The following is a 54888-nucleotide window of genomic DNA, read 5'->3' on the forward strand; positions in this document are numbered from 1 at the left end:
CTAGACGCGCGATGTTTTCGATCAGCGAGGCTTCCAACGCTGCTACGTCGTCGCCAGCCTTCATGACCGCGCAGGGCAACGGATCGATGGTCCCACCTTCCTCCGCTACAGCCAGCGCCGCATGATAGCGCCGCTTGCCTGCCACGATCTCATAGCTGCCGGATGAACTGCTCTCCCGCACGATCAGCGGCACAATTATGCCCCGCGCCCGAACAGACGGCAGGATGTTGGTCAGGTCGGAAGCCTTCTTGCCTCCCCGTATGTTGGCGGACGAAACCGAGAGGCGGCTAATATCGATATGCTTGAGTTCCATGTCTCTTACTCCTCTTGCACAAACCGGCCCCGGCCAGAGCGGGGTGGGCGGCAAGAGCGCACCGGAAGGCGCGTCGGCAGAGGCGGGCCGCACCCGAAGGGCTGGAACGTCAGAGGAAGACCCGGCGCAGCCGGGTTGCGGCCCGCCGCGACGCGCCTAGAGGGTAGCGGCGCCCACACCGCTTTCCGGAGCCGGTCTACACCATCGTGCTCCGCGCGATGTCCGCATGGGAACGGCACAGCCGTTCCACCGCGTCATGCGATCGTTACACCGTGAGGTGCCGAGACGGCGCGTAGCGCCGGCTCGGTGGAGCGAAGCGCAATAGAGCGCGACCCGCGCGCTGCGCGTGGGGACGCCTGTCATTTTTATTGAGCATAGAGCCAGTTCGAATAGATTATCCTTCGTTCTGGTTCAGGCGCTGTCGATACAGGTACGCCCCCGTGACGGAAATAGCTGGCCCGATCTACCAAGCCTATGCCGATCGCCGCCATTAACGAGTCTTTAATAGTGATGCAGGAAATTCTTGAGGCGTCTTGATTTCCGTCTCCACCGTCAGGACGTGCTTCGATCGGCCCCGGCGCTTCCCCCAACCACGGCGTCGGGGTCCATCGAATGGCGCGAACGGATGCCATAGCAGCGACCATTGTAGTATAGGCGTGGCATATGATCGTCGCGGTTTCCGCGCTGCCAATGCTGCGTCCGAAAGCCCTCATGTTTTTGAAGACCTGTTGAGGTAAGGACAGGCGCAGCAGACTCCTGCGTCGAATTGATGGTGCGCGTCCGCGAAGCCCGACAAGAGAATGGGAGTTGTCAAATATGAGCCCGCGACCAAAGCGAGCGGAACAAGCTCAATGCGCCATCTGCGGGCGGCGTCTAGCGACGAAGTGGGCCAAACTGGACGGAATAAAAACCCTCGTACCTCGATTCCACAGCAGAGTTGGAGGGCAAGCCTGCCCCGGAACTCGGCAAGCCGCAATTCTGCTCGACCAAGCTGCTTCCCTCTGAGCATGCCCTTGATGGCCGGATGGACAGAGCAATCGAACTGGGGATGTCGCGGTCCATCATGGGTGGCGGAGGTTCTGTCGTTGGCACTGAATAAGCGCGCCTTGCTGCCGTTCCAGGCTCGACACCAACATGCGGCGCGGATATCGTCCTTCTGTTCCCGCCACATGGCATTTTCGCGGCGATCGTGGCGGGGACACTCCTTCTGTAGTGTTACGCAGTGAATTAACCCGCGGGCAGACGATGTCCGCTTCCCTCCCACGACCCGCCTCATGTCTTGAGGCGGGCCTGTTTTTTTCGCCGTTCCCGATAGAAAGCATCACCGGCAACTATGCGACGGCCTGCAATCCCTTGCGCTGGATGATGGATAGCAAGCGCAGGGCAGGTCCACCGGGACGCTTCACGCCGCGCTCCCAATCCGACACGAGATTGCGCGATACGTTGAGATAGGCAGCGAACACCGGTTGCGAGACATGCTCGCGCTCGCGGATCGCCCGGATTTCGTCGCCAGCCAATGCTGGAGCCGGGGCAAGGCACGCCTCGTCAAAGGTGCGCAGCGTCGCGCGCGACACTACGCCCGCGTCATGGGCGTCGCTCATCATTTCGTGGATCGCGCCCGCGATCTCACTGCGATAGCCCTTATCCTTCATCGTCGTTCCCATGGTCTATCTCCACCAGCGTTCCCGACGCCACCAGCCGGTCCAGTTCCTCGCCGCTCCATTCCAGCGCCTCGATGGCAGCCTTGCGCAGCAAGGCCAGGTCAGCCTTTGATATGTTCGCCTGCTTGGCTTTGGCGAAGCCGAAGGCGAATATCGCCCGGTCACCCTGCCTGAACAGGAGCAGCGTGCGATAGCCGCCCGACTTGCCTTGCCCGGTGCGCGCGACCCGTTGCTTGATGACGCCGCTGCCAAGATCGGCATCCACTAATCCGCTTTCCGCGCGCTCCACAGCTTCACGAAGCGCAGCATCGGCAATCCGCTCCTTCCGCGCAAAGCGCTCGAACCATCCATTCTTGAAAATGCGCGAGATGGCGGTTCTCCTGCTTCTTTCGCTATATATAACACATAGCGTTATAGTTCAACGCCGATGAGATAGGACGATACACCATCGGTCTTCTTGACAGCGGATGCGCTGCGGGTGAGCATAAATTCCTGCTTCATCACGCTGCGAAGGTGGTCCTTACAAAGGAGCATCCCATGATCGACTCGGCCTAGCGCCTTCTGGCTGTCCCCCGGAACGGGGCGGTTGCGAAGGCTGCGCATGGGATTTTGGTACAGGCTGGGAAAAAATCTTCGCTGATCGCTGTCAGTGAGAAGCCTACGCCAAATTCCGCCGTCTTCCGCCGCTGACCGCCGATTGCCGCCAGCGTCCACCATAACCTCAACGCGGGACTGCCTGCGCGCCCGGAAAGCTCTTGTCCGGGACGGCAAGGCATCCAATGCTCGTGGCCGGGGGCGCGTGCAACATCCTGAATTGAAGAGACTGCCCCCATGAACAATAGCGATCGTATCATCCGAATGAAAACCGTTCTGGCCCGTACGGGGCTTTCTCGTACGACGCTCTATCGCAAGATGGGCGAAGGCACTTTCCCGCGCCAAGTGAAGATCAGCGTCCACGGCGCTGGCTGGCGGGAGTCCGCCGTCAATCGCTGGATTGCCGATCCGGTAAGCTACCGGGAGGAGGTGGGCGTTTGATCCTGTCGCCGTGCCCCGTCTCTTTTTGGCGAGGGCACGGCGATATTGGCGGCTTTGCGATCAGGCGGCGTGGCTCTTCGCCTTGCCGAATTTGCCGGTGACGACCTTCTGCCCGTCGCGCAGGAAATCGAGATGATCGGACCAATGCTGCATCATCCGCACCCGCTCGTCCCAATATTCCCCGCGCGTATAGGCACGGCGCACCGCATTGTTGTCGCAATGGGCAAGCTGGCGCTCGATCGCGTCGGGATGCCATAGTCCCATTTCGTTGAGCAGTGTCGCCGCCATCGCCCGGAAGCCATGGCCGGTCATCTCATCCTGCGTGAACCCCATGCGCCGCAGGGCGGCGTTGATGGTGTTTTCTGACATAGGCCGATCCACCGAACGCAGCGACGGGAACAGCAAGCGGCTATAGTCCGCATCATGCTCGATCGTTTCGAGGATCGCCAATGCCTGCCGGGAGAGAGGGATAGTGTGAGCCCGCCGCATCTTGGTCTTGTGCGCCGGGACCGTCCAAAGCGCCTTGTCGAAATCGAAGTCGGCCCATTCGGCATGGCGCAGTTCGCCAGGGCGGACGAAGACATGGGGCAGCAGTTGCAGTGCCGCCTTGGTGTTGGCGAAGCCCTCGAACGCTTCAATGGCGCGCAACAGTCCACCCACATTGTCCGCGCTGGTGATGGCAGCCCTGTGGACGGGCTGGGGCGCGATCAGCGCCCCGCGCAGGTCCGCAGCCACGTCGCGCTCTGCGCGGGCCGTGGCGATGGCATAGCGGAATATCTGGCTGCACGTGCTGCGTAGGCGCTTGGCCGTCTCATAGCGGCCTTTGCCCTCCATCTTGCGCAGCATGGTCAAGACCTCCTGCGCGGTGATGGCGGTGACGGGACGCTTGCCCAGCGACGCATTGATGAAGGCCAGCAGCCAGCGCAGCTTCTTCATCGTGACAGCAGAGCGGCCTTCGCGCTCGACCTTCACCAGCCATTCGTCGGCAACCGCCTTGAAGCTGTTCGACGCGGCCACGGTGGCGGCGATACGATCCATCTTGATCTTCTCTGCGGGATCGTCGCCCTTCGCCAGCACCTTGCGGGCGGCGTCCCGCTGCTCGCGGGCGTCAGCAAGGCCGATGTCAGGATAGACTCCGAAGGCCAGCGTCTTCTGCTTGCCAAAATGGCGGTAGTTCATGCGCCAGTAGCGTCCGCCATTGGGCGTCACATAGAGGAACAGGCCATCGCTATCGGTGAGTTTATAGGGCTTGGCTTTGCCCTTGGCGTTTTTGATGGCAGCAAAGGTGAGCGCCATGATGGTATCTCCTTTTAGGGGAGGGCCGCGCTACCATCAGACATACCATCAACATGCTGGTATCCGGTGGTGCAGGACCACTCCGTATGGGATACCTATACCACGAAAAACCGCAGAAATCCGCCATTATTGGCACTTTCTGGAACCCCCTGGGAGAGGATTTTGGTGACCCCACGGGGAATCGAACCCATGTTTCAGCCGTGGAAGCATTTTACAGCACAATTGGGCGGCCCCCAGCTATGACCTAAGGTGCCGCCCTCTGTCCGAGGATGGATATACAGGGAATTCGGACAAGAGTTTGTTTTAGCAAATATAGAGTGCAGATCGAGCCTGTTCGTCTCAGCATCAAAACGACTTACCTTGCAGCCGCTATGCGCGAAGGATATGCGGACGACCTGCCGCCATTTGCCGTGTGCTCCGAGGCGGCGTCACTACCCTACGCCGTTATGGCATAGGGCCTTTGGGCATCGGTCGCTCGGGCATCCACCTTGCGGCCGACATGGGCGGCGCTTATACTTAAGCGGATCCTGACCGGTATTTGCAATCGGTTGGCCGGTCAGGATCACCCCATACCGATCGCCAGTAACTGCTCGGGCCTAGGCCACCGGGCGCAGATACTCCGGCAAACCATGATCCTGATGATCGCGGCATTCGATGCGCGGGGTGGCGCTGTACGTGCTGAACTGCTCAAGCGGTAAGGCTGAACCACATTGGCAGCATTCCGCCATCATGCGTCCCACAAGCCACTGTTCGCCCCTACATCCAGGGCATCTGTTACGTTCGCCAACATGGTAGAGAGCGAGATAGTGAGACCCGAAGGTCGCTTGAAACGAACGGCTTTCGTGCGTCTGCATAAACGTTCCCCAACTATGATCTGAATTAAGGAACGGTCCTTCGGACAACATTGTTGCATGAACAAACCGACAGGCGACGAAGAACGTACCCCACCGTAGCGTCAAATCGAGAATATTTATTTCAAACACTGTATGGCGGGGCGGGCGTCGTTTGGCTTTCCATGGCACACTCGCTATCCAATTCCTGCTCCTGGCGCGGTCTAACGTTGGCGCGACACGTGTCAGGGCGCCGCATTTCTCGTTGTCATCCAGCGAGCGAATCCCTACCTATATGTGGTCCCTGATGGAGCTTGCCGCCGCGGCGCCTGTCAGGGACACCCTTTTAGCCATTGTGCGGACTGTGTAAGAGGGTCTGACCTCGGCGCCATTCAAACCTCCCGAATGTGTGCTTGCAACAGCCGCGCCGGGGTCGCCTTGCGCATCGCTGTTCACGGCTGCAGCAATAAAGTCCCGGCTCGCAGGGCTTGGCCGGGCCTCGTCTCCATGTTGCATCTGGCGTCAAAGCATCGGTTGCGATACGTTGGTTTAGCAAGCGGTGAACCGCTTGCCATCTCCGCCTGGCTCGCCCTGCTATCGGGGCGGGCTTTTTTTGAATTGCGATGCCCTTTTGGCGGTGACACACAGAAAAACGAGGTGACCATGATATCCGTCTCCCTCATACCATGGCAGCCGATGGAGCTCCTACCGGAAGACAGGAAGGATGGTCGGCGACTTCTGCTTTGGAACCAACTGGGCACCTCTGTCGCAGCTTGGGACAATACGGAAGGCGCACAAGGTTGGTGCCTGGCTTTTGGCGGCCTCCCCGCCGGAAAATTCCCGGTAGTTGCTCCGTCGTACTGGTCGGACATCAATCCGCCGGTTTGACTGCTTCAACTGCCCGAATATATAGGGACCGTCCCTGGCGCTGTTTCAAGGCATCGCGGCCAGATACGCGTCAGGGGCACCCGCGCGAGCATAAAGGCAGTCTCGACATCGCGCTTCGGACCTGTTCTACCGCAGAGCGTCCCGCGATTCGGTTTTAGACTGCCCGGCCCGTTGGATACCCCGTCTGCAGTTCAACGCGTAGCGACCCGCCTGAGGCAGACGGGGTTACCCTTGAACGTCTTCTTCATCACGACTATTTTGGCGCCGTTCCGGGCGAGGTTCAACGTCATTGCGGGGGGCGCCAGGAACACCTTCTCGTGATGGGTCTAGCGCCGCCACTGCGGCGCTGCTACCTGAGAACTGAGCCCGGCGTGCACCCTTATTTCCCCCCGAAATACAGCTGCGTCGGGTTCACTTTTCTTCGATCGACAATGCCGAAGCCCTCGCTGCCTCAAGCCGCGCAGTGTTCTCCGCACAAATCAGCGCATCAGCCTGCGGGATCAGAATGTTCCCTGCAAGAATGATGGCACCTCCACCGGATCCGTCAACGCCTTGGGCGGCTTCGGAGGCGCCGGGCAGATCGGTTCTGCCGCCCGAACGCTGAGCGGCCTGGTAGCGCAGGACGGCAGCGCTGTAGCGAGCAGACAGAACAGCATAGCGCGCATCGGCTTCATCGGCCCTGACAGCATCTTCGGCTTCCTTCATCATCTTCGCCGACAGGGCATCGGCGGTTGCCTCAGCCTGGGCGCGTTGATAATCCTTGCGGTCGCTGGCTCTCCCCAGCCTTTCCGTCTCCAGCTCTGCGACGGCAGACTGGAGGCGGAATGCCTGAACGGTCGCACCCATGCCGAGCAGGGCAATCGCCAGTGTGGCGCCGATCGCGGGCCAGTAGCGACGCAGGATGGCGGCGATCTCGATCATGCCACCTCACTCCGCTTGGCATATGCCTTAGCCAGCTTCTCGTCATACTTGTTCTCGCTGTCCGCGGTGCCATTGTAGCTCTTGACAAACGCCGCCCAGTCCGCGCTTTGGAGAGCGGTTTTCAAGCCTCTGCCGAAGATGAAATTGACGAAGGCGTCGGGCTGATCGCCTTCGGTGCCGGATTGCCGCCAAGCAAAAGACCACGGGTCCGGCGCATCAGGTCACGCCCTTTCTTTCCCCGCGCATGTTGGCAGGCGAAATCGAAAGGCGGGCGATATCGATTTGCTTGAGTTCCATGGTCTTTACTCCTCTTCGCATCATCCCGGCCCCGGAATGCGGGGTGGGCGGCAAGAGCGCACCGGCAGGCGCGGCGACAGAGGCGGACTGCACCCGTAAGGGCTGGAACGAAGAGGAAGACCCGGCGCAGCCGGGTTGCGGGCCGCCGCGACGCGCCTAGAGGGAAGTGACGACCACACCGCTTGCCGGAGCCGGTTTACGCCATCGCGCCCAGGCGCGATGTCTGCATGCGAGTGGCGCAGCCACTTCCCGCGTCAGCGATCGTTACGCCGGAAGGTGCCGAGACGGCGCATAGCGCTGGCTCGGTGGAGCGCAGCGGAATAGAGCGTGGCCAGCGCCCCGGTGCTGGGACGCCCATGCTTACCGTCGAATCATGCGAGCCAAGGAGTCCAATCCCGACGAACGGGAACAATGGATCGATAGAGATTGCTTCAGGCAGTCGGTTATGCGTCGATCCGAGACCGGATGAAGGCTGCGCGCTTCTCGACGGATACAAGCGGCAAATGGACAAGCTGATAGCCTAGCGACGTGTAGGCATGCACCATGGCCTCGAATGTTGCCTTCGCTTCATCTTCGCTCTGCTGCCGTTCGGTATCCTGTTCGTAAATTGCAGGCCAGTGAGGCGCGATGAAGACGCGCTCGGCGTAGCGCAGAACTTCTGCGGCATGCATCAGAGCGACCGGAACGTCGAGGCCGCAAAGCTGAAGATAGCCCACGATATCGGGAAGGCCCCGGTCGAAAATCACCTGTCCCTGAAGGGAGCCAGCCTCCTTGTAGGCATGTAATTCCCGGGTAAACATCTTGGCAGCAAACGCAGCGCGATCGGCCCACGGCAAAGCGCTCCCGTCATTGGCGACCTCATCTCTGATGATCGCCCGCCCCGTCTCCGGCATGCAGTGAAAGCCTTGGGTGGACAGAAATTGGATCAGAGTGGTTTTGCAGGAACCTGGTCCGCCCGTGATGATGTGGAATCGTCCGGACATACGCCGTATCTCTCAGCCTCCTTCAGCTTCGCGTTCATGAGTTTGACGCCGGCGAACCGGCGAGACAGCCGTGCCACCGCATTCGGCGTGATAGCCTCTTGCGCAAGGCGTGCGATTCGCACAATCTTCTGTCTTGGCGGGCAGGCCACCGGGGAAGGACCGGTGATATGCCAAATACATCATAGCTCAAATGGTCTGAGGCGGATCGGCGAGCGTTAAAAGCGTGGCAATCAGGCAACAATGCCTGAGAAAAACGCATGCGGAAACGAAGCGGGTAAGTTCCCGCCAAGTCCCGCTATGATCGCCGATGTCCCTCTACGTCCCTCCATAGCCCTATGATTGGCATCCGGCCTACAGCGAGGTCGGTGACGCGCATCTTGTGTTGCGCGGAAACTGCGCCATTCTGGGCTTTAGGGGGCATCGCCAACGCATGATTTGAAAGCCTCCCCAATGTCGAATGCAGAACGTATTATCCGTCTCGATACCGTCCGTGCCCGCACCGGGCTTTCCCGCTCGACCATCTACCGCAAGATAGCGGAAGGCACCTTTCCTGCGCAGCTCAAGATCAGCGTCCATGGCGCGGGCTGGCATGAGTCCGCGGTCGAGCGCTGGATCGCTAATCCCGCTGGCTATAGAGCCGACAACGACAACCCGTCCTCTCAGGGAAAGGCGGGCCATGGAAAAGGGTGACGATACTGCGGCTCCCAATCGCTGGCGCCCCGCCAACGACAACGAACCGGAATCCGACCTGTCCGGGATGAGTGTTGAAGCCGCGCTATCGCACATCGCGCAAGCCATCGGCCGGCATATCGCGCGCCAGCATATCCGGGCACGCAAAGCGGCCAATGACAATGATCCGGGACCACCACTACGGCCGCCGGAACCTTGACTTTTCGAAGGTTTTGGCTATTATGACCATGATAAGTGGAGATGTGGTTATGGCAGTCGAAACGCATCCGGATAGCTGGACGGTAGCACAGGCCAAGGCGCGCCTGAGCGAGGTAATCGAGAAGGCGCGGCGCGAGCCCCAGGCGATTACGCGTCACGGCAAAAGCGCCGTCGTCGTGGTCGATGCCGAACTATGGGAACGGGTTCAACGTCGCCAGCATCGCGGCAGCTTCGCCGACTTCTTGCTGACCTCGCCGTTGCGCGGATCGGGTCTTGAGGTCGATCGCCTCAAGGATGGTGTTCGCGAGATTGATCTATGAGTTTCCTGCTCGATACCAACATCATCTCGGAGGGAGCAAAGCCGCGTCCTGATCCCGGCGTGATGGATTGGCTGGCGTCGGTGGATGAGGAAGAGCTGTTCCTGAGCGTGGTATCGCTGGCAGAACTGCGCCACGGCATCGAGCGCATGGGCAAGGGGGCACGACAGTCGGGCCTCGACATCTGGCTGACCGAACAACTGGCGCCGCGATTTGAGGAAAGACTGCTCTCCATCGACAGCATAACGGCGGATCTGTGGGGCCGTATTGTCAATCGAGCACAAGGCGCGGGCCGCCCCATGGGAGCGATGGATGCTTTCATCGCCGCCCATGCGCAGCAGCACGAACTCACACTCGTGACCCGCAATATTTCCGACTTCGAGGCGACTGGTATCCGCCTGTTCAACCCATGGACCGAAGGGAAAGCCTGATGAATCGCGTTGCCCTGTACGCTCGCTATTCCTCGGATCAGCAAAGCGCGGCATCGATCGAGGATCAGCTTCGCGTCTGCCGCGAGCGCGCAGCGCGCGAGGGCTGGCATGTCGCAGGTGTCTATGAAGATGCCGCAATCTCCGGCGCCAGCATGATCCTGCGCCCCGGTATTCAAGCGCTGGTGCAGGATGCGCAGGCGGGCAAGATCGATATTGTCCTTGCCGAAGCGCTGGACCGAGTGTCACGCGATCAAGCGGATGTGGCGACGCTCTTCAAGCATCTCCAGTTCGCCCGCGTGCCGCTCGTCACGCTCGCCGAAGGCGAGATTTCCGAACTGCATGTCGGCCTCAAGGGCACGATGAACGCCCTGTTCCTGAAAGACCTCGCGAAGAAGACCCATCGCGGACAACGCGGACGTGTCGAGAAGGGCTTTTCGGCAGGACCGGTAGGCTATGGTTATCGCACGGTGCGGCGACTTTCCTCCGAAGGCGAATTGGTACGCGGCGAATGCCGGATCGAACCGTCAGAGGTTCCCATTGTCGAGCGCATCTTCCGCGAATTCGCGGCAGGCAAGAGTCCCCGCGCTATCGCTCGTGATCTGAACGCAGACGGCATTCCCGGTCCATCGGGCCGCCCTTGGAGCGACACCACCATACGCGGCAAGCGGAACCTCGGCATCGGCATCCTCAACAACGAAATGTATGTCGGCGTCCGGGTCTGGAACCATAAGCAGTCCGTCAAGGACCCGCACACCGGCCGGACCGTGCGTCGTCCCAATCCGGAGTCCGAATGGGTTCGAGCCGAAGCGCCTCAGCTCCGCATCATCAGCGATGATATTTGGCAGGCGGTAAAGCATCGGCAGGACGTGCTTGGCGAGCAATATAAGCCGATGATCGACGGCGTTCATGCGGCGCAGGCGAGCCGGATGCATCAGGCGCGGCGCCCGGTCACCCTGCTATCGGGCCTTGTCGAATGCGGCCTGTGCGGGGGCAAGGTCGGTCTGGCGGTCAATGGCCGCTTTGGCTGTATGAACTATCATCGCCGCCATACCTGCGCCAACGGCCGCACCATTCGCCGCGATGCGCTGGAAGAGCGGGCGCTTGCGGGTCTGCGTGAACGGCTGGTGTCACCGGAAAAGGTCCAGGCGGCCGTTGCCGCCTATGCCGAATATATCAACCGCCATAATCGCGAGCAGCGGGTGCAGATTGAAGTCGATCGCCGCTCACTGGACAAGATCGAGCGCGCCATTGCCGGAATCATGACCGCTATCGAGGATGGGCTCTATCAGCCCACGATGAAGGCCCGCATGGCGGAGCTTGAACGGCAGAAGAGTGAAATCGCCGCCCGCATGGCGCTCGCCCCCCAGGCTGTTCCTGACGTTCATCCCGGCGTCGCTGAAATCTACAAGCGGGAGATGGAACGCTTCACCCGAGCGCTGGAAGACCCGGAAACCCGGCTCGACGCCTCTGACGCCATTCGTTCGCTCATCCACCGGATCGTACTGCATCCCGGCGAGAAACGCGGCGAAATCCATGCCACGCTTCATGGTGCCTTGATGGGCATCCTCGATTTTGCAAAGGAAGATGCCCAGTCTGAACCCGTTGTTACGACAAAGGTGGCTCAGGGTTCGCTGGCATGACGGGATAAGGGCCAGTCAACTCCCACCACATCTGGCCATTCGTCCGCGCTGCCTAGAACACCACGTTGCGCACGAAGCGCAGCAGGTCGGTTCCGCGATTGACAAAGACATAGGGGCTGTCGCTGCTGAAGATGAGGAAGTCGCCCGCCGCGATCGTGCGCGTGCCGGCATCCATCTCGACCGTCAGCACCCCTTCCACCACATAGAGCATCTCGTGCCAGTTGGCGGCGTCCGCCTCGGCCGGGTAGCGGTCGCCCGGCGCCAGCGACCAGGTCCATAGCTCCGCCTCGCGCGCGGCCGGCACGGTGCCAAGCAGGGTGGCGCGGCTATGCGCATCCTCGCCCTGCCAGGCGAGGGTATCGATCCGGCTATTGTCCGGCATGTCGGGCGCGCGCACGACATGGGAGAAACTGACGTCCAGCGCCTGCGCCAGCCGGTCGAGCGTCGACAGGCTGACATTGGCCTCGCCGCTCTCGATCCCCACCAGCATGCGCCGGCTGACCCCGGCCGCGCTGGCCAGCGCATCCTGGCTCAGCCCCTTGGCGGCGCGCAGGCGGCGGATATTGCCCGCGACATGGGAAAGAACGTCCGGGCGCGGGACTTCGACTTGACTGTGCAATATATTGCTCATAACGCGATGTGCATTATGTTGCACAATGCCGCCCTCGACAAGAGCCCTGCGCCCCGGCTGATCATCGGCCGTCCCGAACTCGCGCTGATTGGGATCACCGTGCTGTGGGGCGCGACCTTCCTGATCGTGCATCATGCCATGCAGCAGAGCGGGCCGCTCTTCTTCGTGGGGATGCGCTTCGGCACGGCGGCGCTGCTGGCGCTGCCGCTCGCCTGGCCGGTGCTGCGTGGCCTGACGGCGCGCGAACTGCTGGCCGGGTCGATGATCGGCCTTGGCATCTTCTGCGGCTACACGCTCCAGACCTGGGCGCTGCAGACCATATCCAGCAGCACATCGGCCTTCATCACCGCCGCCTATGTGCCGCTGGTGCCGATCCTCCAATGGGCGATATTGCGGCGGCGGCCGCGCTGGACCAGCTGGGTCGGCGTCGCGCTGGCCTTTGCCGGCCTGATCCTGATCGCGGCCCCGCGCGAAGGGCTGTCGCTGGGCAAGGGCGAAGCGCTGACGCTCATCAGCACCCTGGCGATCGCGCTGGAGATCATCTTCATCAGCCTGTGGGCCGGCAAGGTCGACATTGCCCGCGTCACGCTGGTGCAACTGGCGGTCACGTCGCTGCTCGCCTTCGGCCTGATGGCGCCGATGGGCGAAGCGATCCCGCCCTTTTCCTGGACGGTGATCCTGTCGGCCTGTGGCCTGGGCGCGATGACGGCGCTGATCCAGTTCGTGATGAACTGGGCGCAGCGCACCGTATCACCGACCCGCGCGACCCTGATCTATGCCGGCGAGCCGGTCTGGGCCGGGATATTGGGCCGGATCGCGGGCGACCGCCAGCCCGCCACGGCGCTGGCCGGCGCGCTGCTGATCATCGCCGCCGTGATCGTGAGCGAACTGAAGTTCGAGCGGCGGGGCAAGGACTGATCCCTTCCCCCGGCCACGCTTCGATCAGGCCCGCTTGAAGACCGGCGCGCGCTTTTCGAAAAAGGCCATGAACGCCTCCTGCGCTTCGGGCGAGGCCAGCGCTTCGCGGAACAGCCGGGCTTCTTCGGCGATGCGCGCCTGCAAGGCGGCGGGATCGCCCTTCATCAGCCGGCGCGTCGCCATCAGCGCCTGGGGCGGCTTGGCCATCAGCGCCGCCGCCTTGGCGCGGGCATGGTCGAGCAGCGCCTCCCCTGTCACGATCGCCGTCACGAAGCCGGCACGATCGGCCCCTTCCGCATCCATCGGCTCGCCCAGCATCAGCATCGCGGCCGCCCTGGCATGGCCCATGATCGCGGGCGCGAGCAGGCTGGAGCCGGCCTCCGGCACGATGCCCAGATTGACGAAGGGCATGACGAAGCGCGCGTCGGGCGCGGCATAGACCAGGTCGCAATGGAACAGCATCGTCGTGCCGACGCCCACGGCCAGCCCCTGCACCGCCGCGACGATCGGCTTGTCGAAGGCGGCAATCGCGCTGATGAAATCGAAGGCGGCAGCGCCGCCCTCCGGACCGGCCATGAAGTCCTTGAGGTCATTGCCGGCGCAAAAGGCGTCGCCCCGCCCCGCGAACAGCACCACGCCAATCTCCGGCCGGCTCGACGCATCGGCCAGCGCTGCAATCATCGCGCGGTACATCGGCCCGGTCAGCGCATTCTTCTTGTCGGGCCGGTCGATATGGATTTCGAGCACGCCGTTCGTCTCGATGATGGCGATATGGTCGCTCACGCAAATTCTCTCCCGATACTCTGTGCCAAGGCTGTTGGCCCAGAGGATGGGGCGGCGTCTATCCTTTTCCAAGCCCCTTCCCTATGCCCGGAAACATGATGACTCGCCTGCGCCTGATCCTCGATCCCTTCCTCGTCCTGCTGCTCTGCACCGTTGCCCTAGCGTCGGTCCTGCCCGCCCGCGGCCAGGGCGCCCATGTCGCATCCATCGTTGCGGATGCCGGCATCGTGCTGCTTTTTTTCCTGCATGGGGCAAAATTGTCGCGCGAGGCGATCTGGGGCGGTGCCAAGGCGTGGCAACTCCATCTCGCGACTCTGGGCACGACCTTCCTCTTCTTCCCGCTGGTCGGCATCCTGCTGCAACAGATCGGCGCGATCCCGGAGAATATGCGCGCGGGCCTGCTGTTCCTGGCGCTGCTGCCATCGACGGTGCAAAGCTCGATCGCCTTCACGGCGATCGCGCGCGGCAATGTCGCCGCCGCCGTGGTCAGCGCCTCCTTCTCCAACCTGCTCGGCATCGTGCTGACGCCGCTGCTGGTGGCATTGCTGATGCAGCGCGGCGGCAGCAACCTCATCTCCCTTTCCTCGGTCGAGGGGATCATGCTGCAATTGCTGTTGCCCTTCGTGCTGGGCCATCTTGCCCGCCCCTGGATCGGCGGCTTCGTGTCGCGGCACAAGACGCTGGTCGGCCGGGTCGATCGCACCTCAATCCTGCTGGTGGTCTATTCCGCCTTCAGCGCGGCGGTGGTCGAAGGGCTATGGCACCGGGTCTCGCGCGCGGAACTGGCGCTGCTCGCGCTGCTCTGCATCGCCATGCTGGTGATCGTGCTGCTCTTCACCTGGGGGCTTGGCCGGCTGCTCGGCTTTTCCCGCGAAGATGCGATCGTGCTGCAATTTTGCGGATCGAAGAAGAGCCTTGCCTCGGGCGTGCCGATCGCCGGTGTCCTCTTCCCCGCAGCGGCCGTTGGGCCGATCATCCTGCCGGTCATGCTGTTCCACCAGATTCAGCTGATGGCTTGTGCCCTGCTGGCACGGCGCTATGGGGCGCAGGCGGCCGATAGGGCCGATTCGCAGATGGCAACCATATCATGACCCAACCGATCCTGACCGACATTCCGATGGAGAGCTTCCTCTCCCATATCGACGCCGTGGCCGGCGCGATCGCCAAATCGGACTGGCGGCCCGACTATATTGTCGGCGTCGGGCGCGGCGGGCTGGTGCCGGCCACCTATCTGTCCCACGCCATCAGCCAGCCGATGCTGTCGGTCGACCTGTCGGCCCAGGTCGCAGGCTTCTGCGACGAACTGCTCGACAAGCTGGTGGCGATGGCGCTCGAAGGATCGCGCCTGCTGTTCGTCGACGACATCAATGACAGTGGCCGCACGATCAACCAGTTGCGCGCGGCGCTGGCCGGCGCACCGGCCGATCATCTGCGCTTTGCCGTGCTGATCGACAATGTCAGCTCGGCCGCCAAGGTCGAATATCGCGCGACCACGATCGACCGTGTCGTCACCAAGGACTGGTTCGTCTTCCCCTGGGAAGCGGTTGCCAGCCGCGCGTCGATCCTGTCCGACTGGGGCGAAGTGCCCGAACGGACCAGCTGAGAATAGCTGTCACAAAAATATAATGGAAATTCCCCGCCCGCTCGTTATACGAGCGTACAACTGCAATGGGGCATGCGGGGTAGATGGGCGAGACGGGATGCGGACCGGATCCGGACGTGGGCTATAGCCTGCCGGCATGGACCTATAGCGATCCCGAATTTTTCGCCGTCGAAGCCCGCCGCATCTTCCGCCCGAGCTGGCAGATCGTCGCCCATGACAGCGACCTGCCGGCGCCGGGCGATTTCCATGTGCTGGACTATGTTGGCGAGAGCATCATCGTCATCCGCGGGGATGACGGCGAAGCCCGCGCCTTTACCAACGTGTGCCGCCACCGCGGCGCGCGCCTAGTGGACGGGCCCTCGGGTCGCACCAGAAAGCTGGTCTGTCCATACCATGCCTGGACCTATGGTCTGGACGGTTGCCTGACGGGCCTGCCAATGGCGGGCAGCTATGGCAATCTCGACCGGTCCAGGCATGGACTTGTCCCTGTCGATATCGAGAATTTCCACGGCTTCCTGTTCGTCCGGCTGGAGGATGATGGCGGACCGTCGGTGGCGCAGATGATGGCGCCCTATATCGACGAGATCGCGCCCTATCGCTTTTCCGAACTGCGCGCGCTTGGCCGCGTCACGCTGCGCCCACGCGCGGTGAACTGGAAGAATATCGGCGACAATTATTCCGACGGCCTGCACATCGCCGTCGCCCATCCCGGCCTCAAGCGGCTGATGGGCGATGGCTATGGCGTCGAAGCCAGCCCCTATGCCGACAAGATGTGGGGGCCGATCCTCGATCGCCCGTCCGCCAACCTGTCCGAGCGCGCCTATCAGCATTTCCTGCCGGCCGTCCCGCATCTGCCGCCCGATCGGCAGCGGCTTTGGACCTATTTCAAGCTCTGGCCCAATTTCGCCTTCGACATCTATCCCGACCAGGTGGATTTCATGCAGTGGCTGCCGGTCTCGCCGACGCAGACGCTGATCCGCGAGATCAGCTATGCGCTGCCCGATGGGCGTAGGGAGATGAAGGCGGCCCGCTATCTCAACTGGCGCATCAACCGCCAGGTCAATGCCGAGGATACGGAGCTTGTCGCCCGCGTGCAGGCCGGCATGGCGTCTGACAGTTTCACCGTCGGCCCCCTGAGCGACCAGGAAGTCGCGTTGCGCCATTTCTGCGCACGGATGCGCGCCATCATTCCGCAGGCGCGCCAGCATCGCGCGCCGAAAATGGGATGGTCTTTCGACTATCATGATTCTCGTCATTCCCGCGCAGGCGGGAATCCATCCCCCGACCTCACCTATGGGGAGATGGCTGGAGATGGATCCCCGCCTTCGCGGGGATGACGGCGCTTTTTCGGGGAGGGATATGTTGTGACCAAAGCCTATGACGCCGTCATCATCGGCGCGGGCCATAATGGCCTTGTCTGCGCTTTTTACCTGGCCCGTGCCGGCTACAAGGTGCGTATGGTCGAGCGCCGCGCTGTCGTCGGCGGCGCGGCGGTGACTGAGGAATTTCACCCCGGCTTCCGCAACTCGACCGCCAGCTACACGGTCAGCCTGCTCAATCCCAAGGTCATCCGCGACATGAAGCTGGCCGATCATGGCTATCGCGTGATCGAGCGGCCGATCAGCAATTTCCTGCCCCAGCCCGATGGCGGCTATCTGAAACTGGGCGGCGGGCTGGAGCGGACCCAGGCCGAGTTCGCCCGGTTCAGCGCGCGCGATGCCGCCACCCTGCCCGCTTATTATGACGCGCTGGAATTGGTGGCCGACGTACTGCGCGACCTGGTGCTCAAAAGCCCGCCCAATGTCGGCGATGGCCTGACCATGGTGGTCGAGGCGCTGAAACAGGGCCGCCGTGTCGCCGGGCTCGATATCGAGCAACAGCGTGACGTGCTGGACCTGTTCACCAAATCGGCCCGAACCTTCCTCGACAGCTGGTTCGAGAGCGAGGCGGTCAAGGCCGCCTTCGGCTTCGACGCGGTGGTCGGCAATTTCGCCTCCCCCGACACGCCGGGCAGCGCCTATGTGCTGCTGCACCATGTGTTCGGCGAAGTGAACGGCAAGAAGGGCGCCTGGGGCCACAGCGTCGGCGGCATGGGCACGATCACCCAGGCCATGGCGAAGGTCGTGCGGGCGATGGGCGTCGAGATCAGCCTGGAGGCGCCGGTCGATCATGTGCTGGTCGATGGCGACCGCGCGGTTGGCGTGAAGCTGGCCAGCAGCGAGGAAGTAATGGGCGCCAGCATCATCGCCAATGTCGGCCCCAAGCTGCTCTATGAGCGAATGATGCAACCGGCTGACCTGCCCGCCGATTTCCTGAAACGGATCAGGGCGTTCAAGACGGGATCGGGCACCTTCCGCATGAATGTCGCGCTCTCCGCCCTGCCCGACTTCACCTGCCTGCCCGGCATTGGCGAGCATCACCAGTCCGGCATCATCATCGCGCCGACGCTCGACTATATGGACCGCGCCTATCTGGATGCGAAGCGCGACGGCTGGTCGAAGCAGCCGATCGTCGAGATGCTGATCCCGTCGACCATCGACGACAGTCTGGCGCCTGAGGGATGCCATGTCGCCAGCCTCTTCTGCCAGCAATTCGCGCCCGAACTGCCTGATGGGCGCAACTGGGACGATGAGCGCGAGACAGCGGCCGACCATATCATCGCCACGGTCGAGGCCCATGCGCCGGGCTTTGCGAAGAGCGTGATCGCCCGCCAGATCCATTCGCCGCTCGACCTGGAACGCAAGTTCGGCCTGGTCGGCGGCGACATCATGCATGGTAATCTGACGCTGGACCAGATGTGGGCGGCGCGGCCAGTACTGGGTCATGGCGCCTATCGCGGGCCGGTGAAGGGCCTCTACATGTGCGGCGCGGGCACCCATCCGGGCGGCGGCGTCACCGGCGCGCCGGGCCATAATGCCGCGCGTGAGGTGCTGAAGGATCGCGCCCTGTGGGGGAAATGGCGCGGCCGGGCCTGATCGGGTCTTTCCCCTCCTTGCCCCAACCGAAAGCCTGGCCTAAAGACCCGGCTCATGCCCGACATCTTCATTCCTGATGCAACGCCCGAGCTGACCGGCCGGGCGCTGTTCCCGCACCGGCACCTGCTGTCGATCGCCGACCTCAAGCCCTGGGAAATCCGTTTCCTGCTGGACGAGGCCGAACATTGGGCCCGCACCAACAAGGGCCAGGCGCGCAAGCATGACGACCGGCTGGCGGGCATGACCCAGATCAACGCCTTTTTCGAGAACAGCACCCGCACCTTGCTGTCGTTCGAGATCGCCGGCAAGCGGCTGGGCGCCGACGTCGTCAACATGCACGCCGGCCAGTCCAGCGTGAAGAAGGGCGAGACCCTGATCGACACCGCCATGACGCTCAATGCCATGGCCGCCGACGTGATCGTCATCCGCCATGCCAGTTCCGGCGCGGTCGCGCTGATCGCCGACAAGGTCGACTGCCCGGTGCTGAACGCGGGCGATGGCTGGCACCAGCATCCCACGCAGGCGCTGCTCGACGCGCTCACCATCCGCCGCCGCAAGGGCGGGTTCGAGGGGCTGGTGGTCGCCATCTGCGGCGACGTGCTGCACAGCCGCGTCGCCCGGTCCAACATGCTCTGCCTCGCCGCGCTCGGCGCACAGGTACGCGCGGTCGCCCCGCCCACCCTGCTGCCGCCCGAGGTCGAGATGCTGGGCGCCACCCCCTATAGCCGGATGGAAGACGGGCTGGATGGCGCCGATGTCGTCATGATGCTGCGCCTGCAGAATGAGCGGATGGACGGTGCCTTCATCCCGTCGGCGCGCGAATATCATGCGCTCTATGGCCTGACGCCCGAACGGCTGGCGATCGCCAAGCCCGATGCCCTTGTCATGCACCCCGGCCCGATGAACCGGGGCGTCGAGATCACCAGCACGGTGGCGGACGATCCCGATCGGTCGGCGATCACCGAACAGGTGGCGATGGGCGTGGCGGTGCGCATGGCGTGCCTGGATGTTTTGACGCGCCAGGCGCGCGGCGTGGAGGGATGGGCGTGAGCATCCCGACCAACAAGGAAAAAGAGATGGGCGTGAGCCGGATCGCAATCGTCAAAGGCAAGCTGGCCGATCCGGCGGGCGACGCCCTTGTCCCCGGCACCGTCCTGATCGAGGGTGACCGCATCCTGGCCACCGGCGCGGTCGACATTCCCGCCGACGCGCAGCAGGTCGATGCCGGCGGGCTGGTGGTCGCGCCGGGCCTGATCGACCTGGGCGTCTTCGCCACCGACAAGCCCGCCTTCCACTTCGGCGGCATCACCCGCGCCGCCCTGATGCCCGACCAGCGCGCACCGCTGGACGAGGTCGGCCTGATCCGGGAAGCGACCCGCGCGGGCAAGCCCGACTTCTGGGTCCACCCGATCGCCGCTGCGACCCGTGGCCTCAAGGGTACGGAAATGGCCGAAATGGGCCTGATGCAGATCGCCGGCGCCAAGGCGGTCGGCACCGGTCGCCAGTGGATCGCCGATTCGGGCGTGATGCTGCGCATCCTCTCCTACGCTTCGGGGCTGGGCCTTACCGTCATCGCCCATGCCGAGGATGGCGGCCTGTCCGCCAAGGCGGTGGCGACCAGTGGCGAGACCGCGACGCGTCTGGGCCTTGCCCACGCCCCGGCTTGCGCCGAGGCGATGGCGATCGCGCGCGACATCATGCTGGCCCGCGAGACCGGCGCTGCCATCCATTTCCGTCTGGTTACGACCAAAGCCGGCTTCGACCTGATCCGCGCCGCCAAAGCCGAAGGCCTGAAAGTCAGCTGCGGCATCAGCCCGGCCTATCTGTTCCTCAACGATCAGGCGATGACCGACTTCCGCACCTTTGCGCGCCTGTCGCCGCCGCTGCGATCCGATGCCGACCGTCATGCCAGCATCGCCGCGGTCGCCGACGGCACGGTCGATGTCATCACATCGGGCCATGATCCGCGCGGTCCAGAGGACAAGCGCCTGCCCTTCGCCGACGCGTCGCCCGGCATGGCCGGCGCCGAAACGCTGCTGGCGCTCTCGCTCAACCTGGTGCGCGAAGGGCATGTCAGCCTCAACCGGCTGATGACCCTGCTCAGCGCCAATCCGGCGAAGATATTGGGCGTCAATGCCGGGAGCTTTGCGCCCGGCAGCGCCGCCGACCTGATCTTGGTCGATCCCGACGCGCCATGGATCGTCGATTCGGCGAAGATGGCGGCCTCGGCCGGCAACACGCCGTTCGACAAGGTGCCGGTGCAGGGCCGCGCGCGCCGCATCATGAAGGGCGGGCAGTTCTTCTAAGCAATCTGGCGTTGCGGCCCCACAAATCGCCGTCCCTTGCGCTGCCGCTTGTCCGCATAGAGCCGCGTGTCGGCGACATGCAGGACGGCGGCGGCTTCCGCCCCGTCCTGCGGGAAGGTGGCGATGCCAAAGCTGCTACCGACTGACAGGCTGCACCCCTGCCAGCCCACCGGCGCAGCGATCGCCTGCCGGATGCCCGGCATGCGTCGATGCAGGGCATCGACATCGGTTTCCGCGTCATGGAGCAGCGCAAATTCGTCGCCGCCCAGCCGCGCGATACTCACCGCGTCAGGCATCAAGGCGCGCAACCGACCACCCAATGATGTCAGCAGGACATCCCCTGCCTGATGGCCGTGCTGATCATTGCACTGTTTGAAGCCGTCGAGATCGGCGAGCAGCACGCTGAAGGCCGCGCCCCGCTCCACCCGCTCTTCGATCGCGCGCATGAAGCTCAGCCGGTTGTCGAGCCCGGTCAGCGCATCGGTGCCGGCCAGCCGCGCCAGTTCGCGCTGCGACACCAGCATCGCCACCGTCTCGCGAAACTTCCCCAGCACCAGATTGGCCTGCATCACCGTGACGATCGCCATCATCACCGCCATCGCCCGCACGCCCAGATTGTCATAGAGCGCCATCTTCACCAGGATCGGCAACACCGCCGCGCCCATCGCCCCGATCGCGGCGCGCGGCACGCTGAGCAAGGTCGTCGCCGCAACCAGCGCACCGATGCCGATGAACACCGGCGCCACCATGCAATAATAGATTTCGGTTTCGGTGAAAGCGTTGACCGCCCACAGTCCCGCCACCAGCCCGGACGCGGGCGCGACATGCGCGACCCGCTTCAGGCTGCGCGCCTGCACCCTGGCGTCGGTCGCGATCGGCACGCCGCGCCAGCGCAGCAGGGATATCGCACAGGCCAGGAAGATCAGCGCAGGCGGCGTCACCTGTTGCCACAAGGGCAGATCGCCCATCACCGCGAGCGCCATCGCGACGGCATTGGCCATGATCAGCAGGCACAAAAGCGGCAGCGCCTGATGGAAACGGCGATATTGGGTATCCAGCACAGCCTCGCGCGCGCTGTCCGGCACCGGTGCCGTGAACGGGCCGTCCCAGCCCTTCAGCCGCTGTTGCCAGCGCTTTTCCGCCACTTGTCCGCTCCCTGCCGCCTCGCTGCGAGCGGCCGTTGGTAGCGAAAGGAGGTTAATCCTCCAACAACGGGAAACCCTAACCGGGGAAAACCATGAGAGAGGCGAATCAGGGAACCCTATCGCCGTTCAGGCGCTACCCCTGTTCAGCAGGGGACAATCATGACCGAAACGATCGCCCAGCAGGTGCATGTCGATGCGCCATGGAAAATCCCGCCGCGTGCCTGGTGGGAGATATTGAAGCGCGTCTATGCCGCCATGTCGGCCAATCATCTGGGCCTGCTGTCCGCTGGCGTTGCTTATTATGCCTTCCTGTCGATCGCCCCGCTGCTGGCCGCGGTCGTCCTGACCTATGGCCTGGTCGGTGACCCGCAGATCGTGGCCCGCCACATGCAGGCGATCATCACCGTCGTGCCCGCCGATGCCGCCCAACTGATCAACGACCAGTTGCTGGGCATGGTCAGCGCGCGCAAGCCGGCGATCGGCTTCGGCCTGTTCCTGGCGCTGGGCCTGGCAGTCTATGGCGCCACCCGCGCAGCCTCCGCGATCATGGAGGCGCTCAACATCGTCTATGCGCAGAAGGAAGGGCGGAACATCTTCGCCTTCTATCGTGTGTCGATGGGAATCACCTTTTCCGCCGTGCTTGTGGTGGTCGCCGGCGTCGTCACCGCGACGATCATCGGCCTGCTCCAGAAATTGCTGACCAACTGGGGACCGGGCGTGCTGTTCGCGATCAAGGCGACGACCTGGATCTGCGCCGGCCTGCTCGCCAGCAGCATCTTCGGCCTGATCTACCGCTTCGGCCCGCATCGCCGCCGGGTGCAATGGCAATGGTTGACCGTGGGGTCGATCGCCGCGACGCTGTTCTGGCTGGTGGCGACGCTGGCCGTCTCTTTCTACGTCTCGACCTTTGGCGATTATAACAAGACCTATGGCTCGCTGGCCGCCGTGGTGATCCTGCAGCTCTGGCTGTTCGTCTCCGCGTATATCGTGCTGCTGGGGGCCCAGATCAACGCGGAAGCCGAGCGCCAGACCAGCGCGCATATTCTTGTTGAAGAAGTTGCATAAAGTCGCTTGCCCTCCCCGATAGGCCACGCTAAAGCGCCCTCCTTCGCTGGCTCGGGCCAGTGCAGGAGTGTAGCTCAGTTGGTAGAGCGTCGGTCTCCAAAACCGAATGCCGTGGGTTCGAGTCCCTCCACTCCTGCCAAGCGAACTAGCCGCGAACCTTGAACAATCACGGGTTCGCGGCTAAGTGCGCTTAGCGAAGCATCGGTCGCGAAGCGCGACTGCCTCCCCCGACACCGACTTATCGCGGGAAACGGGAGGGCGGACCGCCGTTTCGCGCTTTGGTATTGATTTTGAAGGTGAGCTGACAGCGCGATGGCGAAGACTTCTCCGAGCGAATTCGTCAATCAGGTGCAGACCGAAGCGAAGAAGATCGTTTGGCCGACCGGCCGTGAAACGATCATGACCGCGATCATGGTCGTCATCATGACCTCATTGCTGGGCATCTTCTTCTTCGGTATCGACACCTTCTTCGGTGCGATCGTCCAGTGGCTGCTGAGCCTCGCATCGGGTCGTTGAACGCTCGGCGTTCAAAAGGGAGTTTAAGACGGTAACATGGCGCGCTGGTACATCATCCACGCCTATTCGGGCTTCGAGAACAAGGTCAAGGAATCGATCCTGACCGAGGCCGAGCGCATGGGCCTGTCGCAACTGGTCGAGCAGGTCGAGGTTCCGACCGAGACCGTGACCGAAGTGAAGCGCGGCAAGAAGGTCCAGGTCGAACGCAAGTTCATGCCGGGCTATGTCCTTGCCAAGCTGGCGATGAACGACGACGTCTATCACCTCGTCAAGAACACGCCCAAGGTCACCGGCTTCCTCGGTTCGTCGGGCAAGCCCCAGGCGATCAGCGAGAGCGAAGCCGCCCGCTATTTCGGCGCCCAGAAGGAAGCCGCCGCCGCCCCGAAGCACAAGGTCAATGTCGATTACGAAATCGGCGACAGCGTCAAGGTGCTGGACGGCCCCTTCGCCAGCTTCAACGGCGTGGTCGAGGAACTGGATTTCGAAAAGAACCGGGTCAAGGTGTCGGTGTCGATCTTCGGTCGCGCCACCCCGGTGGAACTGGACTTCGAACAGGTCGAACTGTCGAAGTAACCAGCCGCCGCAAGGCTGTTCAAAAAGGGTCGCCCGCTTTTCAGCCGGCGGCCCTTTTTGTTGGGGAAGCCCTGCGCTTTCGGCCGAATCGACCGAATGACAGACTCCCCCTTCCCTTTGGACAAGAAGGTCGCTATAGGGCCGCGCTTCCATGCCTCCCCACGGGCGGCTGGACATGTGCGGGAGGTTCCCTTGCGGGAGCCGCTAGACCGCTAAACTTGAACCGGCAGATCTGCCCAGCAGGCCTGCCAGCTATAGAGTGAGTGAAAATGGCCAAGAAGATTACGGGCTATATCAAGCTCCAGGTGCCCGCCGGAGCCGCCAACCCCTCGCCGCCGATCGGCCCTGCCCTGGGTCAGCGCGGCGTGAACATCATGGAATTCTGCAAGGCGTTCAACGCCTCGACGGAAAAGATGGACAAGGGCACCCCGCTGCCGACCATCATCACCGTCTATGCGGACCGTTCGTTCACCTTCGTGACGAAGCAGCCGCCGGCCACCTATCTGATCAAGAAGGCCGTCAACCTGAAGTCGGGTTCGAAGGAGCCGGGCAAGGTCGTCGCTGGCAAGATCACCCGCGCCCAGCTCGCCGAAATCGCCCAGGCGAAGATGGCTGACCTGAACGCGAACGACATCGACGCTGCAACGAAGATCATCGAAGGTTCCGCTCGCGCGATGGGCCTCGAAGTGGTGGAGGGCTAAGACCATGGCAAAGCTGACCAAGAAGGCGAAGGCCCTGGCGACCGCGATCGACCGCGAAAAGCTGCACGGCGTTGACGAAGCGCTGGGCCTGATCAAGACCCACGCCACCGCCAAGTTCGACGAAAGCGTCGAAATCGCGATCAACCTGGGCGTTGACCCGCGTCACGCCGACCAGATGGTCCGTGGCGTCGTCACCCTGCCCGCCGGCACCGGCAAGGACGTTCGCGTCGCCGTGTTCGCCCGCAACGACAAGGCTCAGCAGGCGCTCGACGCCGGTGCCGACATCGTGGGCGCCGAAGACCTGCTCGAATCGATCCAGGCCGGCAACATCGACTTCCAGCGCGTCATCGCCACCCCCGACATGATGGGTCTGGTGGGTCGCCTGGGTAAGGTTCTGGGCCCCAAGGGCCTGATGCCGAACCCGAAGCTGGGCACCGTCACGCCGAACGTCGCCGAAGCCGTGAAGGCCGCCAAGGGTGGTCAGATCGAATTCCGCGTCGAAAAGGCCGGCATCATCCACGCTGGCCTCGGCAAGTCGAGCTTCTCGGCTGAAGACCTGCGCAAGAATTTCGACGCGTTCGTCGACGCGATCGTCAAGGCGAAGCCCTCGGGCTCGAAGGGCAAGTATGTCCGCAAGATCGCCCTGTCGTCGTCGATGGGTCCGGGCGTGAAGGTCGACGTGGCCGAAGTCGCCTCGATCTGATCCCGTTGGGATAAGAATTAAAGGGGCCGCCTTCCCTCCTTGCGGGGGAAGGCGGCCTTCTTATTTTATAGGACCAGCCGCTCACTCAAGAAGCGGCCCGAGGGCCACAAGGCCGGGCAAAGGGGCATTCGCCGCCTGCGCCATAGGGGGACACCCCTCCACCGTCGGCGATGTCGACGGTCCCCCTCCCCCGACAAGGGGAGGATTTTGGAACCAGGGACGCGACCTACCCCTGGGCTCTCAACGGCGGGAGCATGGCAGGTCTTCACGCATCCGTCGGGAATGGCGGGTCGCTTTACCGATGGAAAACGAAAAAATGTCTTTTGAACATCTCCCCTCCATGCTCGCCCAGGCGCTGACCACCAAGGGTTATGAAAGCCTGACCCCGGTCCAGTCCGAAGTGACGCAGGACGAAGCGCAGGGCCGCGACCTGCTGGTGTCGGCACAGACCGGCTCGGGCAAGACCGTCGCCTTCGGCCTGGCCATGGCCGCCGAACTGCTGACCGGCGGCGACAAGCTGCCCGTCGCCGGCCTGCCGCTGGCGCTGGTGATCGCGCCGACGCGCGAACTGGCGCTGCAGGTCAGCCGCGAGCTGGAATGGCTCTATGGCGCCGCCCGCGCCCGCATCGCCACCTGCGTCGGCGGCATGGACGCCGCCAAGGAACGCCGCGCGCTCAGCCATGGCGCCCATATCGTCGTCGGCACCCCCGGCCGCCTGCGCGACCATCTGGAACGCGGCGCGCTGGACCTGTCGGGAATGCGCACCGTCGTCCTCGACGAAGCGGACGAAATGCTCGACATGGGCTTCCGCGAGGATCTGGAAGGCATTCTTGACAGCGCGCCGGAAGATCGCCGCACCCTGCTCTTCTCGGCCACCATGCCCAAGCCGATCGTCGCGATGGCCAAGCGCTATCAGTCGGACGCGCTGCGCATCTCGACCGTGGGCGAAGAACGCGGCCATGGCGACATCAGCTACCAGGCCGTCACCGTCGCCCCGTCGGACATCGAGAATGCAGTGGTCAACCTGCTGCGCTATCATGAAGCCGAAACCGCGATCCTGTTCTGCGCCACCCGCGACAATGTCCGTCACCTGCATAGCAGCCTGACCGAGCGCGGCTTCGCCGCCGTGGCGCTGTCGGGCGAGCATAGCCAGAATGAGCGCAACCACGCGCTTCAGGCGCTGCGCGACAAGCGCGCCCGCGTCTGCGTCGCCACCGACGTTGCCGCGCGCGGCATCGATCTGCCCAGCCTGACGCTGGTGGTCCATGTCGAACTGCCGCGCGACGCCGAAACGATGCAGCACCGTTCGGGCCGCACCGGTCGCGCCGGCAAGAAGGGCACTGCCGTCCTGATCGTCCCCTATCCGCGTCGCCGCCGTGTCGAATCGATGCTGCGCGGCGCCAAGATTCCGGTCGAATGGGGCACCCCGCCCAGCAAGGAAGCGATCCTGGAACAGGACAATGCCCGCCTGCGCTCGACCCTGATGGAAAAGGCCGAGCTGGACGAGGCCGATTGGGCGCTGGGCGCCGAGCTGCTGGCGGAAAAGTCGGCCAAGGAAATCGCCGCGATGCTGGTGAAGAGCGCCCGCGCCTCGCTGCCCGCGCCCGAGGAACTGCTGGACCGCAGCGAAGCGCCGCCGCGCCAGGAAGGTCCGCGTCCGGGCTTCGAGGATACCCAGTGGTTCCGCATGGACATCGGCCGTCGCCAGAATGCCGATCCGCGCTGGATCCTGCCGCTGATCTGCCGCCGCGGCCATGTGTCGCGCGGCGACATCGGCGCGATCCGTATCACCACCAACGAAACCATGTTCGAAATCCCGCGCGCGATCGCCAGCCGCTTCATGTCGGCCGTCAAGCGCTCGGGCGAGGCCAATGACGAGGGCGCCGACGTGGCGTTCGAGATGATCGACGGCGCCCCGCGCGAGCAGGCCCGCGACAATCGCCGCCAGGGCAATCGCTCGAACGACCGTGGCCCGCGCCCGGCCGGTTACGCCCCCCGCCCCTTCAAGGGCGGACCCAAGCGTCCGGGCGGCCCGCGCAAGCCGCGCGGCTAAGCGCTTCGGCATAGCCTCCTGAACAAAAAGGGCGGTGAACGATCGACCATCGTTCACCGCCCTTTTTCTTTGTCCCTCAGCCGACGCCGCAAAGCTGCAGCATGCGCCCGGCCAGTTCGCGTTCGCCCATGACGACATGGCGCACGCCCAGCGCTTCGAGATGCGCGACCTCGGCATCGCTATGGGCGCGGGCGATCACCTGCAAATTGGGGTTGAGATGGCGGGCATGCTCGTTGATCGCGCCGCCCTCGAACCCTTCGGGCACGGCGATCAGCAGATAGCGCGCCTCGCATATGCCTGCGGCCAGCAAGTGCCGGTCCTCCAGCGCATTGCCGCGCACCACCGACAGGCCGGCCTCTTCCGCTTCCTCGACCCGTTCGGGATCGCCCTCGATCACCACGAACTGGACATGGCGCTCGGCCAGGCGCTTGGCGATCAGCTTGCCGACGCGGCCATAGCCGACCAGGATGACATGGCCGAGGCGCGGCTGATCGGTCGCGGTGTCGGCCTGCGTCTCATCCTCCTCCTTCTTGTGATCGCGCACGATCAGCGAGAAGAGGATCGGGTTGATGAAGATCGACACGATCGCACCGGCAAGGATCAGATCGCGCGCCTCAGCCGGCAACACGCCCAGCCCCGCTCCCAGCGACGCCAGGATGAAGGAAAATTCGCCGATTTGCGCCAGGCTGGCGGCGATCGTCAGCGCCGTGACATTGGGATGGCCAAAGGCACGGACGATGCCCCAGGCGGCGATCGACTTGCCGACGACGATGATGAGGACCGTGGCCAGCAGCGGCAGCGGCTGTTCCACCACCACCGCCGGATTGAACAACATGCCGACCGACACGAAGAACAGCACCGCAAAGGCGTCGCGCAGCGGCAGCGTCTCCTCGGTCGCGCGACGGCTGAGCGGGGTTTCGCCCAGGATCATGCCGGCAAAGAAGGCGCCCAGCGCAAAGGACACGTCGAACACGATCGCGGCACCGAAAGCGACACCCAGCGCAATCGCCAGCACGGCGAGGCGGAACAGCTCGCGCGACCCGCTATGCACCACCCAGTGCAGCGCCCAGGGGATGAGGCGACGGCCCACCACCAGCATCAGCACGACGAAGCCGACGACCTTGAGCAGCGTGCCGACCAGCGGCGCGATCAGGGCGCTCGCCCCGCCGCCCGCATCGGCGTTGTTCATCACCCCCGCCAGCGCCGGCAGCAGGACGAGGGCAAGGACCATCACCAGATCCTCGACGATCAGCCAGCCGACCGCGATCCGCCCGCGCCGGGTTTCGACCAGGTCCGCCCCCTGCAACGCACGCAGCAGTACGACCGTGCTGGCGACGGACAAAGCGAGGCCAAAGACCAGCCCGCCCATCAGCGGCCAGCCCATCAGATAGCCAAGGCCCATGCCGAGCAGGGTCGCGACCGCGATCTGCACGATCGCACCGGGCACGGCGATCGCCTTGACCGACAACAAATCCTTGAGTGAAAAATGCAGGCCGACGCCGAACATCAGCAATATGACGCCGATTTCGGCCAGTTCATTGGCGAGGCCACTGTCGGCGACGAAACCGGGGGTGAAGGGGCCGACCATGATGCCGGCGACCAGATAGCCGACCAGCGGCGATAATTTCAGGCGATGGGCGATGGCACCCATGATGAAGGCCACGACGAGGCCGGCAACGATCGTCCCGATAAGGGGCGTGTGGTGGGGCATGAAATTCCTTCCCTGTCCGCCGGCAGCAGGCCTTCATCCTGCCGCCGGCGCGGAACATTGTCTATTATTCGACGATGCCGAGCATCGCGATCGAGAGCAGGGCGCCGGCGGCGCCGAGCCCTGCCATGACGACAGGCATGAACCAGCCGGGCGGATTGCGCCGGCCACCGCGCATCTTTCTTTTGCGGGGCATGATCTCAATTCCTTCTGTCTGACGGACGCCCGCCATGGCGGGCGGGAAAAATGTCAGAGGAAGGCGGGCGGGGCGCGGGCGCGGCGACTCCGCGCGCGAAGATGGCTGTAGCGGCCTGCCGGCAGCGGCAGGGGCGCGTCAGGCGCCAGACGGCGCCAGGAGAGCATGAGGGCGAGCGCCGCCGCCAGCAGCCAGGGCAAGGCCACCCCATCCCCATCAGGGCGGGGCGCGCGGGCGAGATGCGGCGCGGGCAGCGAGCGCGCCTTGAGCACAACGCCGGTCGTGGCGGAACTGAAGGCGGAGCCATTGAGCTTGCTGGAAGGCGGACCGTCCGGCGCGATCGCGCACAGAAGCGCGACCAGGATCGCAGCCCACAGCGATGCGATGAAGGGCAGCCTGCCCTTGCCGGTCGCATCCTGGGGATGTAATCTGCTCATCGGCGCTTATATTCCCTTCCATCACCGATGTAGGAAGACTAAGAGCCAAAAACCAGCCCACAAGCTGGGCCCATGGCGGTTGACAGAATCGAGTCATTCCACTACCGGGCCACATTCCCGCGCGGGTCGAACAGGCTTTTTGTCCTCGACGATCTGCGTAAAGCAGATTTGAACGAGAAGAGACCAAGCCATGTTCGCTATCGTGCGCACGGGCGGCAAGCAGTATCGCGTCGCCGCCGGAGATAAGATCGTCGTTGAAAAGCTCGCTGGCGAAGCCGGCGACAAGGTTACGCTGGACGACGTCCTGCTGGCCGGCGAAGGCGGCGACCTGAAGGACGCAGCCAAGCTGACCGTCGCAGCCGAAATCATTGCGCAGGCGAAGGGCGAAAAGGTCATCGTCTTCAAGAAGCGTCGTCGTCACAACTATCGCCGCAAGAACGGCCACCGCCAGAATCACACGATCCTCAAGATCGTGTCGATCGCCTGAGCGCAGCTTAGATAAGGAGTTTAGGTCATGGCACATAAGAAAGCTGGCGGTTCGTCGCGTAACGGTCGCGATTCTGAGTCGAAGCGCCTTGGCGTGAAGAAGTTCGGCGGTCAGGAAGTGATCGGCGGCAACATCATCATTCGCCAGCGCGGCACCCGCGTATATCCCGGCCGTAACGTCGGCATGGGCAAGGATCACACCCTCTTCGCCCTGGGCGAAGGTCGCGTCGTGTTCCACGACGGCAAGCTCGGCCGCAAATATGTATCGGTCGACGCGGTAGCCGCGGCAGCCGAATAACGGACGATCGATGACGGGTCGTCCTTCGTAAAAGGGACGTCCCGCCTGATCGGTTGCGCACATAAGTGCGTCGATCGGGATCGAGGGAAAAAAGGGCGCCCCTTCACAGGGAGCGCCCTTTTTTCCGTTCTGACGAACATCACCGGGCACTCCTCCCGATTTCCCTCAAACCTCTGGAACTACTGACCTTCTCGCGCGTCGTGCGGGCGGGGCTCAGCCAGAGAAGACCGTCGTCAAGCCGTCATGATTGGCAGCTATTGCGCGCACGAAGAGGAGAGACGTGAATGTTCGCCCGTACCCCCCGCCTGCTGCTGCGGCCAGGCTGGATGGAAGATGCCCCCGCCCTGGCTCAGGCCATCGGTAATGACGCGGTCCTGCGCAATCTGAGCCGCGCCCCCGCCCCCTATGGCCTGGCCGATGCCGAAGCCTTCCTGGCACTACCGCAGGATTCGCGCATGCCGCGCCTGCTGGCCTTCACCCGCACCCAGGGCGCGCCGCGCCTGGTGGGCGGCTGCGGCATCCATGAGACCGAGGATGGCACGCCGGAACTGGGCTACTGGATCGCCCGCCCCTATTGGGGTCTGGGCTTCGCCACGGAGGCGGCCCGCGCCGTCATGAGCATCGCCCGCGCGCATAATCTGCCGGCAGTCCGCGCCGTCCATTTCGCCGACAATCGCGCATCGGGCCATGTCCTGCGCAAGATCGGTTTCCGCGCCAACGGCGCGGTCGAGCGGCGCTACAGCCCCGCCCGCGGGGCCGAGGCCGACTGCCTGGTCTTCGACGAGGGCGAGGCCGCCCGCATGAGCGTGGACTTTGCCCTGGACCTATATGGCGACGCGCTGCCGGCGCTTGCCGCTTGACTGAGGTGCGCGGGCGCCGATCAAGGCGCCCGCCTCTCACGCCTGACGGGGCCGATCGAAGACACGGGTCGGCGCGCCATGGAAATCGACTTCGGCCAGGGCGGCAAAGCCCAGTTTCTCCGCCACCTTGATCGACCCGCCATTGTCGGGCGCGATGATGCAGCGGATCGAAGGCGCATCCAGATGCGCATCGGTCCAGGCAAAGATCGCCGCCATCGCCTCGGTCGCGATGCCGCGCCCCCAGGCGGCCGGCCCCAGCACCCAGCCCGCTTCTGGCACGCCGTCCAGTTCGGCCAGCCCCCGCGCCGCGCTCAGCAGCCCCGCCTCGCCCAGCAATTCGCCATTGGCGCGATCCTCGATCGCCCACATGCCATAGCCGAGCAGCGCCCACATGCCGGCATAGCGCAGGATGCGGAACCAGACCGCCTGCGCATCGAGCGCCGCGCCACCGATGAAGCGCACCACGTCGGGATCGGCCCATAGCGCCTGGCAGGCGGGATAATCTTCCACCCGGTGCGGGCGCAGGATCAGGCGGTCGGTGGTGAGGATCGGCGCAGCGGTCATCGCCAATCTATGGGCGGCCGCGCAGGGGCCGGTCAAGCGACCCCGCACATGACTATGGCCTTCCCCCGGCCCCTGTGTCATGGGCAAGGCACGTTGCCCGAACCGATCCCCCTCAAGCGCTCGCGCCTCAGCCCCGACGAAAGTCGCCTGATTGCGCTGGAAGCCGCCCGCGACCTGCTGCTGGAAGCGGGGCCGCAGGCCGTGACGCTGAAGGCGGTGGGTAATCGCATCGGCCGCACCCATGCCAATCTGCTCCATCATTTCGGATCGGCCGCCGGCCTGCAGAAGGCGCTCGCGGGCTATCTGGCCGACGCCATCACCGCCACTATCGGCGACGCGGTGAGCGCCGCCCGGCGCGGCGAGGTCGAACCCCGGCGGATCGTCGACATGACCTTCGACGCCTTCGACGCGGGCGGCGCCGGCGCGCTGGCCAGCTGGATGCTGGCGTCCGGCAATGAGGATGCGCTCGACCCGGTGGTGGACGCGATTCACCGGCTGGTCGACAAGCTGGCGGCGACGGCGCTGCGCCCGCAACTGGCCGAGGTGATCCGCGACAATACGCTGATGCTGGTCCTGCTGGCGCTCGGCGATTCGCAGATGGGCGGCCCGATGGCCGCTGCGCTGGGCCTCAATCGCGAGAAAGCGCGCGAACTGGCGGCCCGCAGCCTGGTCTCCGCCCTGACCGAAGAAGCCCGGTTGACGGCGACGGCGAAAGTGTCGCAAGCTAAGGTTTAATTTTGCCCAAGAAGACGCTATGGGCGCGCCATGCATTTTCTCGATCAAGCAAAAATCTATATCAAGTCCGGCTGGGGCGGTCCCGGCGCGGTCAGCTTTCGGCGTGAAAAATATGTCGAATATGGCGGCCCGGACGGCGGCAATGGCGGCAAGGGCGGCGACATCATCTTCGAGGCCGTGGCCGGCCTCAACACGCTGATCGACTTCCGCTACACCCAGCATTTCAAGGCGCAGCGCGGCATGCCGGGCATGGGCAAGAACCGCTATGGTGCCGGCGGCAACGACCTGGTCGTCAAGGTGCCGGTCGGCACCCAGATCCTGTCCGATCCCCAGCCGATCGAGGGGACCGAGGACGAAGACGGCTATCCCGAATATGAGGAACAGGAAATCCTGGCCGACTTCACCGAGGTGGGGCAGCGTGTGAGCTTCCTGCGCGGCGGCGACGGCGGCCGCGGCAACCTGTCCTACAAGACCAGCACCAACCGGGCGCCGCGCCAGCATGGCACCGGCTGGCCGGGCCAGGAAATGTGGGTCTGGCTGCGCCTCAAGCTGCTGGCCGATGTCGGCCTAGTCGGCATGCCGAACGCCGGCAAGTCGACCCTGATCAACCAGGTGACGAACACCAAGGCGAAGGTCGGCGCCTATGCCTTCACCACCACCAAGCCGCAGCTTGGCGTGGTGCTGCACCGTGATCGCGAATTCGTGCTGGCCGATATTCCCGGTCTGATCGCGGGCGCGGCCGAGGGCGCGGGCATTGGCGACCGGTTCCTGGGCCATATCGAACGCTGCCGCGTGCTGCTGCACCTGATCGACGCGACCGGCGACGACCCGGTCGAAGCCTTCCGCATCGTCACCGACGAACTCGCAGCCTATGGCGGCGGGCTGGACGAAAAGCCGCAGATCGTGGTGCTCAACAAGGGCGACCTGCTGGGCCAGGAACTGATGGAAGACATTGCCGAACAGCTGCGCGAGCAGGCCGGCGTGGAAGATGTCTTCATCATCTCCGGCGCGACCGGCGAAGGCGTCACCCCGTTGCTCGACGCCGTGCTGGAAATGCTCGACGAGGATCGTGAAGAGGACGACGCCGACGACAGCGACGGCGAAGCCACCTGGTCGCCGATCTAAGGCATCAATAAACTTATCTCCGTTCGGTTCGAGCTTGTCGAGAACTGCGCGCGAGGTTCTCGACAAAGCCTGTCCTGAGCGACGCCGCAGGCGTCGTCGAAGGGCTCGAACCGAACGGATGTTGTTGTAAAAGTGGCCACGAACGCCCTGTCCGGCTTTCCCCCTGCCCTGGTCCGCCGCCTGGTCATCAAGATCGGGTCGGCGCTGCTGGTCGATCCGGCCGGGGAAGTGCGCGTCGACTGGCTGCGCACGCTGGTGGCCGATGTCGCCGCGCGCAAGGCGGCCGGGCAACAGGTCATCATCGTGTCGTCAGGCGCAATCGCGCTGGGCGCGCGCCGGCTGAAGCTGCCCAAGGGCGGGCGCGGCAGCCTGGAGGATGCGCAGGCGGCGGCCGCCACCGGCCAGATCGCCCTGTCGCAATGCTGGGCCAGCCTGCTGCATGAAAAGGGCATCACCGCCGCGCAGATGCTGGTGACGCTCGACGATCTGGAGCATCGCCGCCGCTACCTCAACGCCTCGGCCACGCTGGAGCGGCTGATGGCGCTCGACGTCGTGCCGGTGGTGAACGAGAATGACAGCGTCGCCACGGCGGAGATCCGCTTCGGCGATAATGATCGCCTTGCGGCGCGCATCGGACAGGCGGCACGGGCCGACGCGGTTGTGCTGCTGTCGGACGTGGACGGGCTTTACACCGCCAACCCGCACGCCGATGCGGATGCCATGCTGATCGAGAGGATAGAGCGCATCGACGCGCGCATTGCCGCCATGGCCGACACCGGTTCCGCCTCGGGCATGGGATCGGGCGGCATGGTGTCGAAGATCCAGGCGGCCCAGATCGCCACCGGCGCCGGCGCCCATCTCGCCATCATCTCCGGCAAGGTCGACGCCCCGCTCAGCCATTGGGCCAATGCCGGCCGCGGCTCCATCTTCCTGGCCGCCGAAAGCCAGGGCGCGCGCAAGGGCTGGCTCTCGGGCCGCCTCACCGTGCTCGGCCGGATCATCGTCGATGCCGGCGCCGAAGCGGCGCTGGGCAAGGGCAACAGCCTGCTGCCGGCCGGCGTCGCGCGGGTCGAGGGTGTGTTCGCCCGCGGCGACGTGGTCGACATTCTCAATCAGGACGGCCGGGTGATCGCCCGTGGCCTCATCGAATATGACAGCGAGGCCGCCGCGAAGATCGCCGGCCGCCGCAGCGAAGACATTCCCGCCCTGCTCGGCGAAATGTCCCGCACCGTGCTGGTCCATCGCGACCATATGGCGATGGTCTGACCTATTATGTCCCTTAGAATTGCCATGACCGGCGCGACGGGTTTCGTCGGCGCCGAAACGCTTGATCAGGCGCTTGCCGCCGGTCTCCAGGTCAACGCCCTCACCCGCCGGGCGCAGCCGCCACGCGCCCATCTCAAATGGGTGCCCGGCTCGCTCGACGATACCGCCGCGCTCGACACCTTGGTGCGCGACGCCGACGCCGTGATCCATATCGCCGGCGTCGTGAACGCGCCCGACCGCGAGGGGTTCGAGGCGGGCAATGCGCGCGGCACGATGGCGGTGGTCGACGCCATGCGCAAACGCGGCGTGCGCCGGCTCGTCCATGTCTCCTCGCTCGCCGCACGTGAGCCGGGCATGTCGGACTATGGCTGGTCGAAGGAACTGGCCGAACGCCATGTGAAGGCCAGCGGCCTTGACTGGACGATCGTGCGCCCGCCCGCCATCTATGGCCCCAATGACCAGGAAATGCTGGAACTGTTCCGCATGGCCAAGCGCGGCATCATGCTGCTGCCGCCCGGCGGCCGGCTTTCGGTGATCCATGTAGCCGATCTTTCCCGCCTGCTGCTGACGCTCGCCTGCGAAAAGGAGCAGAGCCAGACCCGCACCTATGAGGCGGACGATGCGACGCCCGGCGGCTGGGACCATCAGGAATTCGGCCAGGCGATCGGCCGAGCCGTGGGCCGCACTGTCCGCACCTTCGCGACGCCGCAATGGCTGCTGGCGACCGCCGCCCGACTCGACCGGCTGGTGCGCGGCCGCAATGCCAAGCTGACCCCCGACCGGGTCGATTATTTCTGCCACCCCGACTGGGTCGTCGCCAAGCGCAAGCAACCGCCCAAGCGGCTGTGGACGCCGCAGATCCCGACCGAGGAAGGGCTCAAGGCCACGGTCGAGGCCTATCGCGCCAAGGGCTGGCTGTAGCCCGCCCAAGGACACAAGTCCGCGCGGGTCACGACCGAAGTTCACAGTGTAAACGGCCTTTTCGGGGCATTTGCACCTGCTTCGCCCCCATGATGCACCACCCACGCGCCGGTAACGCGCCATGGCAGGTTCGACAGACGCGCCCGGCGCGCGCCGACAAGGCCCCACCCGCGCACCTGCGCAGCGACAGCGACGCCCCCGTCGCGCGCCAGTTGCATGGATAGCGGAGGCAGGATGAGCGGCAGCGTCATGCCCCAGCTTAGAGCAGGGCAGATCTGTAGGACAGCGGCATGCGGGATTGGCGGATCGAGTTTCGATCAAGCACCGCCCATCCCATCATCGTCACCCTGAACTTGTTTCAGGGTCCATTCCTCCCAATAGACCAATGGTTTGTTAGGCTTGATGGATGCTGAAACAAGTTCAGCATGACGTCGGTGGGATGGCCGTAAGCCACCCCCCCCGGTCACGCCGCCGGATCGGACTCCGCCGGCTTCTGCGCGCGCTGTTCGTCGACAAATTCGCTGATCGCCTTGCCGCTGGCGTTGAGCAGCGGATAGGTGCGGGCGTCGGACAGCCAGTCGGGGCGGCGTGCGCCGCTACCGTAGAATGTGTCATAGACCAGGGAGAAGGCGAGGAAGACCAGGGTCGCGCCGATCAGGCCCTTGATCGCACCGAAGCCGCCGCCCAGCACCCGGTCGATCGGGCCGAGCACCGACTGACGGGTGCGCTGGCCAATCGCGCGGGCGAGCAGCTTGCCCGCGCCAAAGGTGATGGCGAAGATCAGGAAGAAGGCCAGAACCGCCGCCCCGCTCTCGCTGCCGACGAAGCTGGTCAGCAATTCGGTGACCGAGGCGTGGAACAGGCTGATCGCGAAGATGCCCGCGACCCAGGCGATGAGCGAGAGGGTTTCGGTCACGAACCCGCGCAGCAGGCCGAATATGGCGCAACCGCCGATGAGGAGGAGGACGAGGATATCGACGGCGTTCATGCCGCGCTGGCTATCCGCGCCCGAGCATCTGGTCAACCAGCTGTGCAAGGGTGCGGAAGCCGCTGACCGAAATCCCCTTCACCCCGTCCGCGCCCGACGCCGGCACGAAGGCGCGATTGAAGCCCAGTTTCGCCGATTCCCGGAGCCTGAGCGGCGTGTGCGAGACGGGCCTGATCTCGCTCGACAGCGCAATCTCGCCGAACAGCACGACATCGGCGGGCACCGGCCGTTCCGACAAGGCCGACATCAAAGCGGCGGCGACGGCCAGGTCGGCGGCCGGATCGGACAGGCGATAGCCGCCCGCGACATTGAGATAGACTTCGCAGGTCGAGAAGCTGAGGCCGCAGCGCGCCTCCAGCACGGCGAGGATCATGGCTAGCCGGCCGCTGTCCCAGCCGACCACCGCGCGCCGAGGCGTCGCCCCGCTCGACAGCCGCACCACCAGCGCCTGGATCTCGACCAGCACCGGCCGCGTTCCTTCGAGCGCGGGGAAGACGGTGGCGCCCGTCACCGTCTCGTCGCGATTGGTGAGGAACAGGGCGGATGGGTTGGCGACCTCCTCCAGCCCCTCGGCCACCATCGAGAAGACGCCGATCTCGTCCGTGCCGCCAAAGCGGTTCTTGATCGCGCGCAGGATGCGATATTGGTGGCTGCGCTCACCCTCGAACGCCAGCACCGTGTCGACCATATGTTCCAGCACGCGCGGGCCGGCGATGCTGCCATCCTTGGTGACATGGCCGACCAGGATCAGCGCGGTGCCGCGCTGCTTGGCGAATTTGATCAGTTCCTGGCTCGATGCGCGCACCTGGCTGACGGTGCCGGGCGCGCCCTCGATCAGGTCGCTGTGCATGGTCTGGATCGAATCGATGATGAGCAGCGCGGGCGGCACGCCGTCGCTGAGCGTCGTCAATATATCGCGCACCGATGTCGCGCTCGCCAGTTGCACCGGGGCGTTGCCAAGGCCCAGCCGCTGGGCGCGCAGCCGCACCTGGTCCGACGCTTCCTCCCCGCTGATATAGGCGACGGTCAGCCCGCGCGAGGCGACCCGCGCCGCCGCCTGCAGCAACAGGGTCGACTTGCCGATGCCCGGATCGCCGCCGATCAGCGTCGCCGATCCCGGCACGATGCCGCCGCCCAGCGCCCGGTCGAACTCGGCGATGCCGGTGCTGGTGCGCGCGGGCAGTTCCACCTTGCTGTCGAGGCCGATGAGCGTGATCGCCCGGCCGCCGCCCTGCAGGTCATGCTTGGCGGAAAAGACGGTCTCGGCCGCTTCCTCGACGATGCTGTTCCATTCGCCGCAGTCATCGCACTGCCCCTGCCACCGGCCGGAGACGGTGCCGCATTGCTGACAGACGAATTTGCGCTTTGCCTTGGCCATCGCCCACGCATAACAGAACATAAAAGGAACACAAACGCGATCTTGCATCGAGGCTGGAAACCCCCGCGCCGCTAGCGCATTGAAGCAGCATGTCCGCCACGATCCGCGTCGCCAGCTATAATATCCGCAAGGCCATCGGTACCGACCGCCGCCGCTCGCCCGAGCGGGTGATCGACGTGCTGAACGAGGTGGATGCCGACATCATCGCGCTGCAGGAGGCCGACCGGCGCTTCGGCATACGCTATGCCGCGATCCCGCCGCTGCTGCTCGACCGCCAGAGCGGCTACAAGCCGGTGCCACTCAATGTCCAGACCGATAGCATGGGCTGGCACGGCAATGCCATCATCGTCCGCAAGGAGGCGGAAGTCGCCGCCTATGACGTGCTGCACTTGCCCTGCCTGGAGCCGCGCGGCGCGACCATGGCGGAGGTCGCGATCAAGGGCGCGACCCTGCGCGTGTTCGGCATGCATCTCGACCTGTCGGGCCTGTGGCGGCGCAAGCAGGCGGCGGCCGTGATCCATGCCGCGGCGCAGGGTCATGCCCTGCCGACGGTATTGATGGGCGACCTCAACGAATGGAGCGCCGAACGCGGCTGCCTGGCCGACTTTGCCCGCCATTACAGCTTTGCGCCCTGCGGCCGCAGCTTCCACGCCCGCCGCCCGGTCGCCCGGCTCGACCGGATCATGCATTGCGGCCGCATCCGCCTGGTCGACAGCGGCGTCCACGAAAGCGCCGCCGCGCGCAAGGCGTCGGACCATCTGCCGATCTGGGCGGAGTTCCGGGTCGGGTAAAAGCGGGCGCGTGTTGGGGATGGCTGAGGGTCTGAAGACGACCAAATGCAGACGGCTACGGGCGCAACGCTATCGTTCGAAAGCGGCCATCCTTCTTCCGTCACCCCAGCGAACGCTGGGGTCTCAGGCGGTGGCGAAATAGGCTTGGGAAAGCGCCCAGTCCTACCGTTTTGCACCTCCGCCTGAGATGCTAGCCTTCGCTGGCATGACGGTTAAAAACGACCAGTTTTTGCCGCTAATCGAAACTATCGCCTTGCCCATGAGCTGACATTGCGGCGCCCCATCGTGGGGCGCATATTACTGATATGAAAAAGCGTAATCTGCTCGCCGCGACCGTTATTTATATCCTTACTGCCTTTATGGTTGTTGTAATCTCGGCGATGATGGCGGGTGATTGCTCAACAGCCTTGACCGATGAAGTTTATCGGTCCTGCTCAGCCAGAGCGGATGGCAGATTGTTCTATGGTTTTATAGCTTCGTTGGGCCTTTATCCGATATTCCTTGCACTCTGCATTCGACGATCAAAGCGACGGAACCCCTGAAGCGGCTTTCGACCAGAAGCGGACGTTCCCTACTCCCCTCCCTTCCAGGGAGGGGCCGGGGGTGGGTGCGCCGCGTAGCGGCGGTCTACGGTCGATAGGGCAGAAGCTCGCTACGCTCGCAACCCACCCCACCCCCTCCCTGGAAGGGAGGGGCTATGTCTTGTTCCCACCCCCTTTCGTCATTCCCGCGCAGGCGGGAATCCATCCCCTGACCTTGCATCTGGTCCGACGCTGTGGAGATGGATCCCCGCCTGCGCGGGGATGACGGTGGAAAACAGGCCGTTGCTTAGCCACCCACCCCGCCATCCCCCCTTCCCGCTTTCGGACAGGGGGTGGGACATTCCGCCTCTCGACAAGGCGGCCTGGCTTTGCGATCCCTATCCCCATGAGGGAGAAGGAATTACGCCTCGCGCTCGTCTGCTATGGCGGGATCAGCCTGGCCGTCTACATGCACGGCATCACCAAGGAAATCTGGCACCTGACGCGGGCGAGCCGGGCCTTTCATGACGGGGTGGCGCTGCAGGGGGCGAGCGAGGCGGTCTATCATCGGCTGCTCGCCGATATCGAGGCAGCGAGCGGCACGCGGCTGCGCATCCTACCCGACATCATCGCCGGCGCCAGCGCGGGCGGGATCAACGGCATCTTCCTGGCCCAGGCGATCGAGACCGGCCAGTCGCTGGAGCCACTCACTGCGCTGTGGCTCGACAATGCCGATGTCGACGAACTGCTCGATCCCGACGCCCGCCCCGCCCGCGCGCTGACCAAATTCTGGGCGACGCCGCTGGTGTGGATGGCCGCGCGCCGGCCCGGCGACGCGGTCGAGCGCACGGTGGCGCCCGACACGCGCGAGGAGGTGCGGATGAAATTGTCGCGCTTCATCCGCTCGCGCTGGTTCGAGCCACCCTTTGGCGGGGAAATATTCTCGACCATGCTGCTCGACGCGTTCGACGCGATGGCGGCGACGCCGGCCGGCCCGTCGCTGCTGCCCGACGGCCATCCGCTCGACCTGTTCGTCACCGTCACCGATTTCGACGGCCATGTGCAGAGCCTGAGCCTCAACAGCCCACCCCAGGTGATCGAGACCGAGCATCGGCTTTCGATCGGCTTTCGCGGCCGGGGCGGCAGCGCCAGCGGCTTTGCCGATCCGGCCGAACTGGTCTTTGCCGCGCGCGCCACTGCCAGCTTCCCCGGCGCCTTTCCGCCCTTCACCGTGCGCGAACTGGACCGGGTATTGAAGCGCCGCCACCGCGCCTGGCCCGGCCGCGACGCCTTCCTGGCGCGCGTGCTGCCGCGTCGGGCGGCACGGGGCGAGGCGGAGGACGCGGTGCTGATCGACGGATCGGTGCTGGCCAACGCCCCCTTTGCCCAGGCGATCGGCGCGCTCAAGAACCGGCCGTCGCGGCGCGAGGTCGACCGCCGCTTCGTCTATATCGATCCCAAGCCTGGCCACCGGTCGATCCACCTCAATCGCGAGGGCGAGGAGGAAGCCGCGCCGATCGGCGAGAATGCGCCGCTGCCCGGTTTTTTCCGCACCATCTTCGGCGCGCTGTCGGACATTCCACGCGAGCAGCCGATCCGCGACAATCTGGAGGCGATCGACCGCCATTCCGCCCGCATCCGCCGCATGGGCCGGATCATCCAGGCGCTGCGCCCCGGTATCGAAGCGGAGGTGGAGGGGGCGATCGGCCGCATGCTGTTCCTCGACCGGCCAACGCCGGCGCGCCTGTCCGCCTGGCGCGGCAAGGCGCAGCAGCGCGCCGCCGCATCGGCCGGATTCGCCTTCCCTGCCTATGCCCATCTCAAGCTGTCGGGCATCGTCGAGGATCTGGCCGCGCGCCTGTTCCAGCTGAGCGGCGAGGATGCGCCGATGATGCGCGAAGCCTATCGCCAGGCGATCTGGAGGCAGGTGCGCGCGATCGGCGCCGACCAGTTGACCGAGGATGCCGGCTCCGCCGCCGCGCCCGTCCTCTTCTTCCGCACCCATGACCTCCCCTTCCGCATCCGCCGGCTGCGCTTCCTGGCGCGGCGGCTGGCCGAGACGCTGGAACTGGAGGCCGATGCCGACAGCGAAGCGGTGCAGGCGATGCACGACGTCATCTATCGCGCGCTCGCCCTCTATACCGAATGCGAGGGCAATGATTTCTACAATGATCATGTCCGCGCCGCCGCGGCGCAGGTGCCGACCGACGCCGGTGCCGCGCTGGAGGCGATGGCGCAGGCGCGCGGCCTGCGCGCCCGCGACGAAGCCGCCGACATGCTGCTGGCCGAGGCGCTCGCCAACCTGCCCAAGGCCGGGCGCCGCACCATGTTGCTGGCCTATCTCGGCTTCCCCTTCTCCGACATCGCGACCTTACCGTTGCTTCAGGGTGACGCTGTCGATGAATATGATCCGATCAAGGTCGACCGGATTTCGCCCGAAGATTGCACGGCAATCCGCGCCGGCGGCGCCAACGCCACGCTAAAAGGCATAGAATTCAACAATTTTGGTGCCTTCTTCAGCCGGGTCTATCGGGAGAATGACTATCTGTGGGGCAGGCTCCATGGGGTGGAGCGTCTGCTGGATATCGTAATTTCCGCAATTCCTGCCCCAACCCGTCTTCCCGAAGGGGCGTTGCGCAACTATAGGCGGGCGGCGTTTCTGGCGATCCTCGATGAGGAAGAGTCGCGCTTGCCGCATGTTGCGGATCTGATCGCCGGACTGCGGGAGGAAATCGGGTGAAGGGGCGTTTGAAGCTGTTTCCGATGATGCTGGCGCTGGTGCTCGTCACCGGCTGCAAGGGCTCGTCCGATGACAGCGCACAGGCCGCCCCGGTCAGCACGCCGCAGCAGGTGGCAGTTGCCGTCGTCCAGCCCGATCCGCCCGCCGTCCTGCCCTCGCGCCCGGCGCCGATCGTCACCGTCGGCCCGCCCGGCCCGACCAATTCGCTCGACCTGCCGCCGTCCAGCAACGCGGCCCAGCCCGCCCCCTTCCCGCGCGAAGTCACCGCCTTCATGGTCGATCGCGACAGTTGCGACCATTTCCGCGGCGAGGAACCCTATGATGCGGAACGGCGCGCCTATATCGAGGAAAGCGTCGCCGAACTCTGCTCCGGCACCGACGCGAAGCTGGCCTTGCTGCGCAAGCGCTACGAAAAGATGCCGGACGTCATCAGCGCACTGAGCAGCTATGACGCCCGGATCGAGGGCGAGGAACCCTGAGGCCGCCTCGCCCGCACTAGCGCCATACGGTCAGGCGGCGACCGCCAGGCAGGCTTCCCTGATGTCGCGGGCCAGTTCGTCGACCCGCTCCACCTGCGCATCCCAGGCAAACATGAATCGCGCGCCGCCGCCGATGAAAGTGTAGAAACGCCAGCCACGCGCGCGCAGCGCGTCCAGCACCGGCGCGGGGGCCGACAGGAACAGCGCGTTGGCCTCCACCGGGAAGATCGGGCTGACATCGGGCAGGTCGGCGATCGCCGCCGCCAGTCGACGCGCGCAATCATTGCCGTGGCGGGCGTTGCGCAGCCAGGCGCCGCTTTCCAGCAAGCCGATCCAGGGCGCCGACAGGAAACGCATCTTCGACGCCAGTTGCCCCGCCTGCTTGCAGCGATAGTCGAAATCCTGCGCCAGCGCGCGGTCGAAGAAGATCACCGCCTCGCCCACGGCCATGCCATTCTTGGTGCCGCCAAAGCAGAGCACGTCGACGCCCGCCTTCCAGCTGATCTCCGCCGGATCGCAGCCCAGGCTGGCGCAGGCATGGGCAAAGCGCGCGCCGTCCATATGCAGTTTCAGCCCCAGTTCGCGGCACACGGCAGAAATCGCGCGCACTTCCTCGACAGTGTAGACAAGACCGGTCTCGGTCGGCTGGGTGATGGTGACGACGCGCGGCTTGGGAAAATGGATGTCGGATCGGCTGGTCGCGAGCTGCCGGATCGCGTCGGGCGTCAGCTTGCCGTCGGCCGAGGGCGCGGCAAGCAGCTTCGACCCGTTGGAGAAGAATTCGGGCGCGCCGCATTCGTCGGTCTCGACATGGGCGGCGGCCGAACAGATCACGCTATGATAGGATTGGCACAGCGCCGCGAGCGCCAGCGAATTGGCGGCGGTGCCGTTGAAGACGAAGAAGACCTCCGCATCGCCGCCGAACAGGGTACGGAAATTGTCCGCCGCGCGCTGCGTCCATTCATCCTCGCCATAGGCCGTCGCCGATCCGCTGTTCGCCGCGAGCATCGCGTCGAGCGCCTCGGGGCAGGCCCCGGCATAATTGTCGCTGGCAAATTGCTGTGTGGAAATGGGCACGTCATGCTTCCGTCTGCTGGTGTGTGACCAAGCATCGGATCAACGTCGTCGTGGCTGCATGTCCCGTTGGATTGCCGGTCCGGCCACATCCCCCTCTTTCGAAAGGCACCACCTTGCTCGGGGAGCAGGTTGGTGTCGGACGTTGGCCCGACTCTTGATGTTGCCGGGCGATTATCGGCCGGGCGATGCCGCGTCAAGCGTCAGCGCAGCAGCGCCTCTATCCCCTTCGCCAGATCGATGTCTCGCTGCGACAGGCCGCCGGCATCATGGGTGGTGAGCGTGATTTCGACCCGATTATAGACGTTCGACCATTCGGGATGATGGTCGGCCTTTTCCGCCAGCAGCGCGACGCGCGTCATGAAGCCGAAGGCGGCGACGAAGTCGGGAAAGGTGAAGCTGCGCGCAATCCCGTCCGGTTCGGCTACCGCCGTCCATTCGGGCAAATCCGCCAGCGCGATCGCCCGTTCCGTTTCGTTCAGTCTGGCAAGCATTTCTCTATCCTGCGTTATTTCTTTCGCCTATGTGACAGCCATGCCTGACACTGGTCAATCGTTCCGCTTCGCCCCTACCCCACAGGAAATCGAGACACTCGCGCTGGAGGCCCTGAGCCGCCTGCCCGAGCCCTTCCGTTCCTATCTCTCCAATGTCGTGATGCTGGTGGAGGATTTTGCCGACGCCGATATCCTGAAGGAGATGGAGATTGACGACCCGTTCGGCCTGACCGGCCTCTATAGCGGCCGTCCCTTCGGGCAGGAGGCTCAGACCGGCGACCTGCCGCCGACCGTGCATCTTTTCCGCCGCCCGCTGCTCGACGAATGGGTCGAAACCGGCGTGCCGCTCGAAGCGCTCATCACCCATGTCGTGGTGCATGAAATCGGCCATCATTTCGGCCTGTCGGACATCGACATGCATGTGCTGGAGGATATGGTCGCCCCATGAGCGGCGCGGCGCTGCGCCTGTCGGGCCTGGCCTGTCTGCGCGGCGGACGCCTGCTCTTTGCCGGCGTCGACCTGGTGCTGGCGTCCGGTGGCAGCGCCTTGCTGCACGGCGCCAACGGCATCGGCAAGTCGAGCCTGCTGCGCCAGTGCGCCGGATTGCTGCCCGCCTACGCCGGAACCATCGACCGCCAGGGCGGCGTCGCGCTGGCCGACGAGCGGCTGGCGCTCGACATGGAATTGCCGCTCCACCGCGCACTCAGCTTCTGGGCACGGCTCGATCGGGTGGATGCGGCCGCGCTCGACCGCGCACTCCTCGCCATGGCACTCGCCCCCTTGCGCGACGTGCCGGTGCGCATGCTTTCCACCGGCCAGCGCAAGCGCGCCATGCTCGCCCGCGTGATTGCCAGCGGCGCGGATATCTGGCTGCTCGACGAACCGGCCAATGGCCTGGACGATGCGTCGGTCGCGCTGCTCGGCGCGGCGGTGGCGGACCATCTGGCGGCCGGTGGCATCGTCGTCGCCGCCTCGCACCAGCCATTGCCGCTGACCGATCCGGTGCGGATCGAAATGGCCGCCCATGTGCCGGACCCGGCGCAGGAGGCGTCATGCGACTGATCGCCCTGCTCGTCGCCCGCGACCTGGGACAGGCCTGGCGCTCGGCCGGGCTGTGGCTGCCGGTCGCCTTCCTGCTGCTGGTCGCCAGCCTCTATCCCTTCGCGGTCGGTCCCGACGCCGCCCTGCTCGCCCGCACCGGCGGCGGCATGCTGTGGATCGCGGCCCTGCTCGCCAGCCTGTTGCCGGTCGACCGGCTGGTCGCGCCCGATCGCGACGCCGGCATCCTGGACCAGATCGCGCTGCGCGGCATCAGCGAGGAGATGGTGGTGATCGCCCGGCTGATCGCCCATTGGCTGGGTTTCGGCCCGCCGCTGATGATCGCCGCCCTGCCCGCCGCCGCGCTGCTGAAGCTGGACGGCGCCACGATCCTGACGCTGGAGGCCGGGCTGCTGATCGGCACGCCCGCGCTTGCCGCGCTCGGCCTGCTGGTGGCGACGCTGACCGCCGGACTGCGCTCGTCGGGCGCGCTGGCGGGCCTGCTCGCCCTGCCGCTGGCGGTGCCGCTGCTGATCTTTGGCGCGGGCACTTTGGGCGATGGCAGCGGCGCCGCGTTCAAATTCCTGGGCGCCGCCTCCCTGCTGCTGGTCGCGATCACGCCGATCGCGGGCGGCGCGGCGATCCGCGCGGGTCGGGAATGAGGTTTGTGCAACGCGCAAGGCGTTGACATTGGCGGGCCGCAATGGTCCCATGCTGCATCGCAACAAACTCCGACAGCGGGGCATCCCCGCCAAGCGCGAGGTGCCCGATGCCCGATCCGACTGCCGCACCGGAAAGCCGCCTGATCGACCTGGCCCTGCAGGGCGGCGGCGCCCATGGCGCCTTCACCTGGGGCGTGCTCGACCGCCTGCTGGAGGAACCCTGGCTGCGGATCGACGGCATATCGGGCACGTCGGCCGGGGCGATGAACGCGGCCGTGCTGGCCAGCGGCTATGCCCATGGCGGCGCGCCGGGCGCCCGCCGCGCCCTCACCCGCTTCTGGAGCAAGGTGTCGGACGGGGCGATGTTCAGCCCGTTCCGCCGCAGTCCGCTCGACATAGCGCTCGGCCGCTGGACGCTCGATTATTCGCCACTCTATGTCGGCATGGACCTGATGGCGCGGCTCTGCTCGCCCTATGATCTCAATCCGGGCGGGTTCAACCCGCTGACCGACATCCTCAACGAATGCGTCGATTTCGACCATCTTGCCGCCAGCCCGATCCGCCTGTTCATCACCGCGACCAGCGTGCGCACCGGCCAGGCCCGCGTGTTCCGCAATGCGGAGATCACCCCCGACGTGCTGCTCGCCTCCGCCTGCCTGCCGACCATGTTCCACGCGGTCGAGATCGATGGCGAGGCCTATTGGGACGGCGGCTATTCGGGCAATCCGACGCTGACGCCGCTGGTGCGCGACTGCGATTCGGACGACACCATCCTGATCCAGGTAAACCCGGTCGAGCGCGCCACCGACCTCTATGCCGCACGCGACATTGCCAGCCGATTGAACGAGATTTCCTTCAATGCCGTGCTGTTGCAGGAAATCCGGATGATGGCGCTGCTGCGCCAGGTCGCCGACCCCGGCCATGGCGAGGGCGAGAAATGGGCGAAGATGCGCATCCACCGCATCGCCAGCGCCGACATGCTGCAATTCGGCCATTCGTCCAAGCTGAACGCCGAATGGGCTTTCCTGTGGAAGCTCAAGAAGATCGGGCGCAAGGCGGCGGACGATTTCCTGAAGGAGCATGGCCAGGCGATCGGCCGGGAATCGACGCTCGATATCGACGCGCTGCTCGCCCATGTCTGAGGCATTGAGCTTCCTAGGCATATTGGTCGCGCTCGGCGCGCTGATCGCCATGGCCTATCGCGGCTGGAGCGTACTGTTCCTCGCCCCGGCGCTGGCGATGATCGCCGCCAGCTTTTCGGGCTATCCGATGCTGGCGAGCTGGACCCAGATCTTCATGGTCGCCGCCGCCGGCTTCCTCGCCCAGTTTTTCCCGCTCTTCCTGCTCGGCGCGATCTTCGCCAAGCTGATGAACGACAGCGGATCGGTGCGCACCATTGCCGACGCCATGATCGGCTGGCTGGGGTCCGGCCGCGCGATCATGGCGGTGGTGCTGGCCGGCGCGATCCTGACCTATGGCGGGGTCAGCCTGTTCGTCGCCTTCTTCGTGCTGGTGCCAATGGCGCAGGCGCTGTTCCGCGCCGGCAACATCCCCCGGCGGCTGGTGCCGGCTACCATCATCCTGGGCACATCGACCTTCACCATGACCGCCCTGCCCGGCACGCCGGCGATCCAGAATGTCATTCCCATGCCCTTCTTCGGCACCTCCATCTATGCGGCGCCGGGCCTGGGCCTGATCGCCGCGGTCATCATGCTGGCGGTGGGCCTGGGCTGGCTGCTGCGGGCACAGGCGGCCGCCGCCGCCCGGCAGGAGGGCTATGATCCCAGCCTGTCCCCCGTGGCGCCGGTCGACAGCGCGCGGATGCGCGAGCATACGACGACGGCCTCCACCTTCGACCCCGCAGAGATGGACAAGGGTGCGCCCACCGACGACCGCCCTTCGCTCGGCATCGCCTTCCTGCCGATCGGCGTGATGATCGGCTGCAACCTCATCCTCTCGCTCTGGCTGTTCCCGACCTGGGACGCGCCCTTCCTCGCGGAACCGTTATGGGGCAGCGCCAGCCTGGGCGCGGTTGCGGGCATATGGTCGGTGACGGCGGCACTGATGATCGCGACGCTCGCCATCATCCTGTGCAACCGGGCGCGCCTCGTCAGCCTGCGCGACAGCATCGATTCGGGCGCCAACGCCGCCGTGCTGCCGATCATCAGCGTGGCGAGCCTGGTCGGCTTCGGCGCGGTGATCGCCGCGCTGCCAGCCTTCCACATGATCCGTGACTGGGTGCTGGGCATGGGCGGCGGGCCACTGGTATCGCTGGCGGTGGCGACCAACCTGCTCGCCGCGCTCACCGGATCGGCATCGGGCGGGCTCACCATCGCGCTGGAGGCGCTGGGGCCGACCTATATGGACATCGCCGCGCGAACCGGCACCGACCCCGCCATCATGCACCGTGTGGCCGTGATCGGGTCCGGCACGCTCGACATATTGCCGCATAATGGCGCGATCGTCACCCTGCTGGCGCTGAGCGGCGTTACCCACCGCGAATCCTATCTGGATATCGCCATGGCCGGCATCGTCAGCTCGCTTGCGGCGCTGGTCGCCGTGATCCTGATCGGGTCGACGCTGGGCAGCTTCTGATCCCTTCGCCCCTTGGCCGGGTCGACAGGCGCGCGCGCATCGGCCATGGGCTGCGCCATGTTCGGCATTATCGCATCCCTGTTGTTCGTCCTGATCTGGTCCACCGGTTTCATCGTCGCCCGCGCGATGGTGCCCCACGGCGCACCCGAGCTGATCCTGGCCGCGCGCCTGTGCCTGACGGCGCTACTTCTGGGTGCGCTGGCGCTGCATGGCCGCCAGCCCTGGCCGCGCGGCCGGCAATTGGGGCTGCATCTGGCGGCGGGCGCGATGCTGCACGGCCTTTACCTCACGCTCAGCTGGTGGGCGGTCAGCCATGGCATGCCGGCCGGCATCATGTCGCTGCTGGGCGCGACCCAGCCGCTGATGGTCGCGGTCGCCAGCGTCGCGATCCTGGGCGAGCGCTTGCCCGCGCGCGCCTGGAGCGGCCTTGCCATCGCCATCCTGGGTGTCGGCTGCGTGCTGATGCCGGCGATCGCCAAGTCGGGTGCGGGCGCGATCACCCTGATCCCCGCCGTTGCCGGCATTGTCGCGGTGCTGGCGATGACCGGCGGCACGCTGATCCAGCTCGGCACGATCGGCGGCGATCCGATCTGGGTGTCGGGCGCGGTGCAGAATGCCGGCGGCGCGCTGGTGGCGATCGCCGCTACCCTGATCGTGGGCGAATGGCGCTGGGACAATAGCCCGATGATGTGGATCGGCCTCAGTTGGTCGGTGCTGGGCCTGTCGGCCGCCGGCCTGTCGCTGCTGGTCTGGCTGGTGCGCACCCAGGGGCCGACGCGCATGTCGATGCTGCTGCTGCTGGTGCCGCCGCTTGCCGCAGTCGAGGCCTGGCTGCTGTTCGGCGAGAAGCTCGGCCCGGTGCAGATCGCCGGCTTCGCGCTGGCGCTGGGCGGCGTGCTGCTCGGTCGGTCGCAGCCCAAGCGGACCGAGGTGGTGGAGCCGGCCTGAGCCGCCACCGCGCCGTCACAGGTTTGTCACATCCTGCAACATGGCGGTCATGATCGCGCGCTAGGGCGGGTCATGAGCAAATCCGGCCGCACCCCGCCGCTTCCCTCGATCCTCTCGCAGGCAGCGGACATGCAGATGCAGATGACCCTGCGCCAGGTCGGCTTTGGCGCGCCGTCCGCCAATGCCATGCCCCATGTGCCGCCCAAGCCGGCGCCAGCGCCCCGCGACGACAGCGCCCTTGCGCTCAAGCGGCGCGACTGGTTGTTGAACGTGATGGAACAGCAGCGCGCCCTGTCCCCCTACGCCTCCGGCCTGCTGACCGCCGACGCGCTGTCGGGCGAGGATTTCCTCCACAATTTCTATGCGCCCGGCCGCCCGGTCCTGATCAAGGGTGCGATGGAGCGCTGGCCCGCCCGCGTGAAATGGACGCCGGACTATCTGGCCGATGCCATTGGCGGGGCGGAAATCGAATATCAGGGCGGCCGCGCACAGGCCGCCGACTATGAGCTGGCCAAGGACCGGCACAAGCGCCGCGCGCCCTTTCGCCAGTTCATCGACCTGGTGCGCGACGGCGGCAATGACGCCTATCTGACCGCCTATAACAGCGCGGCGAACGGCCCGGCCCTCGCGCCGCTCCAGGCCGATCTCGGCCATCCCGACGCCTATCTGGCGCTGACGCCCGGCATGCTCTGGATCGGCGGCGCGGGCGCCTTCACCCCGCTGCATTTCGACCTCACCAACAATCTGCTGGCGCAGGTCACGGGCACCAAACATGTCATCCTGGTGCCGCCGTCGCAGACCGGCCGGCTGGCGCATAACCGCCATGTCTTCAGCGATGTCGGCGACCTGACCGATCCGGCGCGGCTGGCTCGATACCCGCGCGCCCGCGACGTGCTGCGCTACGAAGTGCGCCTGACGCCGGGCGACCTGCTCTTCATCCCGATCGGCTGGTGGCATCAGGTCCGGTCGGAAAGCTTCTCGACCATGCTGACCTACACGCATTTCCACTGGTCCAATGCGGGCCATGAAAATTATCCGAAGGATTAAAGCCTCTTATCCCTCCCGCAGCCGCTCATGATGGCGGATCACCTCGTCGATGATGAAGCGCAGGAACTTTTCGGTGAAGTCGGGATCGAGATTGGCGTCGAGCGCGAGCTGGCGCAGGCGCGAAATCTGGCGTTCCTCCCGGCCCGGATCGGCCGGCGGCAGGTCGTGGGTCGCTTTATACTCGCCGACGGCCTGGGTGACCTTGAACCGTTCCGCCAGCATGAAGACGAGCGCCGCGTCGATATTGTCGATGCTCTCGCGATAGCGCTTCAAAGTCTCGTCCACCTGGCATTCTCCACAGCGGCATCGCGGCGGGAAAAGGCGTGGCTTTTCCGTTACTGCGATGCGTCAATCAATCGTCCGGCGCGCTTTTTGCGCCATTGCGCCGCGCAGGCAAGCTATTCCCGCTTGCCATCTGCTTTTTGCCCCGCCAGAGGACGCTTGTCATGACTGCATCCTCCCCCGGCAACGTCCACCCGATCGGCCGCACCAGCGCCCCTTCGCTCGCTCCCATCATGGCGCTCGTCGCCGATGGCATGAACCAGGTGAACAGCGTGATCCTGGACCGGATGCAGTCGCGCATCCCGCTGATCCCGGAACTGGCCGGCCATCTGATCGCCGGCGGCGGCAAGCGGCTGCGGCCAATGCTGACGCTCGCCTGCGCCGACCTGGTCGGCTATGCCGGATCGCGCCATTACAAGCTGGCCGCATCGGTCGAATTCATCCACACTGCCACGCTGCTGCATGACGATGTCGTCGACGGATCGGGCCTGCGCCGCGGCCGCAAGACCGCCAATATCATCTGGGGCAACAGCGCCTCCGTGCTGGTCGGCGACTTCCTCTTCTCCCGCTCGTTCGAGCTGATGGTCGAGGCCGAGTCGCTCAAGGTGCTCAAGATCCTGTCGGGCGCATCGGCGATCATCGCCGAGGGCGAGGTCAACCAGCTGACCGCCCAGCGCAAGATCGACACCAGCGAAGAACAATATCTCGACATCATCGGCGCCAAGACCGCCGCTTTGTTCGCCGCCGCCTGCCGCATTTCCGCCGTGGTCGCCGACCGCAGCGAGGCGGAGGAACATGCGCTCGACGTCTATGGCCGCAATCTTGGCATCGCCTTCCAGCTGATCGACGACGCGATCGACTATGAATCGGACGGCGCCACCATGGGCAAGGATGCCGGCGACGATTTCCGCGATGGCAAGGTCACGCTGCCGGTGATCCTCGCCTATGCCCGCGGCTCGGACGAGGACAAGGCCTTCTGGAAGGCCGCGATCTCGGGCCATCGCATCAGCGACGAGGATCTGGCCCACGCCACGCAGTTGCTGCGCCAGACCGGCGCGATTGCCGACACGCTGGCCCGCGCCCGCCATTATGGCCAGCGCGCGATCGATGCGCTGGGCATGTTCGATGCCGGCAAGGCCAAAGCGGCCCTTACCGAAGCGGTCGAATTCGCGATAGCACGGGCGTACTGACGCATTTCCGAAGCGGATTTTAAGTCCGCTGCCCCGGAACATGCGGCAAGCCATAAGTTGAGGGAATGAACGGTTTCGCTCGTTTCCCCTTCCAATATCCGTTCGCCCTGAGCGAAGTCGAAGGGCAGAACTGAGCCACAGGCGAAGTTCCTTCGCTTCGCTCTGGTGCGGGCTTCGACGTCGCTCAGCCCGAACGGGGTAATATCGTGATCCTGTCCCCCGAAACCATCGCCTTCCTCATGGCCGCCGCCTTCATGGCCGGCTGCATCGACGCGATGGCCGGCGGCGGCGGCCTCATCGCCCTGCCCGCATTGCTCGCCGCCGGCGTACCGCCAGTGCCGGCGGTCGCCACCAACAAGCTGCAAAGCTGCCTTGGCACCTTCGGCGCCTGCGTCGCCTATGCCCGGCGCGGCCATATGGACCTCAAAACCTACAAGGGGCCGGTGATCGCCGCCTTCATCGGGTCGATCGGCGGCGCCTGGCTGCTGCAACGGGTCGATCCGTCGATCCTGGCCGGGCTGATGCCCGCGCTGCTGATCGCGATGGCGGCCTATTTCACCTTCTCGCCCAAGCTCAGCGATGCCGATCGCCATGCCCGCGTCGGCATGTGGGGCCTGTCCGGCATGATCGGCGTGGTCGGCTTCTATGACGGCTTTTTCGGACCGGGCGCCGGCGCCTTCTACACCACCATCTTCATCGCGCTGGGCGGCCTGTCACTGCTGCGCGCCACCGCCCAAACCAAGGCGGCCAATTTTGCGTCCAATGTCGCGGGATTGCTGACCATGGTGGCGGGTGGCCATGTCATCTGGATCGCGGGCCTCGCCATGGCGGTCGGATCGATCACCGGCGGCCAGATCGGATCGCACCTTGCCATGCGGTTCGGCTCGAAGCTGATCAAGCCGCTGCTCATCATCATGTCGCTGGCGCTGACGACCAAGATGCTGCTCGATCCGAAGAACCCGATCCACATCTATCTGTTCGGCTAGCCCCCCCTTCTCCGGGCATAGGGGATGTCCCCGCCGCTTCTCGGGATTATCCCCATGCAGCGTCGCGGCCCGCTCGCCGCTAGCCTCCCGTCCATCCATCAGGATCGGAGACTCGGCATGGCGAAGAAGCAACCCAACATCCTGGTCATTTTCGGGGATGACATCGGTTACTGGAACATCAGTTCCTTTGGCGGCGACACGATGGGGGTGGCCACGCCCAACATCGACCGGATCGGCCATGAAGGCATCCGCCTGACGTCCTTCTATGCCCAGCCATCCTGCACGGCCGGGCGCGCGGCGTTCATCACGGGACAGATGCCGGCGCGCACGGGCCTGACGACTGTTGGCTGCGCCGGCGCGCCGCAGGGCATGTCGGAAAAAGACCCCACAATCGCCCAAATCATGAAAATGGCAGGCTATGCCACGGCGCAGTTCGGCAAGAACCATCTGGGCGATCGCGAGGAGCATCTGCCCCATCGCCATGGTTTCGACGAGTTTTTCGGCAATCTCTATCACCTCAATGCCAATGAAGATCCGGAAGATCCCGATCGCCCGCAGACCAAGGAATTCGAACAGAAATGGGGCGTGCGCGGCATCGTGTCGGGAACCGCGGACGGCCCGACCAAGGATGAGGGCCAGCTGACAACGGAACGGATGAAGACGATCGATGACGAAATCGTCGCCAAGTCGTCCGATTTCATGGAGCGGCAGGTGAAGGCGGACAAGCCCTTCTTCATCTGGCACTGCGCCAGCCGCATGCATGTGTTCACGCATATGCTTGATGAGCGCAAGGGTGTCTCGCGGGCGTCCGAGGCCGACATTTATGGCGACGGCCTTGCCGAACATGATGGCCATGTCGGCCAGCTTCTAGCCAAGCTGGAGGACCTCGGCATCGTCGAGGACACGATCGTCGTCTACACCACCGACAATGGCGCATATCAATATATGTGGCCCGAAGGCGGCACGTCACCGTTCCGCGGCGACAAGGGCACGACCTGGGAAGGCGGCGTGCGTGTCCCCTGCGTCATCCGCTATCCGGGCAAGATTCCGGCCGGGCAGGTCAGCCCCGAAATCGTCGCGATGGAAGATTTCTTCATGACCTTCGCGGCGCTGGTCGGCATGCCGGACATCGACAAGAAGCTGAAGGCCGGGGTCGAGCATGACGGCAAGACCTACAAGGTGCATCTCGACGGCTATGACCAGACCGCGCTGTTCACCGGCAAGGGGCCGTCGGCCCGCAAACATTATTTCTATTATGACGAAACCAACCTGACGGCGGTCCGCTACGGCCCATGGAAGGTGACGATCGCAGCCAAGATGGAAGGCAAGTGGGATAACCCCCTTGTCCATCTCGGGCGACCGATGATCACCAACATCCTGATGGACCCGTTCGAGCGGCAATGGGGCGACGTCAATCGCAAGCTGGCCGAACATAAGGGCTGGGTATTGTTGCCGATCATCGACTTCATGACGAGGCATGTCATGACCTTCCAGGAGTTCCCGCCACGGCAGGAGGCCATGTCGGGCGACTTTTCCAAGCTGATCGAGAAGTTCAAGGAACACGCAGCGCAGGATTGAAGTCAGGGGCTGCCGCAGACAAGCCTGCG

At 65.0% G+C, this 54888-nt stretch carries 58 protein-coding genes, 1 tRNA gene, 1 pseudogene and 1 riboswitch; of the genes and pseudogenes, 41 read left to right on the forward strand and 19 right to left on the reverse strand.

Annotation, left to right across the window (positions count from 1 at the left end; translation table 11 throughout):
* The 3 genes from ACUCV3_RS04620 to ACUCV3_RS04630 form a co-directional block, all read right to left on the reverse strand.
* The coding region (locus tag ACUCV3_RS04620; protein ID WP_482240396.1) for a ParB/RepB/Spo0J family partition protein at positions 1-313 on the reverse strand (313 nt) is incomplete at its 3' end.
* A gap of 1331 nt (positions 314-1644) precedes the next feature.
* Complete coding sequence (locus ACUCV3_RS04625) at positions 1645-1965, reverse strand: helix-turn-helix domain-containing protein (RefSeq protein ID WP_009820704.1); 321 nt, start codon at positions 1963-1965, stop codon at positions 1645-1647.
* A complete protein-coding gene (locus ACUCV3_RS04630; protein ID WP_337770877.1) occupies positions 1955-2389 on the reverse strand; it encodes a type II toxin-antitoxin system RelE/ParE family toxin in 435 nt (144 codons plus the stop codon). Before ACUCV3_RS04630 ends, ACUCV3_RS04625 begins: the two co-directional genes overlap by 11 nt.
* A gap of 416 nt (positions 2390-2805) precedes the next feature.
* On the opposite strand from ACUCV3_RS04630, the gene ACUCV3_RS04635 reads away from it, so the two are divergent.
* Positions 2806-3009 (forward strand): helix-turn-helix transcriptional regulator, encoded by a 204-nt coding sequence (locus ACUCV3_RS04635; RefSeq protein WP_159365504.1) that lies wholly within the window; start codon positions 2806-2808, stop codon positions 3007-3009.
* A gap of 60 nt (positions 3010-3069) precedes the next feature.
* Here the strand turns inward: ACUCV3_RS04635 and ACUCV3_RS04640 are convergent, their stop codons facing one another.
* Positions 3070-4305, reverse strand: coding sequence for a tyrosine-type recombinase/integrase (locus ACUCV3_RS04640; RefSeq protein WP_159365505.1), 1236 nt, complete (start codon positions 4303-4305; stop codon positions 3070-3072).
* Positions 4306-5642: 1337 nt separating this feature from the next.
* Between ACUCV3_RS04640 and ACUCV3_RS04645 the strand changes: the two genes are divergently transcribed.
* Positions 5643-6023 carry a hypothetical protein gene (locus ACUCV3_RS04645; protein ID WP_159365506.1) on the forward strand — a complete coding sequence of 127 codons (381 nt, stop codon included), beginning with the start codon at positions 5643-5645 and terminating at the stop codon, positions 6021-6023.
* A gap of 411 nt (positions 6024-6434) precedes the next feature.
* Here the strand turns inward: ACUCV3_RS04645 and ACUCV3_RS04650 are convergent, their stop codons facing one another.
* The 3 genes and pseudogenes from ACUCV3_RS04650 to ACUCV3_RS04660 all read right to left on the reverse strand — a co-directional run bounded on the left by ACUCV3_RS04650 (position 6435) and on the right by ACUCV3_RS04660 (position 8224).
* Positions 6435-6944, reverse strand: coding sequence for a hypothetical protein (locus ACUCV3_RS04650; RefSeq protein WP_159365507.1), 510 nt, complete (start codon positions 6942-6944; stop codon positions 6435-6437).
* Positions 6941-7129: pseudogene (locus tag ACUCV3_RS04655) on the reverse strand (N-acetylmuramidase domain-containing protein); the annotation flags it as partial. The pseudogene ACUCV3_RS04655 and the gene ACUCV3_RS04650, both read right to left, overlap by 4 nt.
* A 555-nt stretch (positions 7130-7684) precedes the next feature.
* Entirely contained in the window at positions 7685-8224 is a 540-nt protein-coding gene (locus ACUCV3_RS04660; RefSeq protein ID WP_159365508.1) for an AAA family ATPase, read from the reverse strand.
* A 450-nt stretch (positions 8225-8674) separates the two neighbouring features.
* On the opposite strand from ACUCV3_RS04660, the gene ACUCV3_RS04665 reads away from it, so the two are divergent.
* The 5 genes from ACUCV3_RS04665 to ACUCV3_RS04685 are packed head-to-tail and all read left to right on the forward strand — an operon-like array spanning position 8675 to position 11500.
* Entirely contained in the window at positions 8675-8914 is a 240-nt protein-coding gene (locus ACUCV3_RS04665) for a helix-turn-helix transcriptional regulator (protein ID WP_159365509.1), read from the forward strand.
* Positions 8901-9113 carry a hypothetical protein gene (locus ACUCV3_RS04670; RefSeq protein ID WP_159365510.1) on the forward strand — a complete coding sequence of 71 codons (213 nt, stop codon included), beginning with the start codon at positions 8901-8903 and terminating at the stop codon, positions 9111-9113. The genes ACUCV3_RS04665 and ACUCV3_RS04670 overlap by 14 nt, the downstream gene beginning before the upstream one ends.
* Positions 9114-9162: 49 nt before the next feature.
* Positions 9163-9432, forward strand: a complete 270-nt coding sequence (locus ACUCV3_RS04675) for a type II toxin-antitoxin system Phd/YefM family antitoxin (RefSeq protein ID WP_159365511.1) — start codon at positions 9163-9165, stop codon at positions 9430-9432.
* Positions 9429-9860, forward strand: a complete 432-nt coding sequence (locus tag ACUCV3_RS04680) for a type II toxin-antitoxin system VapC family toxin (protein WP_159365512.1) — start codon at positions 9429-9431, stop codon at positions 9858-9860. Before ACUCV3_RS04675 ends, ACUCV3_RS04680 begins: the two co-directional genes overlap by 4 nt.
* On the forward strand, positions 9860-11500 hold the full coding sequence (locus ACUCV3_RS04685) for a recombinase family protein (protein WP_159365513.1): 1641 nt from the start codon (positions 9860-9862) through the stop codon (positions 11498-11500). Before ACUCV3_RS04680 ends, ACUCV3_RS04685 begins: the two co-directional genes overlap by 1 nt.
* 52 nt (positions 11501-11552) lie before the next feature.
* Here ACUCV3_RS04685 and ACUCV3_RS04690 read toward each other — a convergent pair whose 3' ends face one another.
* Complete coding sequence (locus ACUCV3_RS04690) at positions 11553-12119, reverse strand: helix-turn-helix domain-containing protein (RefSeq protein WP_279776287.1); 567 nt, start codon at positions 12117-12119, stop codon at positions 11553-11555.
* Positions 12120-12146: 27 nt separating this feature from the next.
* Between ACUCV3_RS04690 and ACUCV3_RS04695 the strand changes: the two genes are divergently transcribed.
* On the forward strand, positions 12147-13049 hold the full coding sequence (locus ACUCV3_RS04695) for a DMT family transporter (protein ID WP_161731752.1): 903 nt from the start codon (positions 12147-12149) through the stop codon (positions 13047-13049).
* Positions 13050-13073: 24 nt separating this feature from the next.
* Here ACUCV3_RS04695 and ACUCV3_RS04700 read toward each other — a convergent pair whose 3' ends face one another.
* The gene (locus ACUCV3_RS04700; RefSeq protein ID WP_037519131.1) at positions 13074-13832 is read right to left on the reverse strand and encodes an enoyl-CoA hydratase; all 759 of its coding nucleotides are present in this window, start codon (positions 13830-13832) and stop codon (positions 13074-13076) included.
* 98 nt (positions 13833-13930) lie between these two features.
* Here ACUCV3_RS04700 and ACUCV3_RS04705 point away from each other — a divergent pair, with 98 nt between their 5' ends.
* The 6 genes from ACUCV3_RS04705 to ACUCV3_RS04730 all read left to right on the forward strand — a co-directional run bounded on the left by ACUCV3_RS04705 (position 13931) and on the right by ACUCV3_RS04730 (position 20716).
* Positions 13931-14923, forward strand: a complete 993-nt coding sequence (locus ACUCV3_RS04705; RefSeq protein WP_026108894.1) for a bile acid:sodium symporter family protein — start codon at positions 13931-13933, stop codon at positions 14921-14923.
* Complete coding sequence (locus ACUCV3_RS04710; RefSeq protein WP_017499828.1) at positions 14920-15435, forward strand: phosphoribosyltransferase; 516 nt, start codon at positions 14920-14922, stop codon at positions 15433-15435. The genes ACUCV3_RS04705 and ACUCV3_RS04710 overlap by 4 nt, the downstream gene beginning before the upstream one ends.
* A gap of 83 nt (positions 15436-15518) precedes the next feature.
* On the forward strand, positions 15519-16772 hold the full coding sequence (locus ACUCV3_RS04715) for an aromatic ring-hydroxylating oxygenase subunit alpha (RefSeq protein ID WP_279729756.1): 1254 nt from the start codon (positions 15519-15521) through the stop codon (positions 16770-16772).
* 27 nt (positions 16773-16799) lie between these two features.
* Positions 16800-18410: a phytoene desaturase family protein gene (locus tag ACUCV3_RS04720; protein WP_482240397.1), complete on the forward strand. Its 1611-nt coding sequence runs from the start codon at positions 16800-16802 to the stop codon at positions 18408-18410.
* A gap of 54 nt (positions 18411-18464) precedes the next feature.
* Positions 18465-19460 carry an aspartate carbamoyltransferase catalytic subunit gene (locus ACUCV3_RS04725; RefSeq protein WP_279729753.1) on the forward strand — a complete coding sequence of 332 codons (996 nt, stop codon included), beginning with the start codon at positions 18465-18467 and terminating at the stop codon, positions 19458-19460.
* A gap of 32 nt (positions 19461-19492) precedes the next feature.
* The gene (locus ACUCV3_RS04730) at positions 19493-20716 is read left to right on the forward strand and encodes a dihydroorotase (RefSeq protein WP_279729782.1); all 1224 of its coding nucleotides are present in this window, start codon (positions 19493-19495) and stop codon (positions 20714-20716) included.
* On the opposite strand, the gene ACUCV3_RS04735 is transcribed toward ACUCV3_RS04730, so the two are convergent.
* Positions 20713-21861 (reverse strand): GGDEF domain-containing protein, encoded by a 1149-nt coding sequence (locus ACUCV3_RS04735; RefSeq protein ID WP_279729751.1) that lies wholly within the window; start codon positions 21859-21861, stop codon positions 20713-20715. The genes ACUCV3_RS04730 and ACUCV3_RS04735 overlap by 4 nt on opposite strands.
* Positions 21862-22020: 159 nt before the next feature.
* Here ACUCV3_RS04735 and ACUCV3_RS04740 point away from each other — a divergent pair, with 159 nt between their 5' ends.
* The 7 genes from ACUCV3_RS04740 to ACUCV3_RS04770 all read left to right on the forward strand — a co-directional run bounded on the left by ACUCV3_RS04740 (position 22021) and on the right by ACUCV3_RS04770 (position 27472).
* On the forward strand, positions 22021-22926 hold the full coding sequence (locus ACUCV3_RS04740; RefSeq protein ID WP_099231805.1) for a YihY/virulence factor BrkB family protein: 906 nt from the start codon (positions 22021-22023) through the stop codon (positions 22924-22926).
* Between the two features lie 63 nt (positions 22927-22989).
* Positions 22990-23065, forward strand: a tRNA-Trp gene (locus ACUCV3_RS04745).
* Positions 23066-23238: 173 nt separating this feature from the next.
* A complete protein-coding gene (gene secE / locus ACUCV3_RS04750; protein WP_004207893.1) occupies positions 23239-23442 on the forward strand; it encodes a preprotein translocase subunit SecE in 204 nt (67 codons plus the stop codon).
* Between the two features lie 36 nt (positions 23443-23478).
* Positions 23479-24015 (forward strand): transcription termination/antitermination protein NusG, encoded by a 537-nt coding sequence (gene nusG, locus ACUCV3_RS04755; protein WP_004207894.1) that lies wholly within the window; start codon positions 23479-23481, stop codon positions 24013-24015.
* A 269-nt stretch (positions 24016-24284) separates the two neighbouring features.
* A complete protein-coding gene (rplK, locus tag ACUCV3_RS04760) occupies positions 24285-24716 on the forward strand; it encodes a 50S ribosomal protein L11 (protein ID WP_004207895.1) in 432 nt (143 codons plus the stop codon).
* A 4-nt stretch (positions 24717-24720) separates the two neighbouring features.
* Positions 24721-25419: a 50S ribosomal protein L1 gene (gene rplA, locus ACUCV3_RS04765; protein ID WP_004207896.1), complete on the forward strand. Its 699-nt coding sequence runs from the start codon at positions 24721-24723 to the stop codon at positions 25417-25419.
* A gap of 316 nt (positions 25420-25735) precedes the next feature.
* A complete protein-coding gene (locus ACUCV3_RS04770; protein ID WP_004207897.1) occupies positions 25736-27472 on the forward strand; it encodes a DEAD/DEAH box helicase in 1737 nt (578 codons plus the stop codon).
* Between the two features lie 76 nt (positions 27473-27548).
* Here the strand turns inward: ACUCV3_RS04770 and ybaL are convergent, their stop codons facing one another.
* The 3 genes from ybaL to ACUCV3_RS04785 form a co-directional block, all read right to left on the reverse strand.
* The gene (ybaL, locus tag ACUCV3_RS04775) at positions 27549-29183 is read right to left on the reverse strand and encodes a YbaL family putative K(+) efflux transporter (protein ID WP_037517124.1); all 1635 of its coding nucleotides are present in this window, start codon (positions 29181-29183) and stop codon (positions 27549-27551) included.
* A gap of 64 nt (positions 29184-29247) precedes the next feature.
* Positions 29248-29376, reverse strand: a complete 129-nt coding sequence (locus ACUCV3_RS04780; protein WP_257211493.1) for a hypothetical protein — start codon at positions 29374-29376, stop codon at positions 29248-29250.
* A gap of 53 nt (positions 29377-29429) precedes the next feature.
* Complete coding sequence (locus tag ACUCV3_RS04785) at positions 29430-29813, reverse strand: hypothetical protein (RefSeq protein WP_097384165.1); 384 nt, start codon at positions 29811-29813, stop codon at positions 29430-29432.
* Positions 29814-30003: 190 nt separating this feature from the next.
* Between ACUCV3_RS04785 and rplU the strand changes: the two genes are divergently transcribed.
* The 3 genes from rplU to ACUCV3_RS04800 all read left to right on the forward strand — a co-directional run bounded on the left by rplU (position 30004) and on the right by ACUCV3_RS04800 (position 31457).
* Positions 30004-30300 (forward strand): 50S ribosomal protein L21, encoded by a 297-nt coding sequence (gene rplU / locus ACUCV3_RS04790; protein ID WP_004207901.1) that lies wholly within the window; start codon positions 30004-30006, stop codon positions 30298-30300.
* Between the two features lie 27 nt (positions 30301-30327).
* Positions 30328-30597, forward strand: a complete 270-nt coding sequence (gene rpmA, locus ACUCV3_RS04795) for a 50S ribosomal protein L27 (RefSeq protein ID WP_004207902.1) — start codon at positions 30328-30330, stop codon at positions 30595-30597.
* A gap of 284 nt (positions 30598-30881) precedes the next feature.
* Positions 30882-31457 (forward strand): GNAT family N-acetyltransferase, encoded by a 576-nt coding sequence (locus ACUCV3_RS04800; protein WP_279729224.1) that lies wholly within the window; start codon positions 30882-30884, stop codon positions 31455-31457.
* 36 nt (positions 31458-31493) lie between these two features.
* Here the strand turns inward: ACUCV3_RS04800 and ACUCV3_RS04805 are convergent, their stop codons facing one another.
* Positions 31494-32021 (reverse strand): GNAT family N-acetyltransferase, encoded by a 528-nt coding sequence (locus tag ACUCV3_RS04805; RefSeq protein WP_279729225.1) that lies wholly within the window; start codon positions 32019-32021, stop codon positions 31494-31496.
* A gap of 54 nt (positions 32022-32075) precedes the next feature.
* Here ACUCV3_RS04805 and ACUCV3_RS04810 point away from each other — a divergent pair, with 54 nt between their 5' ends.
* The 4 genes from ACUCV3_RS04810 (at position 32076) to ACUCV3_RS04825 (ending at position 36068) form a co-directional block, all read left to right on the forward strand.
* Complete coding sequence (locus ACUCV3_RS04810) at positions 32076-32756, forward strand: TetR/AcrR family transcriptional regulator (protein ID WP_279729249.1); 681 nt, start codon at positions 32076-32078, stop codon at positions 32754-32756.
* A gap of 30 nt (positions 32757-32786) precedes the next feature.
* The gene (gene obgE / locus ACUCV3_RS04815; protein ID WP_017499840.1) at positions 32787-33881 is read left to right on the forward strand and encodes a GTPase ObgE; all 1095 of its coding nucleotides are present in this window, start codon (positions 32787-32789) and stop codon (positions 33879-33881) included.
* A gap of 132 nt (positions 33882-34013) precedes the next feature.
* Positions 34014-35147 carry a glutamate 5-kinase gene (proB, locus tag ACUCV3_RS04820; RefSeq protein ID WP_279729227.1) on the forward strand — a complete coding sequence of 378 codons (1134 nt, stop codon included), beginning with the start codon at positions 34014-34016 and terminating at the stop codon, positions 35145-35147.
* Between the two features lie 24 nt (positions 35148-35171).
* Positions 35172-36068 carry an NAD-dependent epimerase/dehydratase family protein gene (locus tag ACUCV3_RS04825; protein ID WP_010336317.1) on the forward strand — a complete coding sequence of 299 codons (897 nt, stop codon included), beginning with the start codon at positions 35172-35174 and terminating at the stop codon, positions 36066-36068.
* Between the two features lie 463 nt (positions 36069-36531).
* On the opposite strand, the gene ACUCV3_RS04830 is transcribed toward ACUCV3_RS04825, so the two are convergent.
* Both ACUCV3_RS04830 and radA read right to left on the reverse strand, forming a co-directional pair.
* The gene (locus tag ACUCV3_RS04830) at positions 36532-37056 is read right to left on the reverse strand and encodes a CvpA family protein (protein ID WP_048937477.1); all 525 of its coding nucleotides are present in this window, start codon (positions 37054-37056) and stop codon (positions 36532-36534) included.
* 10 nt (positions 37057-37066) lie between these two features.
* Positions 37067-38434, reverse strand: a complete 1368-nt coding sequence (gene radA, locus ACUCV3_RS04835; RefSeq protein WP_048937564.1) for a DNA repair protein RadA — start codon at positions 38432-38434, stop codon at positions 37067-37069.
* Between the two features lie 89 nt (positions 38435-38523).
* On the opposite strand from radA, the gene ACUCV3_RS04840 reads away from it, so the two are divergent.
* From ACUCV3_RS04840 to ACUCV3_RS04850, 3 genes are all read left to right on the forward strand, one after another.
* Positions 38524-39225, forward strand: coding sequence for an endonuclease/exonuclease/phosphatase family protein (locus ACUCV3_RS04840; protein ID WP_048937476.1), 702 nt, complete (start codon positions 38524-38526; stop codon positions 39223-39225).
* A 927-nt stretch (positions 39226-40152) separates the two neighbouring features.
* The gene (locus tag ACUCV3_RS04845) at positions 40153-42486 is read left to right on the forward strand and encodes a patatin-like protein (RefSeq protein WP_279729230.1); all 2334 of its coding nucleotides are present in this window, start codon (positions 40153-40155) and stop codon (positions 42484-42486) included.
* Positions 42483-42965 carry a superantigen-like protein SSL4 gene (locus ACUCV3_RS04850; protein WP_279729231.1) on the forward strand — a complete coding sequence of 161 codons (483 nt, stop codon included), beginning with the start codon at positions 42483-42485 and terminating at the stop codon, positions 42963-42965. Before ACUCV3_RS04845 ends, ACUCV3_RS04850 begins: the two co-directional genes overlap by 4 nt.
* Before the next feature lie 30 nt (positions 42966-42995).
* Here the strand turns inward: ACUCV3_RS04850 and ACUCV3_RS04855 are convergent, their stop codons facing one another.
* Positions 42996-44042, reverse strand: coding sequence for a threonine aldolase family protein (locus tag ACUCV3_RS04855; protein ID WP_303758787.1), 1047 nt, complete (start codon positions 44040-44042; stop codon positions 42996-42998).
* Between the two features lie 57 nt (positions 44043-44099).
* Positions 44100-44208: riboswitch (SAM-I-IV-variant riboswitch) on the reverse strand.
* Positions 44209-44242: 34 nt separating this feature from the next.
* Complete coding sequence (locus ACUCV3_RS04860; protein WP_004207923.1) at positions 44243-44533, reverse strand: 4a-hydroxytetrahydrobiopterin dehydratase; 291 nt, start codon at positions 44531-44533, stop codon at positions 44243-44245.
* A 40-nt stretch (positions 44534-44573) separates the two neighbouring features.
* On the opposite strand from ACUCV3_RS04860, the gene ACUCV3_RS04865 reads away from it, so the two are divergent.
* From ACUCV3_RS04865 to ACUCV3_RS04895, 7 genes are all read left to right on the forward strand, one after another.
* Complete coding sequence (locus ACUCV3_RS04865) at positions 44574-44981, forward strand: metallopeptidase family protein (protein ID WP_004207924.1); 408 nt, start codon at positions 44574-44576, stop codon at positions 44979-44981.
* A complete protein-coding gene (gene ccmA, locus ACUCV3_RS04870; protein ID WP_279729233.1) occupies positions 44978-45595 on the forward strand; it encodes a heme ABC exporter ATP-binding protein CcmA in 618 nt (205 codons plus the stop codon). Before ACUCV3_RS04865 ends, ccmA begins: the two co-directional genes overlap by 4 nt.
* On the forward strand, positions 45586-46233 hold the full coding sequence (locus ACUCV3_RS04875; RefSeq protein ID WP_010336308.1) for a heme exporter protein CcmB: 648 nt from the start codon (positions 45586-45588) through the stop codon (positions 46231-46233). The genes ccmA and ACUCV3_RS04875 overlap by 10 nt, the downstream gene beginning before the upstream one ends.
* A 107-nt stretch (positions 46234-46340) precedes the next feature.
* A complete protein-coding gene (locus ACUCV3_RS04880) occupies positions 46341-47375 on the forward strand; it encodes a patatin-like phospholipase family protein (protein ID WP_279729234.1) in 1035 nt (344 codons plus the stop codon).
* Complete coding sequence (locus tag ACUCV3_RS04885; protein WP_279729236.1) at positions 47368-48828, forward strand: GntP family permease; 1461 nt, start codon at positions 47368-47370, stop codon at positions 48826-48828. Before ACUCV3_RS04880 ends, ACUCV3_RS04885 begins: the two co-directional genes overlap by 8 nt.
* Before the next feature lie 45 nt (positions 48829-48873).
* Positions 48874-49776, forward strand: a complete 903-nt coding sequence (locus ACUCV3_RS04890; RefSeq protein WP_279729250.1) for a DMT family transporter — start codon at positions 48874-48876, stop codon at positions 49774-49776.
* 72 nt (positions 49777-49848) lie between these two features.
* A complete protein-coding gene (locus tag ACUCV3_RS04895; protein WP_482240398.1) occupies positions 49849-50823 on the forward strand; it encodes a cupin-like domain-containing protein in 975 nt (324 codons plus the stop codon).
* A gap of 6 nt (positions 50824-50829) precedes the next feature.
* Here the strand turns inward: ACUCV3_RS04895 and ACUCV3_RS04900 are convergent, their stop codons facing one another.
* A complete protein-coding gene (locus tag ACUCV3_RS04900; protein ID WP_004207932.1) occupies positions 50830-51108 on the reverse strand; it encodes a chorismate mutase in 279 nt (92 codons plus the stop codon).
* A 161-nt stretch (positions 51109-51269) separates the two neighbouring features.
* Between ACUCV3_RS04900 and ACUCV3_RS04905 the strand changes: the two genes are divergently transcribed.
* The 3 genes from ACUCV3_RS04905 to ACUCV3_RS04915 all read left to right on the forward strand — a co-directional run bounded on the left by ACUCV3_RS04905 (position 51270) and on the right by ACUCV3_RS04915 (position 54859).
* Complete coding sequence (locus ACUCV3_RS04905; protein ID WP_004207933.1) at positions 51270-52295, forward strand: polyprenyl synthetase family protein; 1026 nt, start codon at positions 51270-51272, stop codon at positions 52293-52295.
* Positions 52296-52501: 206 nt separating this feature from the next.
* The gene (locus tag ACUCV3_RS04910) at positions 52502-53281 is read left to right on the forward strand and encodes a TSUP family transporter (RefSeq protein ID WP_048937467.1); all 780 of its coding nucleotides are present in this window, start codon (positions 52502-52504) and stop codon (positions 53279-53281) included.
* A gap of 117 nt (positions 53282-53398) precedes the next feature.
* Positions 53399-54859 (forward strand): arylsulfatase, encoded by a 1461-nt coding sequence (locus ACUCV3_RS04915; RefSeq protein WP_287428923.1) that lies wholly within the window; start codon positions 53399-53401, stop codon positions 54857-54859.
* Positions 54860-54888: the final 29 nt, after the last annotated feature.

It is taken from the genome of Sphingobium sp. VMM (genome assembly GCF_056790315.1).

Bases quoted from the DNA above. Each gene is read 5' to 3' on its own strand.
- ACUCV3_RS04875 (WP_010336308.1), top strand. From the start codon at position 45,586: ATGCGACTGATCGCCCTGCTCGTCGCCCGCGACCTGGGACAGGCCTGG.
- obgE (WP_017499840.1), top strand. From the start codon at position 32,787: ATGCATTTTCTCGATCAAGCAAAAATCTATATCAAGTCCGGCTGGGGC.
- ACUCV3_RS04625 (WP_009820704.1), bottom strand. From the start codon at position 1,965: ATGAAGGATAAGGGCTATCGCAGTGAGATCGCGGGCGCGATCCACGAA.
- ybaL (WP_037517124.1), bottom strand. From the start codon at position 29,183: ATGCCCCACCACACGCCCCTTATCGGGACGATCGTTGCCGGCCTCGTC.
- ACUCV3_RS04885 (WP_279729236.1), top strand. From the start codon at position 47,368: ATGTCTGAGGCATTGAGCTTCCTAGGCATATTGGTCGCGCTCGGCGCG.
- ACUCV3_RS04780 (WP_257211493.1), bottom strand. From the start codon at position 29,376: ATGCCCCGCAAAAGAAAGATGCGCGGTGGCCGGCGCAATCCGCCCGGC.
- ACUCV3_RS04635 (WP_159365504.1), top strand. From the start codon at position 2,806: ATGAACAATAGCGATCGTATCATCCGAATGAAAACCGTTCTGGCCCGT.
- ACUCV3_RS04865 (WP_004207924.1), top strand. From the start codon at position 44,574: ATGCCTGACACTGGTCAATCGTTCCGCTTCGCCCCTACCCCACAGGAA.
- ccmA (WP_279729233.1), top strand. From the start codon at position 44,978: ATGAGCGGCGCGGCGCTGCGCCTGTCGGGCCTGGCCTGTCTGCGCGGC.
- ACUCV3_RS04895 (WP_482240398.1), top strand. From the start codon at position 49,849: ATGAGCAAATCCGGCCGCACCCCGCCGCTTCCCTCGATCCTCTCGCAG.
- ACUCV3_RS04845 (WP_279729230.1), top strand. From the start codon at position 40,153: ATGAGGGAGAAGGAATTACGCCTCGCGCTCGTCTGCTATGGCGGGATC.
- ACUCV3_RS04770 (WP_004207897.1), top strand. From the start codon at position 25,736: ATGTCTTTTGAACATCTCCCCTCCATGCTCGCCCAGGCGCTGACCACC.
- ACUCV3_RS04645 (WP_159365506.1), top strand. From the start codon at position 5,643: ATGTTGCATCTGGCGTCAAAGCATCGGTTGCGATACGTTGGTTTAGCA.
- ACUCV3_RS04830 (WP_048937477.1), bottom strand. From the start codon at position 37,056: ATGAACGCCGTCGATATCCTCGTCCTCCTCCTCATCGGCGGTTGCGCC.
- ACUCV3_RS04685 (WP_159365513.1), top strand. From the start codon at position 9,860: ATGAATCGCGTTGCCCTGTACGCTCGCTATTCCTCGGATCAGCAAAGC.
- ACUCV3_RS04710 (WP_017499828.1), top strand. From the start codon at position 14,920: ATGACCCAACCGATCCTGACCGACATTCCGATGGAGAGCTTCCTCTCC.
- rplK (WP_004207895.1), top strand. From the start codon at position 24,285: ATGGCCAAGAAGATTACGGGCTATATCAAGCTCCAGGTGCCCGCCGGA.
- ACUCV3_RS04860 (WP_004207923.1), bottom strand. From the start codon at position 44,533: ATGCTTGCCAGACTGAACGAAACGGAACGGGCGATCGCGCTGGCGGAT.
- ACUCV3_RS04670 (WP_159365510.1), top strand. From the start codon at position 8,901: ATGGAAAAGGGTGACGATACTGCGGCTCCCAATCGCTGGCGCCCCGCC.
- rplA (WP_004207896.1), top strand. From the start codon at position 24,721: ATGGCAAAGCTGACCAAGAAGGCGAAGGCCCTGGCGACCGCGATCGAC.
- ACUCV3_RS04785 (WP_097384165.1), bottom strand. From the start codon at position 29,813: ATGAGCAGATTACATCCCCAGGATGCGACCGGCAAGGGCAGGCTGCCC.
- ACUCV3_RS04890 (WP_279729250.1), top strand. From the start codon at position 48,874: ATGGGCTGCGCCATGTTCGGCATTATCGCATCCCTGTTGTTCGTCCTG.
- ACUCV3_RS04660 (WP_159365508.1), bottom strand. From the start codon at position 8,224: ATGTCCGGACGATTCCACATCATCACGGGCGGACCAGGTTCCTGCAAA.
- ACUCV3_RS04840 (WP_048937476.1), top strand. From the start codon at position 38,524: ATGTCCGCCACGATCCGCGTCGCCAGCTATAATATCCGCAAGGCCATC.
- ACUCV3_RS04825 (WP_010336317.1), top strand. From the start codon at position 35,172: ATGACCGGCGCGACGGGTTTCGTCGGCGCCGAAACGCTTGATCAGGCG.
- ACUCV3_RS04725 (WP_279729753.1), top strand. From the start codon at position 18,465: ATGCCCGACATCTTCATTCCTGATGCAACGCCCGAGCTGACCGGCCGG.
- ACUCV3_RS04680 (WP_159365512.1), top strand. From the start codon at position 9,429: ATGAGTTTCCTGCTCGATACCAACATCATCTCGGAGGGAGCAAAGCCG.
- ACUCV3_RS04740 (WP_099231805.1), top strand. From the start codon at position 22,021: ATGACCGAAACGATCGCCCAGCAGGTGCATGTCGATGCGCCATGGAAA.
- ACUCV3_RS04800 (WP_279729224.1), top strand. From the start codon at position 30,882: ATGTTCGCCCGTACCCCCCGCCTGCTGCTGCGGCCAGGCTGGATGGAA.
- ACUCV3_RS04715 (WP_279729756.1), top strand. From the start codon at position 15,519: ATGGGCGAGACGGGATGCGGACCGGATCCGGACGTGGGCTATAGCCTG.
- rplU (WP_004207901.1), top strand. From the start codon at position 30,004: ATGTTCGCTATCGTGCGCACGGGCGGCAAGCAGTATCGCGTCGCCGCC.
- ACUCV3_RS04880 (WP_279729234.1), top strand. From the start codon at position 46,341: ATGCCCGATCCGACTGCCGCACCGGAAAGCCGCCTGATCGACCTGGCC.
- rpmA (WP_004207902.1), top strand. From the start codon at position 30,328: ATGGCACATAAGAAAGCTGGCGGTTCGTCGCGTAACGGTCGCGATTCT.
- ACUCV3_RS04905 (WP_004207933.1), top strand. From the start codon at position 51,270: ATGACTGCATCCTCCCCCGGCAACGTCCACCCGATCGGCCGCACCAGC.
- ACUCV3_RS04640 (WP_159365505.1), bottom strand. From the start codon at position 4,305: ATGGCGCTCACCTTTGCTGCCATCAAAAACGCCAAGGGCAAAGCCAAG.
- ACUCV3_RS04665 (WP_159365509.1), top strand. From the start codon at position 8,675: ATGTCGAATGCAGAACGTATTATCCGTCTCGATACCGTCCGTGCCCGC.
- nusG (WP_004207894.1), top strand. From the start codon at position 23,479: ATGGCGCGCTGGTACATCATCCACGCCTATTCGGGCTTCGAGAACAAG.
- ACUCV3_RS04695 (WP_161731752.1), top strand. From the start codon at position 12,147: ATGTTGCACAATGCCGCCCTCGACAAGAGCCCTGCGCCCCGGCTGATC.
- ACUCV3_RS04805 (WP_279729225.1), bottom strand. From the start codon at position 32,021: ATGACCGCTGCGCCGATCCTCACCACCGACCGCCTGATCCTGCGCCCG.
- ACUCV3_RS04705 (WP_026108894.1), top strand. From the start codon at position 13,931: ATGACTCGCCTGCGCCTGATCCTCGATCCCTTCCTCGTCCTGCTGCTC.
- ACUCV3_RS04675 (WP_159365511.1), top strand. From the start codon at position 9,163: ATGGCAGTCGAAACGCATCCGGATAGCTGGACGGTAGCACAGGCCAAG.
- ACUCV3_RS04915 (WP_287428923.1), top strand. From the start codon at position 53,399: ATGGCGAAGAAGCAACCCAACATCCTGGTCATTTTCGGGGATGACATC.
- secE (WP_004207893.1), top strand. From the start codon at position 23,239: ATGGCGAAGACTTCTCCGAGCGAATTCGTCAATCAGGTGCAGACCGAA.
- ACUCV3_RS04810 (WP_279729249.1), top strand. From the start codon at position 32,076: ATGGCCTTCCCCCGGCCCCTGTGTCATGGGCAAGGCACGTTGCCCGAA.
- radA (WP_048937564.1), bottom strand. From the start codon at position 38,434: ATGGCCAAGGCAAAGCGCAAATTCGTCTGTCAGCAATGCGGCACCGTC.
- ACUCV3_RS04650 (WP_159365507.1), bottom strand. From the start codon at position 6,944: ATGATCGAGATCGCCGCCATCCTGCGTCGCTACTGGCCCGCGATCGGC.